37 protein-coding genes, 1 tRNA gene, 1 pseudogene and 1 other annotated feature are annotated in these 43,585 nt (G+C 38.3%); of the genes and pseudogenes, 29 read left to right on the plus strand and 10 right to left on the minus strand.

The features are described from left to right. Positions 1-156: 156 nt before the first annotated feature. Positions 157-1,164, minus strand: a complete 1,008-nt coding sequence (locus QM406_RS08390; RefSeq protein ID WP_414273960.1) for a lactonase family protein — start codon at positions 1,162-1,164, stop codon at positions 157-159. Between the two features lie 209 nt (positions 1,165-1,373). Between QM406_RS08390 and QM406_RS08395 the strand changes: the two genes are divergently transcribed. The 5 genes from QM406_RS08395 to QM406_RS08415 all read left to right on the plus strand — a co-directional run bounded on the left by QM406_RS08395 (position 1,374) and on the right by QM406_RS08415 (position 5,821). Then, complete coding sequence (locus tag QM406_RS08395; protein WP_223139852.1) at positions 1,374-2,537, plus strand: AI-2E family transporter; 1,164 nt, start codon at positions 1,374-1,376, stop codon at positions 2,535-2,537. Next, the gene (locus QM406_RS08400; RefSeq protein ID WP_414273961.1) at positions 2,527-3,756 is read left to right on the plus strand and encodes a tetratricopeptide repeat protein; all 1,230 of its coding nucleotides are present in this window, start codon (positions 2,527-2,529) and stop codon (positions 3,754-3,756) included. Before QM406_RS08395 ends, QM406_RS08400 begins: the two co-directional genes overlap by 11 nt. Positions 3,757-3,938: 182 nt before the next feature. After that, positions 3,939-4,775, plus strand: a complete 837-nt coding sequence (locus QM406_RS08405; RefSeq protein WP_049509469.1) for a DegV family protein — start codon at positions 3,939-3,941, stop codon at positions 4,773-4,775. 106 nt (positions 4,776-4,881) lie between these two features. Then, positions 4,882-5,157, plus strand: coding sequence for an HU family DNA-binding protein (locus QM406_RS08410; RefSeq protein WP_001284633.1), 276 nt, complete (start codon positions 4,882-4,884; stop codon positions 5,155-5,157). 343 nt (positions 5,158-5,500) lie between these two features. Further along, a complete protein-coding gene (locus QM406_RS08415; protein WP_075231232.1) occupies positions 5,501-5,821 on the plus strand; it encodes a heavy metal-binding domain-containing protein in 321 nt (106 codons plus the stop codon). 152 nt (positions 5,822-5,973) lie between these two features. On the opposite strand, the gene tnpA is transcribed toward QM406_RS08415, so the two are convergent. The 3 genes from tnpA to QM406_RS08430 form a co-directional block, all read right to left on the minus strand. After that, the gene (gene tnpA / locus QM406_RS08420) at positions 5,974-6,438 is read right to left on the minus strand and encodes an IS200/IS605 family transposase (RefSeq protein ID WP_311522332.1); all 465 of its coding nucleotides are present in this window, start codon (positions 6,436-6,438) and stop codon (positions 5,974-5,976) included. Between the two features lie 185 nt (positions 6,439-6,623). Continuing rightward, on the minus strand, positions 6,624-6,866 hold the full coding sequence (locus QM406_RS08425; protein ID WP_000710764.1) for a type B 50S ribosomal protein L31: 243 nt from the start codon (positions 6,864-6,866) through the stop codon (positions 6,624-6,626). Between the two features lie 96 nt (positions 6,867-6,962). Continuing rightward, entirely contained in the window at positions 6,963-7,898 is a 936-nt protein-coding gene (locus QM406_RS08430; RefSeq protein WP_049529437.1) for a DHH family phosphoesterase, read from the minus strand. A gap of 103 nt (positions 7,899-8,001) precedes the next feature. Here QM406_RS08430 and QM406_RS08435 point away from each other — a divergent pair, with 103 nt between their 5' ends. From QM406_RS08435 to QM406_RS08475, 9 genes are all read left to right on the plus strand, one after another. Beyond that, positions 8,002-8,445, plus strand: coding sequence for a flavodoxin (locus QM406_RS08435; RefSeq protein ID WP_414273962.1), 444 nt, complete (start codon positions 8,002-8,004; stop codon positions 8,443-8,445). A gap of 221 nt (positions 8,446-8,666) precedes the next feature. Then, entirely contained in the window at positions 8,667-8,933 is a 267-nt protein-coding gene (locus QM406_RS08440) for a chorismate mutase (protein WP_414273963.1), read from the plus strand. Beyond that, positions 8,930-9,304, plus strand: a complete 375-nt coding sequence (crcB, locus tag QM406_RS08445) for a fluoride efflux transporter CrcB (RefSeq protein ID WP_414273964.1) — start codon at positions 8,930-8,932, stop codon at positions 9,302-9,304. The genes QM406_RS08440 and crcB (QM406_RS08445) overlap by 4 nt, the downstream gene beginning before the upstream one ends. Beyond that, positions 9,298-9,627 carry a fluoride efflux transporter CrcB gene (crcB, locus tag QM406_RS08450; RefSeq protein WP_049528200.1) on the plus strand — a complete coding sequence of 110 codons (330 nt, stop codon included), beginning with the start codon at positions 9,298-9,300 and terminating at the stop codon, positions 9,625-9,627. Before crcB (QM406_RS08445) ends, crcB (QM406_RS08450) begins: the two co-directional genes overlap by 7 nt. A gap of 118 nt (positions 9,628-9,745) precedes the next feature. Then, the gene (gene rplS / locus QM406_RS08455) at positions 9,746-10,093 is read left to right on the plus strand and encodes a 50S ribosomal protein L19 (RefSeq protein WP_001068669.1); all 348 of its coding nucleotides are present in this window, start codon (positions 9,746-9,748) and stop codon (positions 10,091-10,093) included. Positions 10,094-10,135: 42 nt separating this feature from the next. Next, positions 10,136-10,207: transfer RNA gene (locus tag QM406_RS08460), tRNA-Arg, on the plus strand. A 680-nt stretch (positions 10,208-10,887) separates the two neighbouring features. Next, entirely contained in the window at positions 10,888-11,754 is an 867-nt protein-coding gene (locus tag QM406_RS08465) for a helix-turn-helix domain-containing protein (RefSeq protein WP_414273965.1), read from the plus strand. A gap of 234 nt (positions 11,755-11,988) precedes the next feature. Next, complete coding sequence (locus QM406_RS08470) at positions 11,989-12,546, plus strand: CYTH domain-containing protein (RefSeq protein WP_414273966.1); 558 nt, start codon at positions 11,989-11,991, stop codon at positions 12,544-12,546. Positions 12,547-12,599: 53 nt separating this feature from the next. Beyond that, positions 12,600-13,028 (plus strand): hypothetical protein, encoded by a 429-nt coding sequence (locus QM406_RS08475; protein WP_414273967.1) that lies wholly within the window; start codon positions 12,600-12,602, stop codon positions 13,026-13,028. Positions 13,029-13,262: 234 nt separating this feature from the next. Here the strand turns inward: QM406_RS08475 and yidA are convergent, their stop codons facing one another. Together yidA and QM406_RS08485 are read right to left on the minus strand one after the other, a co-directional pair. Beyond that, on the minus strand, positions 13,263-14,069 hold the full coding sequence (gene yidA, locus QM406_RS08480; RefSeq protein WP_153210107.1) for a sugar-phosphatase: 807 nt from the start codon (positions 14,067-14,069) through the stop codon (positions 13,263-13,265). A 12-nt stretch (positions 14,070-14,081) separates the two neighbouring features. Then, positions 14,082-15,386, minus strand: a complete 1,305-nt coding sequence (locus tag QM406_RS08485; RefSeq protein ID WP_414273968.1) for an HD domain-containing protein — start codon at positions 15,384-15,386, stop codon at positions 14,082-14,084. 71 nt (positions 15,387-15,457) lie between these two features. On the opposite strand from QM406_RS08485, the gene QM406_RS08490 reads away from it, so the two are divergent. Beyond that, positions 15,458-15,835, plus strand: coding sequence for a DUF1934 domain-containing protein (locus QM406_RS08490; RefSeq protein ID WP_248034866.1), 378 nt, complete (start codon positions 15,458-15,460; stop codon positions 15,833-15,835). A 114-nt stretch (positions 15,836-15,949) separates the two neighbouring features. Here the strand turns inward: QM406_RS08490 and QM406_RS08495 are convergent, their stop codons facing one another. Beyond that, positions 15,950-17,032 carry a DEAD/DEAH box helicase gene (locus QM406_RS08495; RefSeq protein WP_315638993.1) on the minus strand — a complete coding sequence of 361 codons (1,083 nt, stop codon included), beginning with the start codon at positions 17,030-17,032 and terminating at the stop codon, positions 15,950-15,952. Beyond that, positions 17,029-18,006, minus strand: a complete 978-nt coding sequence (locus QM406_RS08500) for a Gfo/Idh/MocA family protein (RefSeq protein ID WP_414273969.1) — start codon at positions 18,004-18,006, stop codon at positions 17,029-17,031. The genes QM406_RS08495 and QM406_RS08500 overlap by 4 nt, the downstream gene beginning before the upstream one ends. Positions 18,007-18,151: 145 nt before the next feature. Here QM406_RS08500 and QM406_RS08505 point away from each other — a divergent pair, with 145 nt between their 5' ends. The 6 genes from QM406_RS08505 (at position 18,152) to QM406_RS08530 (ending at position 32,450) form a co-directional block, all read left to right on the plus strand. Beyond that, positions 18,152-18,838 carry a YoaK family protein gene (locus QM406_RS08505; RefSeq protein ID WP_311523350.1) on the plus strand — a complete coding sequence of 229 codons (687 nt, stop codon included), beginning with the start codon at positions 18,152-18,154 and terminating at the stop codon, positions 18,836-18,838. Between the two features lie 64 nt (positions 18,839-18,902). After that, positions 18,903-18,989, plus strand: a sequence feature (ribosomal protein L21 leader region). Between the two features lie 34 nt (positions 18,990-19,023). Continuing rightward, the gene (gene rplU, locus QM406_RS08510) at positions 19,024-19,338 is read left to right on the plus strand and encodes a 50S ribosomal protein L21 (protein WP_000109141.1); all 315 of its coding nucleotides are present in this window, start codon (positions 19,024-19,026) and stop codon (positions 19,336-19,338) included. A gap of 15 nt (positions 19,339-19,353) precedes the next feature. Then, on the plus strand, positions 19,354-19,698 hold the full coding sequence (locus QM406_RS08515; protein ID WP_075229048.1) for a ribosomal-processing cysteine protease Prp: 345 nt from the start codon (positions 19,354-19,356) through the stop codon (positions 19,696-19,698). Positions 19,699-19,714: 16 nt separating this feature from the next. Next, positions 19,715-20,008, plus strand: coding sequence for a 50S ribosomal protein L27 (gene rpmA, locus QM406_RS08520; protein WP_075229047.1), 294 nt, complete (start codon positions 19,715-19,717; stop codon positions 20,006-20,008). 305 nt (positions 20,009-20,313) lie between these two features. Continuing rightward, positions 20,314-26,541 carry a ZmpA/ZmpB/ZmpC family metallo-endopeptidase gene (locus QM406_RS08525; RefSeq protein WP_414273970.1) on the plus strand — a complete coding sequence of 2,076 codons (6,228 nt, stop codon included), beginning with the start codon at positions 20,314-20,316 and terminating at the stop codon, positions 26,539-26,541. A gap of 41 nt (positions 26,542-26,582) precedes the next feature. Continuing rightward, positions 26,583-32,450, plus strand: a complete 5,868-nt coding sequence (locus QM406_RS08530) for an SIALI-17 repeat-containing surface protein (protein ID WP_414273971.1) — start codon at positions 26,583-26,585, stop codon at positions 32,448-32,450. A gap of 50 nt (positions 32,451-32,500) precedes the next feature. Here QM406_RS08530 and QM406_RS08535 read toward each other — a convergent pair. After that, positions 32,501-33,241, minus strand: a pseudogene (locus tag QM406_RS08535) (transposase); the annotation flags it as partial. A gap of 181 nt (positions 33,242-33,422) precedes the next feature. Here QM406_RS08535 and QM406_RS08540 point away from each other — a divergent pair. From QM406_RS08540 to sdbB, 6 genes are all read left to right on the plus strand, one after another. After that, complete coding sequence (locus QM406_RS08540; protein ID WP_311523634.1) at positions 33,423-34,682, plus strand: UDP-N-acetylglucosamine 1-carboxyvinyltransferase; 1,260 nt, start codon at positions 33,423-33,425, stop codon at positions 34,680-34,682. Between the two features lie 16 nt (positions 34,683-34,698). Further along, positions 34,699-35,250, plus strand: coding sequence for a GNAT family N-acetyltransferase (locus tag QM406_RS08545; RefSeq protein WP_311523636.1), 552 nt, complete (start codon positions 34,699-34,701; stop codon positions 35,248-35,250). After that, on the plus strand, positions 35,243-36,520 hold the full coding sequence (gene spxR, locus QM406_RS08550; RefSeq protein WP_414273972.1) for a CBS-HotDog domain-containing transcription factor SpxR: 1,278 nt from the start codon (positions 35,243-35,245) through the stop codon (positions 36,518-36,520). Before QM406_RS08545 ends, spxR begins: the two co-directional genes overlap by 8 nt. A 14-nt stretch (positions 36,521-36,534) precedes the next feature. Next, entirely contained in the window at positions 36,535-37,395 is an 861-nt protein-coding gene (locus QM406_RS08555) for a methionyl aminopeptidase (RefSeq protein ID WP_045763436.1), read from the plus strand. Between the two features lie 127 nt (positions 37,396-37,522). Continuing rightward, positions 37,523-38,230 (plus strand): thiol-disulfide oxidoreductase-associated membrane protein CcdA2, encoded by a 708-nt coding sequence (gene ccdA2 / locus QM406_RS08560; RefSeq protein ID WP_414273973.1) that lies wholly within the window; start codon positions 37,523-37,525, stop codon positions 38,228-38,230. A 12-nt stretch (positions 38,231-38,242) separates the two neighbouring features. Further along, positions 38,243-38,803 (plus strand): thiol-disulfide oxidoreductase-associated lipoprotein SdbB, encoded by a 561-nt coding sequence (gene sdbB, locus QM406_RS08565; RefSeq protein WP_311523642.1) that lies wholly within the window; start codon positions 38,243-38,245, stop codon positions 38,801-38,803. 57 nt (positions 38,804-38,860) lie between these two features. Here sdbB and QM406_RS08570 read toward each other — a convergent pair whose 3' ends face one another. Next, complete coding sequence (locus QM406_RS08570; RefSeq protein WP_000176425.1) at positions 38,861-39,847, minus strand: L-lactate dehydrogenase; 987 nt, start codon at positions 39,845-39,847, stop codon at positions 38,861-38,863. A 193-nt stretch (positions 39,848-40,040) separates the two neighbouring features. Between QM406_RS08570 and gyrA the strand changes: the two genes are divergently transcribed. Both gyrA and QM406_RS08580 read left to right on the plus strand, forming a co-directional pair. Next, entirely contained in the window at positions 40,041-42,509 is a 2,469-nt protein-coding gene (gene gyrA / locus QM406_RS08575) for a DNA gyrase subunit A (protein WP_414273974.1), read from the plus strand. Then, positions 42,509-43,258 (plus strand): class A sortase, encoded by a 750-nt coding sequence (locus tag QM406_RS08580; protein WP_414273975.1) that lies wholly within the window; start codon positions 42,509-42,511, stop codon positions 43,256-43,258. Before gyrA ends, QM406_RS08580 begins: the two co-directional genes overlap by 1 nt. Positions 43,259-43,585 lie beyond the last annotated feature (327 nt).

Genomic DNA, 43,585 nt, shown 5'->3' on the forward strand with positions numbered 1-43,585 from the left:
CCATATGATTCTTTCTAATGAGAGTTTGGTCGCTTTTCATTATAGATCTTATGGAACTTTTTTTCTACAACAAAATAGGCTCCATAATATCTATAGGGGATTTACCCACTACAAATATTATAGAGCCGATTTGAGAATCAAGTTCATTTTTTATGTTTAAAATGTGACGCAAACCGCTTCGGGAACGTGGAAATCATTGGAAAGTTCTGCAAGACGACCAGTATCTGAATTACGTTTAAAGACAGTTGCATTATCAGAATCCTGGTGAACAGCGATGAGGAATTCTTGATCTGGTGAGAGAATAAAGTCACGAGGAGTTTTCCCGTTTGTAGGAACGAATTCCAACAATTCTAAACTACCATCAGCGAGAATAGTGTAAACTACAATAGAATCGTGACCACGGTTTGATGCATACAAATATTTTCCATCTTGTGAGAGACGAATAGCAGCAGTTACATTAAAGTCATTAAATCCTTCAGGAAGAGTAGAAATAACTTGCATTTTTTCAAATGCACCAACACCATCATAAATCAATACTTCAATTGTACTATTGAGTTCACAGATGAGATAGGCAATCTTGTAGTGATTGTGAAAAACAAGGTGACGTGCACCAGCACCAGGACTACAATTGTAGGTAGTTAGCTTATTTAGTTTTCCTTCTGGATTGACATCATAAGTTGTAACCTCATCAGTACCTAAGTCGCAAGTGACTAAATACTGATCTGGTGTTAAATCTGTAAAGTGTACATGTGGAGAAGCTTGATTTTCATGGGGACCATGACCGCTATGCTGAACTGCATCAGCCAATTCTAGACTACCATCTTCTTTACGTTTATAGACCAAAACTTGTCCGTTGTGATAGTTAGCCCCATATACTAGGCTACGTTTCTCATCAACTGCAACATAACAGTGAGGAGCGCCTTCTGTCACAACATGGTTTAGCAAAGTACCATCAGTTTGATAGGCAGCAATTCCACCTTGACCATCTTTGCTACCGACAGTGTAGAGGTGATTTTCTTGATCAAAGGCAAGATAGGTAGGACTTGGCTCAGCAGCAAATAGTTTAAGATTGGATAGTTGCCCAGTTTTTGTATCAAAATCAGCTTGATAAATCCCTTGGGATAAACGACGTGTGTAAGTTCCGAAATAAATTGTTTCAATCATAGCTATACCTCTAAATAAAGATGTTTCTATTATATCATAAATTAGGAGACCTGAAGAAAATAGTGAAAAAAGTATGAAACATCTAAGTATAAAATTAGTAAAATGCAAGGTCGCTTTGTTAAAGTTCTCAATCGTCACCTCAACACTTTAAAAACAGTTTATTCCCTATAAAAATGGTATAATGAAAGGACAAAGGAAAGGAAGTAGATATGGAACAAAAAGAGAAACATTTTAATTTATCTTGGTTTTTTAAATGGTTTTTAGATAATAAGGCTGTTACAGTTTTTTTGGTAGCCTTGTTACTAGGTCTGAATATTTTTATTTTAAGTAAGATTAGTTTTTTATTTATCCCTGTCGTTGATTTTTTATCAGTGGTTATGTTGCCTGTTATTTTATCAGGATTACTTTTTTATCTCTTAAATCCACTGGTGGATTTGATGGAGAAGTATAAGATAAATCGTGTCTTAGCCATTAGTATTATCTTTGTCATTATTGCCATACTCTTGATTATTGGTCTGGCCGTTGCGATTCCAAATCTTCAACGTCAAGTAGTTATTTTTGCGAAAAATGTACCAAATTATCTCGAAGATGCTGACAGAGTTATTGATGATCTTGTAACTAAGCGGTTACCAGATGACTTTAGACCTCAACTAGAACAGGTTCTGGCTCAATTCTCAACACAAGCAACTGCTTGGGCAAGTAATATTTCATCAAAAGCTGTGAACTGGGTGAGTGCTCTTATTAGTGGAACGTCACAAGTTATTGTTGCTTTGATTATCATGCCCTTTATGCTCTTTTATCTCCTTAGAGATGGAAAAGGTTTGAGAGATCATATCACTCAATTCTTACCAAATAAATTGAGAGAACCAGTAGGTAAGGTTCTAACGGATGTGAACCAACAACTTTCTAACTATGTTAGAGGACAAATTACTGTTGCTGTTATCGTAGCAATTATGTTTATCATCTTCTTTAAGATTATTGGTTTGAGATATGCAGTGACTCTTGGAATTACTGCTGGGGTTTTAAATCTTATCCCTTATCTTGGAAGTTTCCTTGCCATGCTACCAGCTCTGGTCTTAGGTTTAATTGCTGGACCAGTTATGCTCTTGAAAGTTATTATCGTTTTTATCGTAGAGCAGACAATTGAAGGTCGTTTTGTATCTCCATTGATTTTAGGTAGTCAATTAAACATCCATCCAATCACTATTCTATTTGTTTTGTTGACGTCTGGTTCTATGTTTGGTGTTTGGGGAGTCCTACTAGGAATTCCTGTTTATGCTTCAGCAAAAGTTGTTATTTCAGCGATTTTTGAATGGTATAAAAAAGTTAGTGGTCTGTATGAGTTAGAAGAGGAGGTTGAAGGTGAGCAATAGTCAAGAAATGCTTGAAGCTTTGGATCAGCAAGATTTAACAAGAGCTGATCACTATTTTCAAAAAGCCTTGGTAGAAGACTCGGATGATCTTCTTCTGGAACTGGCTTATTATCTAGAAGGTATTGGTTTTTATCCACAAGCTCGTCAAATCTATGAAAAACTAGCTCCAATATTTCCAGAAGTTAATCTCAATCTAGCTAGTATCGCAAGCGAAGACGGACAAATTGAAGAAGCGTTTGCCTATCTAGAAGAAATTCAACCTAATAGCGATTCTTATGTATCTGCGCTTGTTTTAAAGGCTGATTTCTATCAAATGGAAGGATTGACGGATGTAGCTCGAGAGAAGCTCTTAGAAGCTCTTAATTACTCTGATGATCCTTTATTGATTTTTGGGCTAGCAGAATTAGATAGTGAACTTGGAAATGATTTAGAAGCGATTAAGGGCTATGCTCAACTGGATAATCGTGAAATATATGAGCAGACAGGGATTTCGACCTATCAACGAATTGGCACTGCCTATGCTCGACTTGGAAAGTTTGAATCAGCCATAGAGTTTTTAGAAAAAGCTTTAGAGTTAGAGTATGAAGATCAGACTGCATTTGAATTAGCAAGTCTTTACTTTGATCAAGAGGAATTTCAAAAGGCAGTTTTATATTTTAAACAGCTGGATACTATATCTCCAGATTTTGAAGGGTATGAATATGGTTATAGTCAGGCTCTACATAAGGAACATCAGACTGAGCAAGCCTTACTGATTGCTCAACAAGGTTTGGAAAAAAATCCTTTCGAAACACGTTTACTACTCCTTGCTTCACAATTATCTTACGAATTGCATCAACCTGAGCAGGCGGAAGCTTATCTTCTTCAAGCTCAAGAAGATGCGGAAGACCAAGAAGAAATCCTCTTGCGACTAGCAACCATGTATCAGGAGCAAGAAAGGTATGAGGATATTCTAGCCTTAGAAGTATATGAGCCAGAAAATCTCTTGACTAAGTGGATGATTGCACGGAGTTACCAAGAAACTGAAGATTTGGATGCTGCCTATGAATCTTATCAGGCATTGGTTCCAGAACTCAAGGAAAATCCTGAGTTTTTAGAGCAATACATTCATCTATTACGAGAACTTGGAAGGTTTGAAGAAGCAAAAGAACAGATTCAACACTATCTCAAGTTGGTTCCTGATGACATACAAATGCAAGATTTGTATGAACGTTTATGATAAATGAACAGTAGTCGTCTTAGTAGGCGACTATTTTGATAAAATGAAAGATTTAAAAATCTATAAATTCCATCATAAAAATGAATAAATACAGTATGAATTTTTAGCTTTTTTTTGATATAATTGTTATAGTTAAATTGAAAAAACTCACTCAAAAAGTGAAACATAGAAAGATTTGAATTATGACACAAGTAAAAATCGTAACAGATTCTTCTGTTACCATTGAACCAGAAGTGGTCAAAGAATTAAATATTACCGTCGTTCCGCTCTCTGTAATGATTGATAGTGTTCTTTATTCGGATGCTGATCTTGAAGAAGGGGAATTTCTTCGCTTGATGAAAGAGAGTAAAAATCTGCCTAAAACAAGTCAACCTCCTGTTGGACTCTTTGCTGAGATTTTTGATGAGTTGAGTAAAGATGGTAGTCAAATTTTAGCCATTCATATGTCTCATGCCTTATCAGGAACTGTCGAAGCAGCTCGTCAAGGTGCAAGTTTGTCAACTGCTAATGTGACTGTATTGGATAGTTCCTTTACAGATCAAGCCCTAAAATTTCAAGTAGTTGAAGCAGCTAAGTTAGCTCAAGAAGGACAAGACATTGAGACAATTGTGGCTCATGTTGAAGAAGTAAAGAAGAACACAGAGCTCTATATTGGTGTTTCTACCTTGGAAAACCTTGTTAAAGGTGGTCGTATTGGTCGAGTGACAGGTCTTTTAAGCTCTCTATTAAATATCCGCGTAGTCATGCAGATGAAAGATGATGAATTGCAACCAATCGTTAAAGGACGTGGAGCTAAAACCTTTAAGAAGTGGTTGGATGAACTGGTTTCAAAACTGTCAGAGCGTTCTGTTGCAGAAATTGGTATTTCCTATTCTGGAACTCGGGACTGGGCAGAAGAGATGAAAGAAATCTTACAACCATTCGTTGAAAAACCAATCTCTGTACTTGAAACAGGTTCTATTATTCAGACCCATACAGGTGAAAATGCTTGGGCTATTTTGGTCAGATACGAGTCCTAAAAAAATAAAGAAAATAGCAAGAAATAGCGTTTTTGACTTGACCTACAAGAGAATTTAGGATATGATTGTAATTGTTAATTAGAAAATATTTGGAGGAATTATTAACATGGCAAACAAACAAGATTTGATCGCTAAAGTAGCAGAAGCTACAGAATTGACAAAGAAAGACTCAGCAGCAGCAGTTGATGCTGTATTTGCAGCAGTAGCTGATTACCTTGCAGCTGGTGAAAAAGTTCAATTGATCGGTTTTGGTAATTTCGAAGTTCGTGAGCGTGCAGCACGTAAAGGTCGCAACCCACAAACTGGTAAAGAAATCACTATCGCAGCTTCAAAAGTTCCAGCATTCAAAGCTGGTAAAGCTCTTAAAGACGCTGTTAAATAATGAATTTAGAAAAAGCCTATTGTATCAAGCTTTCTAGCTTGGTCGATAGGCTTTTTTTGTGTATAGGGGGCAAAAAGGGGGCAGGAGAGAACAGTCTTTTTTTTGCCAGTCATGAATTCCAAGTTATACCCATTGGTAAGATTTATGAAGCTGAGAAAGCTATCTCAAGTTAGGCTTGCAAAGAAAAGATTTAGGCCACCATTCATACAATTGGCACTAAATGGATAGCAAACAAGGATGGTGAGTAGAGTTTCCTTTCAACCACTGAGCCCTTTATAGAATTTCTTGACAGAGTTAGTGAAAGGGTTTACAATTATATAAAAGAAGTTAGGAGGAAAGGAGCATGATTATTTCAACTACGGGAATTGAAGGCAAGAAAATCCTAGCCTACAAAGGAATCGTCTTTGGTGAAGTGGTTGCTGGCGTTAATATGTTCAAAGATATGGCTGCTGGCTTCCGTAATGTTTTTGGAGGACGAGCTAGTAGTTATGAAGGCGAGTTGACTCAAGCAAGAGAAGAAGCTCTAGCGGAAATGATGGAGCGTGCAAGTGAACGTGGAGCAAATGCTATTATAGGTATAAAAATGGACTATGAAACTTTAGGTGCTGAAAATGGTATGCTAATGGTCACTTGTAGTGGAACAGCAGTTGTGATTGACTCATAATTTGAAGAAAATCATAACCACCCGTCTAACGGGTGGTTTGCACCAGGGCTATAAGCCCAAATTACCAGCCAGCGCCTAAAGACGCTGGCTTTCACGTTGTTCAAGCCTCATTGCTCTTGACTCGTCACTTGCCTCTTAAAGAGGCGTGAGTATTACTTGCCACTATCCCTAAAGGGATCCTCATATTCTTTTACACTTAATTTATCTAGTGCTATATCATGCTTTTCCTGATCTTGTATGTATTTCCTTATCGTGGCTTCATTAAGCCCTACTGTACTCACATAATAACCTTCTGCCCAGAAATGCCGATTCCCAAACTTATATTTCAAATTGGCGTGTTTGTCAAACATCATGAGTGCACTTTTACCTTTTAAATAACCCATAAAACTCGAAACACTTATCCTTGGTGGAATACTTACTAACATATGTACATGGTCTGGCATTAAGTGACCCTCGATAATTTCAACTCCCTTATAACTACACAAGCGATGAAATATTTCACCTAAACTACTCCGATATTGATTATAGATGACTTTTCGTCTATACTTAGGGGTGAACACAATGTGATACTTACAGTGCCACTTTGTGTGTGATAAACTATGAGACTTTTGTACCATGGTTTTCTCCTTTCGCTTTACAATTGGCTTGAACACCTTTATTGTATCGCGTTTGGAGTTTTTTTGGTATAACCTTCGACGCGCACCCGCATAGCGGGTGGTTTATTTGTCTCGCACCTCACGGAGCGAGACGGACTAATAGTCACATAAACAAAAAAGAACAGTCGGAACTGTTCTTTTTATGATTATTTGAGACCGTATTTTTTGTTGAAACGATCCACGCGTCCATCTGCTTGAGTGAACTTTTGACGTCCAGTGTAGAATGGGTGTGAGTCTGATGAAATTTCCACACGGATCAATGGGTAAGTTTCACCTTCGAACTCAACAGTTTCGTTAGAGCGTTTTGTTGAACCGCTAAGGAATTGGTAACCAGTAGTTGTGTCCATGAAGACAACTGGGCGATATTCTGGATGGATATCTTTTTTCATTTTGCAATATTTCCTTTCTGCCATGGTCTCTTTGCGAGCCATAGATTGTTACCATACTAGTCTATCAGATTCTGATAAGTTTGGCAAGCTTTTTATCTATTTTTTCAGTAAGTTTTTTAATTTTTGATAGATGACTTCATTTTCCTCTAGACTATAGGAGTTAGCACCACTTGCAAGTGGGTGACCTCCACCATCATGTTCTTTAGCAACACCATTGATTGGAACGAATTTACTGCGAAGTCGAACGCGATAGTGGCCATCTGCTTGTTCCACAAATATTCCCCAAAGATTAACTGTATCGATACGGCCTGGAGCTCCAACAATGGCTGCTGTTTCTGCATCTGTTACCTGATATGTTTTTAGAATTTCTTGAGTCAGTATGACACGTGCGACACCATTTTCATCAACTTCTAGGTGATCATAGACATAACCTTGAAGTTTAGCGATTTTAAAGCTCATAGTGTCCATTTTACGTGTTAATTCAGCATAGTCAAAGTTATGTTCTCTTAGTTTACTAGCAATTCGAAGGGTACGAGCAGAAGTAGACGGATAAAGGAAACGGCCGGTATCGCCAATAATTCCAGCACAGAGCATTTTAGCAGCGTAGTCGGATAATTCTAGGTTAGTTGCTTCAGCAAAGAGAGCAATCATCTCACTGGCACTGCTAGAGTTGGTATCTACCCAAACAAGATCTCCATAGACTTCGTCATTTGGATGGTGATCAATTTTAATAATGGTTTCAGCATTAGTATAACGTTTATCATCGATACGAGCGGTATTTGCTGTATCACAGATGATAGCAAGCGCACCTTGATAATCCTTGTCTTCTACCTGATCCATCTTTGTAAGCCATGTTAGGGTTGGCTCATCGTAACCAACTACCTTGATTTTTTTTTCTGGGAAATGGTGTTCCAGAAGTGCTTTGAGTCCAACCTGACTTCCTAAGGCATCAGGATCCGGTTTCATGTGACGGTGAATGATGATGGTATCGTATGCTTTAATTTTTTCTAAAATTTGATGGCAAATTTCCATAAGTGACCTCAATTCTTTCTTATTTCATTGTAGCACAAGAGTTTTTATTTTTAAAATGAAAAAGATGTGATATAATGGAGAAAGATAAATTGAGGAGGACGATATGGCATTAGCAAAAATTGTATTTGCCAGTATGACCGGTAATACCGAAGAAATTGCAGATATTGTAGCAGATAAATTGCGTGAATTGGGCTTAGAGGTGGATGTTGATGAGTGTACAACTGTTGACGCATCTGACTTTCTTGAAGCAGATATCGCAATCGTTGCAACCTACACTTACGGTGATGGAGAGTTACCAGATGAGATGATGGACTTCTACGAAGACCTAGCAGATCTTAATTTGAGTGGCAAAATCTACGGTGTGGTAGGATCAGGCGATACTTTCTACGATGAGTTCTGTAAGGCTGTTGATGACTTTGATCGTGTATTTGTGGCAACAGGAGCTGAAAAGGGATCAGAGTGCGTCAAAGTGGATCTCTCTGCAGAAGAAGAAGATATCGAACGCTTGGAACAATTTGCAGAAGAATTGGTTGCTAAAGTAGGATAAGCATGAAGTTGCACTGATGAAAGTTGTCAGTGCAGTTTTTGTTAGTTGTCCCTAGGAATGAACTAGCCCATTTATACTCTTCGAAAATCAAATTCAAACCGCGTCAACGTCGCTTTGCTGTACCCAAGTACAGCCTGCGGCTAGTTTCCTAGTTTGCTCTTTGATTTTCATTGAGTATTAGAAGCTTTTTATAAATTGATTCAAATTAAGAAGGAGGAACTATGGATTTAGATATTATTAGACAAGAAATCGATCAAATTGATGACCAAATCGTAAAACTCTTAGAAGAAAGAATGCATCTAGTTGAGGATGTAGTGGCTTATAAAAAAGCTTCAGGAAAAGCTATTCTAGATACCAAAAGAGAAGAAGCTATCTTTGAGAAGGTCAGAAATCGTGTCAGCAATAAAAAATACGAAGAGACAATCGTTGAGACTTTTTCTGATATTCTCAAACGTTCGCGCGATTATCAGGATAAAAACATCAAATGAAAAAAGAACAATTTTACCCATTAGGAATCTTGCTAGCTGCCATGCTAGGAGGACTTGTCCGATATCAGATTTCGAGATGGTTGCCAGCCAGTCCAGGCTTTCCATGGGGAACTCTCTTTGCTAACTATCTAGGAATTTTCTGCTTAGTCTATCTTGTCAAAGGTTATTTGGTTTATAAGGGAAGCAGTAAAGGTGTCATTTTAGCGCTTGGAACTGGCTTCTGTGGAGGATTAACGACTTTTTCAAGCCTCATGTTAGATGGCGTGAAATTGCTGGATACAGGTTCTTACCTAAGTCTAGTAATCTATCTAGTTCTGAGCATTGGTGGTGGACTTTTATTGGCTTATTGTTTAGGGAGGAAGAAATGGTAGTATTATATCTAGCGCTTGCTTGTGGACTAGGTGCCCTTGTGCGTTATTTCTTTTCACGTTATAATCAGGGTTCAGTACTGCCTCTAGGAACTCTCATAGCTAATCTACTGGGCTGTTTTTTGATTGGCTTATTTTACAATCATGTGGAGTCTAAAGAAGTCTATCTTATCCTTGCCACAGGATTTTGTGGAGGTCTAACCACTTTTTCAACCTTGAATGATGAACTCCAAAAACTCTTAGCTGATAAGAAGGTCTTTTACAGATATTTTCTCTTGACCTACTTAGGTGGTTTGCTTGCTATTTTTTTAGGAATTTTACTGTAAATTTCTTTACTTTTTCTAGGAAATTTGGTAAACTGTATCTTGTGTGTAATGGACGCACAAAAATACAGTTTATCCGCTGAGGAAGCTTCCTCAAGATTGACAAAGATAGGAGAATAAAATGAATCCATTAATCCAAAGCTTGACAGAAGGTCAACTTCGTACTGATATCCCATCATTCCGTCCTGGTGACACTGTTCGTGTACACGCGAAAGTTGTCGAAGGTAACCGTGAACGTATCCAGATTTTTGAAGGTGTTGTTATTGCACGTAAAGGTGCTGGCATCTCAGAAAACTACACAGTTCGTAAAATCTCTAACGGTGTAGGTGTTGAACGTATCTTCCCAATTCACACTCCACGTGTTGAAAAGATCGAAGTTGTTCGTTACGGTAAAGTACGTCGTGCGAAATTGTACTACTTGCGTGCCCTTCAAGGTAAAGCAGCTCGTATCAAAGAAATCCGTCGTTAATTCGACAAAAAAACTCTGCTCATTCGGCAGAGTTTTTCTCTAGCTCCCTTAGTTCAATGGATATAACAACTCCCTCCTAAGGAGTAGTTGCAGGTTCGATTCCTGCAGGGGGCATATCAAGAAGCATAAAGAAATATAAAGAATATTCAAAATGTTTATTTGAAGGCAATTTTCTCAAGTTCATTTTTAAAAATAATTTAGCATTTTTAATTTTTTTGACCAAATTTTGACCAAAAGTTATATTTTGATCAATGATTATAGATAAAGTGGATCTGCAAAGTAACTTTGACATCTATTAGTTAAAAAATAAGGACTTCCTTTGTTAGAATGTCCTTATTTTTATTATGGAATTGGACAAATGAGGTAAAGGTTCAGATTTATGAATTCAGAAAGCAAGTACAAAGCTTTAAACAGCTTTCGAAAAGATTTGGTGTGGATTTTTCGGGCTAAGGTATGTGACAAGATGAATTGATTGTTATGAAATAGAGAGCGTAAAAAATGGAAAAAATCCTTATTATTCCCCTGAATTTGCTATGTTGTACAAGACTATTTCTGGTCTGTTAAATCTATCAATAACAATATCTAAACATGATAGTCTAATATCTAATCCATTTAAAGTGAATAAGTTTATCAATCGTTTGAATAAGAAAATCTCAAAAGAAGAAGAGATAGGTTTTCAAAAATAACTTATCTAGTCATTGTTTATATATAATTTGTATCTTTTAGTCTATCAATTTGTATTTAAAATTTAATCATGTTACAATTGAAATTGAATAGAAAAGGAAAATGCAAACGTGGGCACACTTTTAGCAACAAGATTAAAAAATAGGCGAAAAGAATTAAAAATGTCTCAGCGAGAATTAGCTGAGGGGATATGTAAACAGGGACAGATTAGTCGATTAGAGAATGGAGAATTTACTCCAGGAGCAGACTTTTTATATGCTCTGTCTAAGAAGTTAAAAGTTAGTATAGATTATTTTTTTAATGAGCAGATTGGAGAGGAGATTGATGAGCTATCAGAGTTTAAGAAGTTAGCCCAGACTTTTATCACAAATCGAAATTATGAGTCTTTGAAATATATATATGAACTAGAGAGTGTAAAGGTACATCGCTTGTCTCTAGTAGATAAGTTTTATATGGAGTGGATAAAATCTCTTATAGATTTTTATTTCTATGGGCAAAAAGAGGAGGCTGTGGCAAGATTGGAGAAGGTTCTGTCTCAGTTAAGTGTATCTGACTTGACCTATCTTAAGGTTTCAAATACTCTATTCAATTTTTATTATGATATTGAAGATTTAGAAAGTTTTAATGAAATTCGAGAAAAGTTAGAGTATCAAGTAAATCAACTCAAATTAAACACAATTGAAGAATTAAACCTTTCTATTAAATTTAATTATAATGTTTGTCGCTACCTATGGTTGCAGAATAATACTGAGGAAGCTATTACTAAAATCACAAATACGATAAAGCAATGTAAGACGTATAGAACAACATATCTTTTGGCTGATTTGTATTTATTGATGGGAAATGTCAGTAAGAATTTTTCTTCTAAAGTTGCAGTAAAAGATTACTTTGAAACGGCTTATTTCCTGTATAAGCTTGAGGGCAATATGTCAATGGCTCTTAAAATCGAGCATTATATTGCAGATATAACAGAATAGTAAAGACGATGTTCAATTAAGCATCGTTTTTTTAATCCAGAAAGATACAAATATGTATTTAACAAAAATAAATAAAAAAATATTATCAAAATTCTTGACATTATTATATTGAAGTGCTAAAATGAGTGCAAGAAAATATTAGGCTTTTTGTCCATAAAACATCTACAGAAACTAACTATAGACTGAGTGAATGTAAAGAGACTTCAGCCTTTGAAGAATTGAGAGGTAAAATTAATGAATGAATTAGAAGTTAGATTTGAACTCAACGATGAGAAAGATTATAATAATGCTATTTCATATTTAGAAAAATCTTATAAATTTAAGAATGAAAATAAGCAAGTTGATAAATATTTTAAAACAAAAGGAAGAGAATTTGAAAATGATGAGGTAGGTAGCTTTATCTACAGAATTCGCCAAGAAGATGATAATAAAGCATGTGTTTTTACAAGAAAAGAAACGATAAAACAAGGAATGTGGAGTGAAAGTGAAATAGAGTTAGAATCTGAAAAATTAGAATTTGTAAGGAATATCTTGCAAGAGGGTTTTTCAAATATTTTCACAATAAGTAAACATAGAAAGACTTATCATGATGAATTAGAAAATAAAACGATTAATCTAGATAAGATTGATGGTCTTGGATTTTATCTTGAGATAGAGATTTTAGGAGATTTTTCAAAAAAAGATTATAATAATTTTTATGATAAAATGTGCGGAGAGTTCTCGTTTTTAAATTCAAAAATAGAAACAAAGGGCTATGTCCAATTAATGCGAGAAAAAAATGGACGTAATTAAAATTATCAAATAGTCTTGTTGGGATTGTTTACTCAATTGCTGGATTTGGAAGTTTGATAGCAGTAACCTTTCTTTCTACTTTTTTGAATAAGAAGGATGCTTTTATATTGATGAATATATCAATGGCAACCATCCCACTTGTCATTATGGCGAGTGGAATAGTAGAAAATTGGATATTTTTTGGAATTTGTTATTCAATTTTGAGCGGATTAATTACAATAGCTTCTGTTTCGATTACAACAATACAGCAGCAAGAAAGTACTGTGTATAATATTGGAAAGATACTTTCTAGTTCTTTTGTAATAGCTACCATTTTTGCACCTTTTGGAGGAATACTGGCTGCTTATTTTAATTGGCTTTTAAATCCGAGATTAAGTCTAGTTATTTTGGGATTACTAAGTAGTTTATTGGTTATTCTTATAAAGAGTTATGAAAAAAAGCTAACTAAGAAAAGAACTGCAATATTTATAAAGGAAGATTAGTGGATTAATTATCATTAGAAAAAATAATATTAATTCGTAGTAAAATAAAAAATTGAAAAGGGTTTTACATAATGTACTACCTAATTCATATTTAATAATTATTGAGGGGATAGAACTAGAAACCAAAAATACTGAATTTTAAACTGCCCCCAAAAGTAAGATTTTTCTGTCTAACTTTTGGGGGCAGTACATTATCTCTAACTTCTGGAGTACTTTTTCTATATTCAAATTATTTTACAGTACCCATGTACGGATGGCATGGGCAACGCCAGATTCATCATTAGGTTTAGTGATGTATTTGGCGATTTTTTTGATTTCTGGATTTCCATTTTCCATGACAACGGGGTTACCAACGACTTCCAGCATGGCACGGTCGTTTTCTTCGTCACCGATAGCCATGGTTTCATCTTTGGTCAATCCGAGTTTTTCAGCTAGATGAGTGATGGCTGAACCTTTGTCCACATTCTTTTTAAGGAGTTCGAGGTAGAAAGGAGCGGATTTGTTGATAGAGTAACGCTCATAAAATTCTGCTGGGATTTTTTCAATGGCAGCATCAAGAATCTTAGGCTCATCGATGAACATACACTTGACGATTTCCTTGTCAGCCATTTCTTCAGGTGTGCGGTAGAAGATGGGCATGCTGACGAGGGTTGATTCGTGCACAGTGTATTTTCCGATATTGCGATTGGCTGTGTAGATGCCGTCCTTGGTAATAGCGTGCATGTGGACACCGAGCTTACGACTGAGAAATTCCATATCCAGATAATCCTCATAAGTCAAGGATTCGCTGATAATCTCATGTCCTGTAGCAGTTTCTTGGACAAGGGCACCGTTGAAGGTCACAACATAGTCACCCTCGTCTCTCAACTGCAAGTCATCCAGAAGTTTGGCAACACCTGCGATAGGGCGGCCAGTTGCAATCACGACTTTGACACCGGCTTGTTTGGCATCCTGGATGGCAGAAAAGACTTCAGGAGTAATCTCCTTTTGGCTATTGACTAGGGTTCCGTCTATATCAACGGCAATTAGTTTAATACTCATAAATTTCCTCTTCTAGTTTTTATTTGGGGTAAAATGATCGTTCTCAATCAAGTGTAAAAATTGCTGGGTAATGCTTGCAAAGATGCTGTTTTGATCCAACATTTCTTTTGGGAAATAGAAACGATTATCTCCGTGGCGGCTGCCAGCAAGGGATTGGACAATAGGAGACAGGCTAGAGAGTTCGGCTAGTTCTCCGTTTTTTTGTATAATCTCAATCTGCGTCCGTGGGTTTTCTGATTCAGGGCGATAGATATCATAAGGAAGGTCAAAGTTCTTATGAATAGCTGTGTAGTAGTCGGGATCAAAGCCGATGTCTTCTACTAATTTTCTCATAGATGCAAGCTGTTCTTGATCTTCTTGTGAAAAGGTAATGGATTTAAAGACTTTGCGATTGACAAAACGTTGTGACAGGTCTGCTAGTATCTTGTCAGGACTAGTCATCCAGAGCTGGAAGTAGGTATTCATCACACCATCATCCAGAGCCAGATAGTCAGCTAAGATAACATTTTTTTCGAAAAATGGCAGTAGATGCGGGGATGTAAGAGTAAAGAAGTCTTTGTTATCTGGATAAAGTTCTTTAGCACGTTTCAAAAGATTCTGCAGAAGGACTTCCATAGCACGTGTTGCAGGATGGAAATAAACCTGCATGTACATTTGATAGCGACTTAGAACATAGTCTTCGATGGCATGCATCCCGTTTCGTTGAAAGGCAATTCCGTTTTCGATAGGGCGAATAACTCGTAGGATACGTGTCAGGTCGAATTCTCCATAGGAAGCACCTGTAAAGTAGGAGTCTCGCAAGAGATAATCCATCCGATCTGCATCAATTTGACTTGAAATCAGTTGGACCACCTGCTTATTTGGATAAGTGTGGTCTATAACGCTCGCTACCTTTTCTGGGAAATCTGGAGCTACCTGTAAAAGAACCTGGTGAATCTCTGTTTCGGGGCTTTGGATAATTTCCTGCGTAATCGCCTCATGATCGGTATCAAAGAGATGTTCAAAAGTATGGGAGTAGGCACCATGTCCTAAGTCATGAAGGAGGGCTGCAGTCATGGTTAGGAGGGACTCCGAATGATCCCATTCTTTAGGATACTTTTCCTCAAAAATCTCGGTGATGCGGCGCGCAATCTCGTAAACACCTAGACAGTGAGAGAAACGACTATGTTCTCCACCATGAAAGGTGTAACTGGATGTTCCGAGCTGCTTGATACGACGAAGCCGTTGAAATTCTTTTGTATTGATTAAGTCATAGATAATCTGATTATCAACATGGATATAATTGTGAACAGGGTCACGAAATACTTTTTCATTCATAAAACCATTATAGCAAAAAGCCACAGTTTTTGGTAAAATAGTAGGATAAGAGTGAAGAAAGAGGACTTGAAGTGAAGATTCGAATGAGAAATACCATCCAATTTGATGAACAATTGGAAGTGATCGACCAACTTTATGATGTTGAGTTACGTGAGAAAGGTGATTTTTCCTATCTCTTTTTTTACAATGAAGAGAAGGAAAAAGTGGTACTCAAGTTTAATGATACAGAGTTGGTGATGTCTCGATTTTCCAACCCTAAGACCATCATGCGTTTTCTGAAGGAAGCTGATAGTTTAGCCTATATTCCTACACCAATGGGGATACAGGAGTTTATCATCCAAACAAGCCATTATCAAGTTGAACAACAAAAGATTGAACTAGCCTATCAACTACAAAACAAAGAAGGAAATCCATTTGCGGACTATCGCTTAGAAATTACTTGGGGATAAGAAAGTCGGTGGAGGAGAAATCGATAGACAAAGTCTCGATTTCCTAGTTCCAAATCAGCTAGCAGGTCAAATTTTTTTGCTAAAAAAATGAGGTTGGAATTTTTATCCCAGCCTCTATTTGATATATAGTTCCTGATTTTTTAGGACGATTTCACGTACACTTGCAAATTTCTTAAGTTTTTTAAGATCTTCTGGATGTGTAACAAGGGTAATAACATATCCCTCTTTACCCATACGACCTGTACGTCCAGCACGGTGAGTATAGGTTTCAATATCTCTAGGGACGTCAAAGTTGAGCACACATTCCAGGCTATCAATGTCGATACCACGAGCTAGAAGGTCTGTCGCAAGAAGTAGTGTTAGCTGATTATCTTTGAATTTTTCTAAGATAACTTTTCTAAATTTGACGTTGACATCGCTAGCTAGTGAAACAGCTAAAACATCACGATACTGCAATTTTTCCTCAGCGCTTCCGAGGTCTGACAAACTATTAAAGAAGACTAGGCCACGGAAATCCTCGACATGTGCCAGTTTTCTAAGCATATCAACTCTGTGTCGTTGGTCTACTTGCATGTAGAAGTGTTGAATGTTGTCCAACTTTTGATCAGAGAGGTCGATGGTGCGCGTGTTGGGCGCAATCTTATCTTGGTCAAATTTGGTAGTCGCACTCATATAAATTAGTTGATGATCTCGAGGAGCGTAGTGAGTAATCTTTTCTACAAAGTGGATTTGAGAATCATCTAGCAACTGGTCAAATTCATCAAGTATGATAGTCTCCACATTCATCATCTTGATTTTCTTCAATTTGATCAGTTCAAAGATACGCCCAGGAGTTCCAATCAGAATTTCTGGTCCTTTTTTCAGTCGTTCGATTTGACGTTTCTGACTCGAACCAGAAAGGAAGAGCTGAGCAGTCAAGCCGATAGCTTCACCCCAAGTTTTAGTTACCTCAAAAATCTGACCAGCCAGTTCAGTATTTGGTGCTAAAATCAATAGTTGCTGCGCTTTTTTCTTTTGGAGACGGAGAAGACTTGGTAGGAGATAAGCTAAAGTCTTACCTGTACCAGTTGGACTGACTCCAAGGAGGGTTTGACCGTCTAAAATCGGATCAAAAAGCTGAGTTTGGATGGGTGTGAATTCTTGGAAACCAAGTTGGTCAAGGAGTTCTAGCCATTCAGTTGGTAGTTTGGTTTTCATTTTTCTGCCTCAAATCTAATGCCAGCAGTCTGGCGCATGGTGTAAAGTAGCTTATGGACGTGTGTTGCATCATCCAGCCAAGCTTGGTAAAGTTCTAGGTTTGGCTGTTTGATCATGTTCGCGAAAGCAGCGACCTCCTCAGTCATGGTATGAGGTGCCTGCTGAATAGCTAGATGTGTTTCATTACCTTGATGATCTGTAAAAATAGCAGAGCGGATATGCTCAATGGTGTTGAGTGTCAAGGTTCCATCTGTTGTATATATTTCACAATGCAGATTAGAAGTAATGTTTTTACCAGCTTTGATATGAACTTGATATTCAGGATAAGATAAGATACCATCTCCGTTCAGATCAATAGTGTTGTCAAGTTGCTGTGCTTGATAGGTCGCATCAAGTGCCTTTCCAAACAAGCGAACCGCAGCATAGATCGGATAAATTCCCAAGTCCATGAGAGCCCCACCAGCAAAACGGTCTGAAAAGACATTCGGAGTGTTTCCAGAAAGAAGGTCTGGCATCTTAGAAGAATACTTGGCATAGTTAAAGTCTGCCCCTAAAACTTGCTTGTCTGCAAGAAAGTCTTTAATTGTCGCAAAAGCATCTTCGTGATAGTTTCTTGCTGCTTCAAAGATAAAACATTGATTTTCTTGAGCTGTTTCAACTAAATCCTGCCATTCTTGTGGTTGAGTCACCGCTGGTTTTTCAAGGATAACATGCTTGCCAGCAGATAAAGCAGCCTTAGCTTGAGTAAAGTGTAGAGAATTTGGACTTGCGATATAGACAACATCAAATTCAGACTGGAAGAAATCCTCTAAATTATCAAATAGACCAACATTTTGATAAGGACTAGTAAATTGCTGAGCAGTCGTGAGCTTTCTTGAATAAACAGCCACTAACTGGAATTCCTGACTAGTATGAGTAGCTTCTATAAAGTGGTGACTGATTGCACCAGTACCGATAATACCAAGTTTTAGCATGAAATCTCCTTTTCTACAAGTAATGACTGCTTTCATTATATCACAGATAGACTAAACTAGCCAAAGGGAGACAAATCTTTTATTTGACACTTCGAAAAATTAAGAGAAAATGGTACAATAGATTCAGAAAAAATAGGAGTGTAGTATGAGATTATTACCAATGAGAAAAATTTCTCGTCATTCAAAACGATTGGCGCTTTTTTTGACTTTTTGTGCGGGTTATGTAGATGCCTATACCTTTATCATACGTGGGAATACTCTAGTTGCAGGCCAAACGGGAAATGTCGTTTTCCTTTCCGTTGGTCTCATTCAGGACAATGTTTCAGATGCCAGTGCCAAGGTAATGACCTTGATTTCCTTCATGGTGGGTGTCTTCCTTTTGACAGTCTATAAAGAAAAGTTGAGGATTGTAAGGAAACCAATTCTATCCCTTATTCCACTAGCAATTTTATCTTTGATTATAGGATTTGTTCCCTTGACGGTTGATAATATATACATAGTACCACCGTTAGCATTTTGTATGGGACTTGTAACAACAGCTTTCGGAGAAGTTTCGGGAATTGCATACAATAATGCTTTTATGACGGGAAATATTAAACGAACTATGTTGGCTTTCGGGGACTATGTTCGAACCAAACATACTCCCTTTTTGCGAGAAGGTCTAATCTTTGTTAGTTTGCTATCGAGTTTTGTTCTAGGAGTTGTTGTCTCAGCTTATCTGAGTATTTTTTATGAAGAAAAAACAATTTTAGGAATTCCAATCATGATGAGTATTTTTTATCTAAGTATGCTTTTTGCTAATTGGAGGAAAAAAGTCGGAGAAAAAGCTTAATTTTGATGATAAATGCTTGTCAAAAAATAGGAATCATGCTATACTTGTAGAGTTGACTATGCACAGTCCTGTGCAACCGCACGAACATCGTTGCTTGATTTTCAAGTGTAAGTGGTTCGTCCCACGATGCTAGGCGAGTCTTCACAAAAATACGGGGAAACCCAAAAAATCATAGGAGGTGCATAATGAGCACATACGCAATTATCAAAACTGGCGGAAAACAAGTTAAAGTTGAAGTTGGTCAAGCAGTTTACGTTGAAAAATTGAACGTTGAAGCTGGTCAAGAAGTTACTTTTAACGAAGTTGTTCTTGTTGGTGGTGAAAACACTGTTGTCGGAACTCCACTTGTTGCTGGAGCTACTGTAGTTGGAACTGTTGAAAAACAAGGAAAACAAAAGAAAGTTGTTACTTACAAGTACAAACCTAAAAAAGGTAGCCACCGTAAACAAGGTCACCGTCAACCATATACTAAAGTTGTCATCAACGCAATCAACGCTTAATTTTAAGGAGAACACATGATACAAGCAGTCTTTGAGAGAGCCGAAGATGGCGAGCTGAGGAGTGCGGAGATTACTGGACACGCCAAAATTGGCGAAAACGGCTTTGACGTCGTGTGTGCATCGGTTTCTACGCTTGCCACTAACTTTGTCAATTCTATTGAGAAATTTGCAGGCTATGAACCAATCTTACAATTAAACGAAGATGAAGATGGTTATCTAATGGTGGAAATTCCTAAAGATATCCCTTCACATCAGAGAGAAATGACTCAGTTATTCTTTGAATCATTTTTCTTAGGAATGGCAAACTTATCGGAGGACTCTTCTGAGTTCGTCCAAACCAGAGTTATCACAGAAAACTAACACGGAGGAAAACATTATGTTAAAAATGACTCTTACTAACATGCAACTTTTCGCCCACAAAAAAGGTGGAGGTTCTACATCAAACGGACGTGATTCACAAGCGAAACGTCTTGGAGCTAAAGCAGCTGACGGACAAACTGTAACAGGTGGATCTATCCTTTACCGTCAACGTGGTACACACATCTATCCAGGTGTAAACGTTGGACGTGGTGGAGACGATACTTTGTTCGCTAAAGTTGAGGGCGTAGTACGCTTTGAACGTAAAGGTCGCGATAAAAAACAAGTTTCTGTTTACCCAATCGCAAAATAAAAAGGTCCAGTGAACCTTTTTATCCCGAGCCTTGAAATGTAAAGGTGAGGAAGCTAGAAGTAGCATTAAATAAGGCTTTCCGAGTTTTCGGAGAGCCTATTTTTTTATCCAAAAAGAATATAAGAAATTCAAACCCTGTTCATTCGTATTTTATATATAAAACAAAGTATGAAAGCGCATCTCAATTTTAAGACTTTTTGGTAAATTAAGAGTATAATTGAAGTGTGTTACCTTTTTATAAGATAACAAGCTAATATAATAAAGTTTACCTTACATATTTTTAAATTTTATTTCAAGGAGGAATCATGGAAAAGTATTTTGGTGAAAAACAGCAGCGTTTTTCATTTAGAAAATTATCAGTAGGACTTGTATCTGCAACGATTTCAAGTTTATTTTTTATGTCTGTATTAGCTAGTTCATCTGTAGAGGCTCAAGAGACTAAAGGTGTTCACTATAAATATGTGACAGAGTCAGAGTTATCATCAGAAGAAAAGAAACAGCTTGTCTATGACATTCCGACATACATGGAGAATGATGATGAAACTTATTATCTTGTTTATAAATTAAATTCCCAAAATCAACTGGGAGACTTACCAAATACTGGAAGTAAGAATGATATGCAAACCCTAGTTGCTGGTGCTAGCTTAGCGGCTCTGGGGATTTTAATTTTTGCCGTTTCTAAGAAAAAAGTTAAGAATAAAACAGTATTACATTTAGTATTGGTTGCAGGAATCGGAAACGGTGTCCTAGTATCAGCTCATGCTTTAGAAAATAATCTCTTACTGAATTACAATACTGACTATGAATTGACCACAGGAGAAAAATTACCTCTTCCTAAAGGGATTTCAGGTTACACTTATATTGGATATATCAAGGAGGGAAACATAACTTCTGAATCTAAAGTAAGCAATCAAGAGAAATCAGCAGCCACTCCTACAAAACAACAAAAGGTGGATTATAGTGTTACACCGAATTTTGTCGAGAATCCATCAACAGTACAAGCTATGCAGGAACAAACATCTGTTTCTTCAACTAAGCCGACAGAAGTTCAAGTAGTTGAAAAACCTATCTCTGCAGAATTAACCAATCCAAGAAAAGAAGAGAAACAATCTTCAAATTCTGCTGTTGTACGCGCAAAAGGCAAACCTGAAGTCCAACCTGCGTTACCAGAAGCTGTAGTAACTGATAAAGGCGAACCTGAAGTTCAACCTGAATTACCAGAAGCAGTAGTAAGTGACAAAGGGGAGCCCGCAGTTCAACCCGCCTTACCAGAAGCAGTTGTAACTGACAAAGGTGAACCTGCAGTCCAACCAGAATTGCCAGAAACTATGGCAAGCGCCAAAGGTGAACCCGCAGTTCAGCCTGCATTACCCGAAGCAGTAGTAAGTGATAAAGGCGAACCTGCAGTCCAACCCGCCTTACCAGAAGCAGTTGTAACCGATAAAGGTGAACCAGCAATCCAACCAGAGTTGCCAGAGGCTGTAGTAACTGACAAAGGGGAGCCTGCAATTCATCCAGCGTTACCAGAAGCAGTTGTAAGTGATAAAGGGGAGGCTGCAGTCCAACCCGCCTTGCCAGAGGCTGTAGTCAGTGACAAAGGCGAACCTGAAGTCCAACCTGCCTTGCCAGAGGCTGTAGTCAGTGATAAAGGTGAGCCTGCGATCCAGCCAGAATTACCCCAAGCAGTTGTAACCGACAAGGGTGAGCCTGCAGTCCAACCCGCCTTGCCCGAAGCAGTTGTAACTGACAAAGGTGAACCAGCAGTCCAAGCAGAGTTGCCAGAAGCTGTAGTCAGTGACAAAGGTGAGCCTGCAGTCCAACCCGCCTTGCCCGAAGCAGTTGTTACTGATAAAGGAGAACCTGAAGTTCAACCTGCGTTACCCGAAGCAGTCGTGACTGATAAGGGTGAGCCTGAAGTTCAGTCTGAATTACCAGAAGCGGTTGTAACTGACAAAGGTGAGCCTGAAGTTCAACCCGCCTTGCCCGAAGCAGTTGTTACTGATAAAGGAGAACCTGAAGTTCAACCTGAATTGCCAGAAGCAGTTGTTACTGATAAAGGAGAACCTGAAGTTCAACCTGAATTGCCAGAAGCAGTTATAACAGACAAAGGTAAACCTGAAGTTCAACCTGAACTACCAGAAGCAGTTGTGACTGACAAAGGTGAGCCGGAAGTTCAACCTGCGTTACCAGAAGCAGTCGTGACTGATAAGGGTGAGCCTGCAATTCAACCTGAACTACCAGAAGCAGTTGTAAGCGATAAAGGCGAACCTGCAATTCAGCCAGAGTTACCAGAAGCTTTAGTAAGTGACAAAGGCGAACCAGAAGTTCAACCTGAATTGCCAGAGGCTGTAATAACCAACAAGGGTGAACCAGCGATCCAGCCAGAGTTACCAGAAGCAGTTGTAAGCGATAAAGGAGAACCAGAAGTTCAACCTGAATTGCCAGAAGCAGTTGTTACTGATAAAGGAGAACCTGAAGTTCACCCAGAGTTACCAGAAGCTGTTGTAACTGATAAAGGTGAGCCTGCAGTCCAACCCGCCTTACCAGAAGCAGTTGTAACTGACAAAGGTGAGCCTGAACAGGTAGATCCACTTCCTGAATATAAGGGGAATATTGAGCAATTAAAACCTGAAACTCCGATTGAGAAGCCGAAAGAAACAGATCCAGAAAAAACACTCGAATTAAGAAATGTTTCTGATGTAGAGCTCTATAGCCAGACGAATGGAATTTATAAACAGCATGTTTCGTTGGATGGTGTTCCAAACAATACAGATACTTACTTTGTCAAGGTAAAATCTTCGGCATTTAAAGATGTCTATCTACCAGTCGCCTCAATAACTGAAGAGGAAAGAAATGGTCAGTCAGTTTATAAAATTACAGCTAAGGCTGAGAAACTCCAGCAAGAGCAGAACAATAAATATGTCGACCATTTCACCTTCTACCTCGATAAGAAGTCTAAAGAGGAAAATACAAACTTTACTTCCTTTAGTAATCTGGTCAAAGCTATAAACCAAAATCTCTCTGGAACCTATCATTTAGCAGCTAGCCTGAATGCTAACGAAGTGGAGCTTGGTCCTGATGATAAATCCTATATCAAGGGAACCTTTACTGGTCAGTTGATTGGAGAAAAAGATGGTAAGAAGTATGCTATCTATAATTTGAAAAAACCTCTGTTTGAAAACTTGAGTGGTGCTACAGTAGAAAAACTGAGTCTAAAAAATGTTACTATTTCAGGGAAAAATGATATTGCTTCACTGGCAAATGAAGCTCAGAATAACACAAAAATTAAGCAAGTTCATGTGGATGGTGTACTCGCCGGTGAACGTGGTATCGGTGGTTTGTTGGCTAAGGCAGACCAATCAAGCATCACAGAGAGTAGTTTCAAGGGAAGAATTGTCAATACCTATGAAACAACTGCTGCCTATAATATCGGTGGCCTGGTCGGTCATTTAACAGGAAAAAATGCGTCTATTGCTAAATCCAAAGCGACAGTAACCATTTCATCCAACACCAATAGTTCAGATCAGACTGTTGGTGGGCTAGCAGGTCTAATAGACCAAGATGCGCATATACAGGATAGCTATGCTGAAGGTGATATCAATAATGTCAAGCACTTTGGTAGAGTCGCGGGTGTAGCAGGATATTTGTGGGATCGAAAAACAAATGAGGAACAGCATGCAGGAAGATTGACCAATGTACTAAGTGATGTCAATGTAACCAACGGGAATGCCATTACCGGTTACCACTACAATGGAATGAAGGTGAAGGACACATTCAGCAGCAAAGCGAACAGAGTATACAATGTCACCTTGGTTAGGGATGAAGTCATCAGCAAAGAATCCTTTGAAGAAAGAGGAACAATGCTAGATGCTTCTGAAGTGACTAATAAAAAAGCAGAAATCAATCCTCTCACTCCTCCAACAGTGGAGCCCCTTTCAACAAGTGGTAGTAAAGAAAGTGATTTTTCTGAGGTGAAGCATTATCAAGCTAACCGTGCTTTGGTTTATAAGAACATTGAAAAATTGTTACCTTTCTATAACAAGGCGACCATCGTGAAATACGGAAACCTGGTTAAGGAGAACAGTCTCTTATATCAAAAAGAACTCTTGTCCGCAGTTATGATGAAGGATGACCAAGTAATCACAGATATTGTTTCTAACAAACAGACTGCAAATAAACTCTTGCTTCACTATCAGGACCATTCATCTGAGAAGCTCGATCTCAAGTACCAGACTGATTTTGCCAAGCTAGCAGAATATAGTTTAGGGGATACAGGACTCCTCTACACTCCAAATCAATTCTTGTATGACCAAGACTCTATCATTAAGCAAGTCTTACCTGACTTACAAAAGGTTGACTATAAGTCGGATGCCATCAGAAAGATACTCGGAATTTCTCCAGATGTCAAGCAAACTGAGCTCTATCTGGAAGACCAGTTCGTCAAAACAAAACAAAATTTGGCAAACAGTTTGAAAAAACTCTTGTCAGCAGATGCTGGACTTGCTGGTGACAACCCAGTTACCAGAGGCTATCTTGTAGATAAAATCAAGAACAATAAGGAAGCTTTGCTACTCGGTTTAACTTATTTAGAACGTTGGTATAACTTTAGCTACGGTCAAGTGAATGTCAAAGACCTGGTGATGTATCGTCCAGACTTCTTTGGTAAAGGAAATACTTCACCACTAGATACTCTGATTGAGTTAGGGAAATCAGGATTTAATAATCTGCTTGCTAAAAACAATGTCGATACTTATGCTATCAGTCTTGCCAGCCATCATGGAACGACAGATTTGTTTAGCACGTTGGAAAATTACCGAAAAGTCTTTTTACCAAACACTAGCAATAATGACTGGTTTAAAAAACAGACCAAAGCTTTCATTGTCGAAGAAAAATCCACTATTGCAGAGGTCAAAGCCAAGCAAGAGCAAGCAGGGACTAAGTATTCTATCGGTGTTTATGACAGAATTACTAGTAGTACTTGGAAATACCGCAATATGGTCTTGCCTCTCCTTACCTTGCCAGAAAGATCTGTATTTGTCATCTCAACCTTGTCTAGTCTAGGATTTGGCGCTTACGATCGCTACCGCAACAGCGATTATAAGGCTGGAGATGAACTCAATAAGTTTGTTGAAGATAATGCGCGTGAAACAGCCAAACGTCAGCGAGATCACTATGATTATTGGTATCGTATTTTAGATAAAGAAGGACGTGAAAAGCTCTATCGTACAATTTTACTTTATGATGCCTATAAGTTTGGAGATGATACAACATCTGGAAAAGCTACAGTTGAGGCTAAGTTTGATAGTACCAATCCGGCGATGAAGAATTTCTTTGGTCCAGTGGGGAATAAAGTAGTTCACAATCATCATGGTGCTTATGCAACTGGAGATGGCGTTTACTATATGTCCTATCGTATGTTAGACAAGGATGGAGCCATTACTTATACCCATGAGATGACCCATGATTCAGATCAGGATATTTACCTTGGTGGCTATGGTCGAAGAAGCGGCTTAGGACCGGAGTTCTTCGCAAAAGGCTTATTGCAAGCTCCTGACCAACCAAGTGATGCAACCATTACCATCAACTCTATCTTGAAACATAAAACATCAGATAGTACAGAAGGCCAGCGATTGCAAGTACTTGATCCAACTACAAGATTTAATGACGCAGCAGATCTTCAGAACTACGTCCACAATATGTTTGATGTCGTTTACATGTTGGAATATCTCGAAGGGCAATCTATCGTGAAACAGTTAGATGCTTATCAGAAAATGACGGCCCTGAGAAAAATCGAGAATAAATACGTGAAAGATCCTGCAGATGGAAATGAGGTTTACGCTACTAACGTTGTACAAAATCTGACAGAAGAAGATGCCAAAAAATTGACTACCTTTGATAGTTTAATTAAAAATAATATCTTGTCAGCTCGTGAATATAAGTCTGGGGAATATGAAAGAAACGGTTACTATACGATTAAACTCTTCGCCCCAATCTATTCGGCTCTGAGCAGTAAGGGAACTCCGGGTGATTTGATGGGACGTAGGATTGCTTATGAACTTCTGGCTGCCAAAGGTTTTAAGGATGGAATGGTACCTTATATCTCAAACCAATACGAGGAAGTTGCTAAACAACAAGGGAAAACTATCAATCTTTATGGTAAAGAACGAGGATTGGTGACAGATGATCTTGTTTTGGAAAAGGTATTTGAAGGTAAGTATAAAACTTGGGCAGAATTTAAGACAGCTATGTACCAAGAACGGGTGGGTCAGTTTGTAAACTTGAAAAAGGTGACCTTCAACGATCCAACCAAATCTTGGGCAAGTTTTGCAAGAAAGACGATTCATAGTGTAGAAGAACTGCAGCGATTAATGGACGAAGCTGTCCGTAAGGATGCAGATGAGAATCGTTATTCTTGGGACAACTATAATCCAGAATATGATAGTGCAGTTCATAAGTTAAAGAGAGCAGTGTTTAAGGCCTATCTAAATCAAACTGATGATTTTAGAAGTTCAATTTTCGAAAATAAAAAATAGTGTTTACTATTAGGAAATAAAATTAAAGAAGGTGATTACGCTTGTCATTATTTAAAAAAGAACGGTTTTCAATCCGAAAAATCTGTGGGATTGTTGGTTCATTTTTACTCGGAAGTATCTTGGTTGCACCGTCAGTCATTCATGCTTCTACCTATCATTACATTGAAAAAAGCGCTCTTACAAAGGAAGAACAAAGAAAGATTCAAGCAGGAATTCCTACTGATAATGAGGTAATTTATGCTCTTATTTATCAGCAGGAAGCTCTTCCTGCAACAGGTTCATCTACTTCTGTGCTTACAGCTTTAGGACTATTAGCTGTTGGTAGTTTAGTCCTTTTGGTTCATAAAAAGAAAAAAGTTAGTAGTTTGTTCTTAGTTACTACTATCGGAATGATTAGTCTTTCTAGTATGCAAGCTCTCGATATAAGCAATCCTTTGAAAGCTCCAAGTAATGAAGGAATAGTTCAAATTGCTGGATATCGTTATATTGGATACTTACCGCTTGATGATGATGCAATTTCAGAAATTCAACATAAGAATGAGGGGACAAAAAATGTTCCAGTATCTGAAATTCAAAGTATTCCTAATGAAGCGCCTAAAGCAGAAAAACCAGAACATACAGCACCAGTTGGTGGTAATCTGGTTGAGCCCGAAGTTCATGAAAAACCAGAATATACTGCACCGGTAGGAACAGTTCCTGATATGGCACCTAAAGCTGAGAAACCAGAATACACTAAAACAGTGGGTACAGTTCCAGACGAAGCACCTAAAGCTGAGAAACCAGAATACACTAAACCAGTGGGTACAGTTCCAGACGAAGCGCCTAAGGCTGAGAAACCAGAGTACACTCAACCTGTGGGTACAGTGCCTGACGAAGCACCTAAAGCAGACAAGCCAGAATACACTGAACCCGTAGGCACAGTCCCAGATGAGGCTCCTAAGGCAGAGAAGCTAGAATATACAGCACCAGTTGGTGGTAATCTGGTAGAACCTGAGGTTCAACCAGAGTTACCCGAAGCTGTTGTGACTGACAAAGGCGAACCGGAAGTTCAACCAGCGTTACCCGAAGCTGTTGTGACTGAAAAAGGCGAACCGGAAGTTCAACCGGCATTACCAGAAGCAGTTGTGACTGAAAAAGGTGAGCCGGAAGTCCAACCAGCGTTACCCGAAGCTGTTGTAACTGATAAAGGTGAACCAGAAGTTCAACCAGCGTTACCCGAAGCTGTTGTAACTGACAAAGGCGAACCAGAAGTTCAACCAGCGTTGCCGGAAGCTATTGTAACTGACAAAGGTGAACCAGAAGTTCAACCAGCGTTACCCGAAGCTGTTGTGACTGACAAAGGTGAACCAGAAGTTCAACCAGCGTTGCCGGAAGCTATTGCGACTGATAAAGGCGAGCCTGAAGTTCATGAAAAACCAGCATACACTGAACCGGTAGGCACAGTTCCAGAAGAAGCACCCAAGTCCGAGAAGTCAGAATACACGGAATCTGTAGGTACAACAGGAGTAGATGAAACAGGAAACTTAATTGATCCGCCGGTTATTGAAATCTCAGAGTATACCGATCCGCTAGCTACAGTTCCTGACGTTGCTCCAGAGAGAGAAGAGCTTCCTGCTTTACATACTGATATTCGTACAGAGACTATTCCTAAAACTATCACAGAAGAATCTGATTCTAGCAAATTTATAGGTGATGATTCTATTAAACAAGTTGGTGAGGATGGAGAACGTCAAATTGTTACTAGCTATGAAGAGTTACATGGCAAAAAAATCAGTGACCCAGTTGAAACAGTAACTGTGTTGAAAGAAATGAAGCCTGAAATTCTTGTAAAAGGTACCAAAGAAAAGCCCAAAGAAAAAACGGCTCCTGTTTTGACTCTGACCACTGTATCTAAGGATGTTTTAGCTAAGTCTGCTACAATTAACTACAATCTAGAAAATCAAGACAATGCTACAATTACACGCATTGTAGCGACTATCAAAGAAGGTGGAAAAATTGTAAAAACGCTTGATTTAAAAACCGATAACTTATCTCAAGTATTAGAGAACTTAGACTATTACAAAGATTATACGATTTCAACCACTATGACTTATGATGTAGGTAAGGGTGCAGAAGTATCGACTTTGGAAGATAAACCTTTACGCTTAGATTTAAAGAAAGTTGAGTTGAAAGATATTGCAAATACCAGTCTCGTACAAGTAAACGAAAGCGGTGTCGAAAGCGATAGTAATCATTTAACCTCTCTTCCAAGTAATGTTAACAACTATTACTTAAAAGTAACCTCCAGAGAAAACAAAGTGACTCGTTTAGCAATTGATAAGATTGAAGAGGTCATTGAGGAAGGTAAGCAGCTTTACAAGATAACGGCAAAAGCACCTGACTTAGTTCAACGTGATAAAGACGGTAAGTTAAGAGACACTTACACTTATTATCTTGAAAAACCGAGGGCTACCGAGGATAAGGTTTATTACAACTTCCATGATTTAGCAAAAGACATGCAAGCAAATCCTACCGGTGAGTTTAAACTTGGTGCAGATTTGAATGCAGTTAACGTTAAGCCAGCAGGTAAAGCTTATGTTATGGCTAAGTTTAGAGGTACTTTATCAAGTGTAGAGAATCATCAGTACACGATTCATAACTTAGAAAGACCTTTGTTTAATGAGGCTGAAGGTGCTACACTCAAAAACTTTAACTTAGGTAATGTAAATATAAACATGCCTTGGGCTGATAAAGTTGCACCTATTGGTAATATGTTTAAGAAGTCTACACTTGAGAATATCAAAGTAGTAGGTTCAGTAACAGGAAATAACGATGTAACCGGTGCTGTTAATAAGTTAGACGAAGCTAATATGCGCAATGTAGCTTTTATTGGCAAGATTAACAGTCTTGGAGATAAAGGCTGGTGGTCTGGTGGACTTGTCAGCGAAAGTTGGATAAGTAACGTTGATAAAGCTTACGTTGATGCTAAGATTAGTGCCAATAAATCTAAATCTGGTGGTTTAATTGGTAAACTAGATCATGGTATTGACTCGATGACAGTAGGTAAAAAAGGATTTCTCCGAAATGCTGTAATAAAAGGTACTATGAATTTGATTCAGCATGGCGAAAGTGGAGGTGTAATTCATAACAACTTTAACTGGGGTGTTATTGAAGACGTCGTAACAATGCTTAAAGTAAATAATGGTGAAATTGTCTATGGTTCACCAGCCTTGAATGATAATGACCAATATTTTGGATTAGATAATATCAAACGTGTAAATTATGTAAATGGTGTTGCAAGTGGTTTATCTTCCTACAAGCATTCAAATCGTATTACTGGTATCTCTCAAGCCGAAGCAGACGCCAAAATCGCTAATATGGGGATTACTGCGAATACCTTCGCTATTCAAGATCCAGTTGTAAACAAGTTAAATCGTATCGTTGATAGAGATTCTGAATATAAAGCGATTCAGGACTACCAAGAAACAAGAAACCTAGCTTATCGAAACTTGGAAAAACTGCAACCATTTTATAACAAAGAGTGGATTGTAAACCAAGGGAATAAGTTAACAGATGATTCCAATCTTGTTAAGAAAACTGTTCTGTCTGTAACAGGTATGAAAGCAGGGCAATTTGTCACTGATTTATCAAGTGTGGATAAAATCATGATTCACTATGCCGATGGAACCAAAGAAGAATTTGGGGTATCTGCGGTTTCGGACTCTAAGGTAAAACAAGTCAAAGAATATAATGTAGATGGTTTAGGTGTAGTTTACACTCCTAATATGGTTGATAAGAACAGAGATTCCTTGATTACGAAAGTTAAAGAGAAGTTGAGTTCTGTTGCTTTAGACTCTGCTGAGGTTAAAGCTATTACAAATAACCCTTCATCTCTATACCTAGAAGAAAGCTTCGCTGAGGTTAGAGAGACGTTAGATAAGTTAGTGAAGTCCTTGTTAGAAAATGAAGACCATCAACTGAACAGTGATGAAGTGGCTGAGAAGGCGCTTCTCAAGAAAGTTGAAGATAATAAAGCTAAGATTATATTAGCCTTGACTTATCTAAATCGTTATTATGGTATCGACTATGATGGCTTGAACTTTAAGCATTTGATGATGTTTAAACCAGACTTTTATGGTAAAACACCAAGTATTTTAGATTTCTTGATTCGTATAGGTTCAGCAGAAAAGAATTTAAAAGGAGATAGAAGTTTAGAAGCTTATCGTGAAGTTATTGGTGGTACTATTGGAAAAGGTGAATTAAATGGCTTGTTAGGCTATAACATGCGTTTATTCACTAAGTACACCGACTTAAATGACTGGTTTATTCATGCTGCAAAGAACGTTTATGTTTCTGAGCCTGAGACGACTACAGAGGATTTCAAAGACAAGCGCCATCGTATCTATGACGGTTTGAACAATGACGTGCATAGTCGCATGATTTTACCGTTACTCAACTTGAAGAAAGCACATATTTTTGTCATTTCTACTTACAACACGTTGGCATTCAGTTCTTTTGAAAAATATGGGAAGAATACGGAAGAAGAACGAAATGCTTTCAAAGAGGAGATAAACAAAGTAGCGAAAGCTCAACAAAGATATTTAGACTTTTGGTCTCGTTTAGCTTTACCAAAAGTTCGTAATCAGCTCTTGAAGAGTCAAAACTCCGTACCAACGCCTGTTTGGGATAATCAAAATTATAGCGGTATTAAGAATGCTAGTCGCCGTGGTTATGGTTCAGATGGCAAGGTTGCAACTCCTATTCGAGAGCTATTTGGCCCAACTGATCGTTGGCATCAAGTTAACGGAGCGATGGGAGCGATGGCAAAAATTTATGAACGTCCATGGAAAGATGATCAGGTTTACTTCATGGTAACTGACATGATTAGTCAGTTTGGTATTTCAGCCTTTACACATGAAACAACTCACATAAACGACCGTATGGCTTACTATGGTGGAGATTGGCATCGTGAAGGTACTGACTTAGAAGCCTTTGCTCAAGGTATGTTACAAACCCCTGATAAATCTACTCCGAATAGTGAGTATAAAGCTCTGGGTATCAACATGGCTTATGAGCGTAAAAATGATGGTGAGCAGTACTACAATTATGATCCAGCTAAGTTAGACAGTCGAGACAAGATTGATAGTTATATGAAAAACTACAATGAGTCTATGATGATGTTAGATTACTTAGAAGCTACTGCCGTTATTAAGCAGAAGTTATCTGATAACTCTAAGTGGTTCAAGAAGATGGATAAAGAGTGGCGTACAAATGCGGATAGAAATCGTTTAATTGGAGAACCACACCAGTGGGACAAATTACGTGATTTGACGGAAGAAGAGAAGAAATTACCAATTGATAGCATTGACAAGTTGGTAGATAATAACTTTGTAACTCTTCATGGTATGCCAAATAACGGTCGCTTCCGTACGGAAGGTTTTGATAGTGCTTATCAAACGGTCAATATGATGGCAGGTATCTTTGGCGGGAATACGAGTCGAAGCACCGTAGGTTCTATTTCCTTTAAACACAATACTTTCCGTATGTGGGGTTACTATGGTTATGAGAATGGCTTTATCCCTTATGTTTCTAACAAGTTAAAAGGTGATGCCAACAGAGAAAATAAAGGGCTTTTAGGTGATGATTTCATTATCAAGAAAGTTTCTAATAATCAATTCCAAAACCTCGAAGAGTGGAAGAAACATTGGTATCATGAAGTGTATGCGAAAGCACAGAAAGGCTTTGTTGAGATTGAAGTAGACGGTTCTAAGATTTCAACTTACGCTCAACTTCAAAACTTATTTAACACTGCTGTTGAGAAAGACTTGAAAGAAGGTGGTTTCAAGCATACCGAAGGCCTCAAGTGGAAAGTTTATAAGAAATTATTACAAAACACAGATGGTTTCTTAAATCCATTGTTTAAAATATAAAAGGGACAAGTTTTTTGGCTCTTTGTCAACTGTAGTGGGTTGAAGAAAAGCTAATCTCGAGAAAGGACAAATTTCGTCCTTTCTTTTTTGATGTTCAGAGCGATAAAAATGCGTTTTTTGAAGTTTTCAAAGTTCTGAAAACCAAAGGCATTGCGTTTAATAAGTTTGATTAGATTATTAGTGGCTTCCAGTTTGGCGTTAGAATAGGGTAGTTGAAGAGCGTTGACAATTTTCTCTTTGTCCTTTAGAAAGGTTTTAAAGACAGTCTGAAAAAGAGGATGAACCAGCTTTAGATTGTCCTCAATGAGTCCAAAGAATTTCTTCGGCTCCTTATTCTGAAAGTGGAAAAGCAAGAGTTGATAGAGATGATAGTGGTGTTTCAAGTCTTCGGAATAGCTCAAAAGCTTGTTTAGGATTTCCTTATTGGTTAAATACATACGAAAAGTAGGGCGATAAAAACGTTTATCACTCAGTTTACGACTATCCTGATTGATTCATAATTTGGACACGCACACGACTCATAGCACGGCTTAGATGTTGTACAATGTGAAAGCAATCCAGAACGATTTTAGCGTTTGGGAGTGAAACAGTCTCGTAGACTGTTTCAGTCTGAGCCTAGAAATTCGAAAGCGAAGTTGTCTAGTCAAGTCATAATAAGGGATAAACATATCCATAGTAATGATTTTGACGCGACTTCGGACAGAACTCTCATATTTAAGAAAATGATTTCGGATGATAGATTGTGTTCTACCTTCCAGAACTGTGATGATGTTGAGATTGTCAAAATCTTGAGGGTAATTTCTCAAAGTAACTTCCACTTTCCTGACCAAAGTGGAAATTAGTCTAAAACGGATTTTTATGGTGGAATTAAGTGTGAGACGTTTGTTAATTATTTTATAGGATTGGCTATTAGTAAGAAATATGGTATAATATAGGGTGAGACCTTCTTAATAAATAGTGAAAGAGTATAAAATGAAAAAAATTGTCATTAACGGTGGGAGACCATTGAAAGGTGAAATTACGATTAGTGGTGCTAAAAATAGTGTCGTTGCCTTGATTCCTGCCATTATTTTATCAGATGATGTTGTGATTTTGGATTGTGTTCCAGACATCTCTGATGTAGCTAGTCTTATTGAGATTATGGAGATCATGGGAGCTAGTGTCAAGCGTTATGACGATGTTCTTGAGATTGATCCTCGTGGTGTTCAAAATAAACCAATGCCTTATGGTAAAATTAATAGCTTGCGTGCGTCTTATTATTTCTATGGTAGTCTTTTAGGACGTTTTGGTGAAGCAACTGTAGGTTTGCCTGGAGGGTGTGACCTAGGACCACGTCCGATTGATTTGCATTTAAAAGCATTTGAAGCTATGGGAGCTAAGACAACCTACGAGGGAGATAATATGAATCTCTCAACCCAAGGATCAAGTCTACATGGTGCGCATATCTATATGGATACTGTTAGTGTTGGTGCGACAATCAATACGATGCTAGCAGCAGTAAAATCTAAAGGTCGAACAGTTATTGAAAATGCTGCTCGCGAACCTGAAATCATTGATGTGGCTACATTATTAAACAATATGGGAGCTCACATTCGTGGCGCAGGTACGGATATGATTACTATTGATGGTGTAGATAGCCTTCATGGGACACGTCACCAAGTCATCCCAGACCGTATTGAAGCAGGTACTTATATTTCAATGGCTGCTGCAGTAGGTCATGGGATTCGAATTAACAATGTACTTTATGAGCATTTAGAAGGATTTATTGCTAAACTTGAAGAAATGGGTGTTCACATGACTGTTTCTGAAGACAGTATTTTCGTCGAAGAGCAAACAAATCTAAAGGCTGTTAATATCAAGACAGCTCCTTATCCAGGTTTCGCAACAGATCTTCAACAGCCTATTACTCCTTTGTTATTAAAAGCAGAAGGTCGTGGCACATTGATTGATACAATCTATGAAAAACGTGTCAACCATGTTTTTGAATTAGCCAAAATGAATGCAGATATTTCAACAACAAACGACCACATCCTTTATAAGGGTGGAAATCCTTTGCAGGGTGCAAAAGTTAAGGCGACAGACCTACGTGCTGGAGCTGCCTTGGTTATTGCTGGCTTGATGGCTGAAGGAAAAACAGAGATTACCAATGTTGAATTCATCCTTCGAGGCTACTCGAATATTATTGAAAAATTGCGTAATCTTGGAGCAGATATTGAGCTAATCGAAGATTAGCACTTTGAGGATTGCAATGAATATCTGGACTAAATTAGCAAAATTTTCTTTCTATGAGACGGAACGTTTATATTTCCGTCCCTTCTTTTTTACAGATGTAGATGATTTTCATCAACTTGCATCAGATCCTGAAAATCTTCAATTTATCTTTCCTGCACAAGCAAGTATTGAAGAAAGTCAGTATGCTCTTGCCAATTATTTTATGAAATCACCTTTGGGAATTTGGGCTATTTGTGATAAAAAAGAGCAAAGAATGATTGGAGCTATCAAGTTTGAAAAACTTGATGAAATTAAGAAAGAAGCTGAAATTGGCTATTTTTTAAAGAAAGACTATTGGTCTCAGGGTTATATGACTGAAGCAGTTACCAAATTACGAGATTTATCCATGAACGAGTTTGCCTTGAAGCAACTTTCGATTGTGACACATCTAGAAAATGTTGCTAGTAAGAAAGTAGCAGAAAAATCAGATTTTGTTCTTTATCGTCGTTTTAAAGGTAGCGATCGTTATACCCGAAAGATGCGGGATTATCTAGAATTCCGTTATACAAAAGGAAATCTAAATGAGTAAACACCAAGAAATATTAGCCTACTTGGAAGAATTACCAGTTGGGAAGCGTGTCAGTGTTCGTAGTATTTCAAATCGACTGGGAGTAAGTGATGGTACAGCATATCGGGCTATCAAAGAAGCTGAAAATAGGGGACTTGTTGAAACACGTCCTCGAAGTGGAACAGTACGTGTAAAGTCAAAAAAAGTAGCTATTGAGAAATTAACGTTCGCAGAAATTGCAGAAGTTACAGGCTCGGAAGTTTTAGCTGGTCAAGCTGGATTGGATAGAGAATTTAGTAAATTCTCCATTGGAGCGATGACTGAAAAGAATATTCTTTCTTATCTTCATGATGGCGGCTTACTTATCGTAGGAGATCGAACACGTATTCAGTTATTAGCACTAGAAAATGAAAATGCTGTCTTGGTAACAGGTGGATTTGAAGTTCATGAAGATGTTTTGAACCATGCTAATAAAAAAAATATTCCAGTATTACGCAGTAAGCATGATACATTTACAATTGCGACTATGATCAACAGAGCTTTGTCCAACGTTCAGATCAAGACAGATATTTTGACGGTTGAAAAAATCTATCGTACTAGTCATGAATATGGATTTCTACAGGAAACGGATACTGTCAAAGATTATCTAGACTTGGTTCGTAAGAATAGAACGAGCCGTTTCCCTGTCATCAATCAGCATCAGATCGTTGTTGGTGTAGTTACTATGCGTGATGCGGGGGATAAATCACCTGGTACAACGATAGATAAGGTCATGACAAGGACAGTCTACATGACTGGCTTAGCGACGAATATCGCTAACGTTAGCCAGAGAATGATTGCTGAAGACTTTGAAATGGTACCTGTTGTGAGAAGTAATCAAACTTTACTTGGTGTTATTACTAGACGGGATGTCATGGAAAAGATGAGCCGCTCTCAAGTTTCAGCATTGCCAACATTTTCAGAACAGGTTGGTCAGAAGTTATCTTACCACCATGATGAAGTTGTCATTACGGTTGAACCATTTATGTTGGAAAAAAATGGAGTCCTTGCAAATGGAGTTCTTTCAGAAATTTTGACCCATATGACGCAGGATCTAGTCGTGAATAGCGGACGTAATCTCATCATTGAACAGATGTTGATTTACTTTTTACAGGCTGTTCAGATTGATGATATCTTGCGGATTCAGGCTAGAATTATTCACCATACGAGAAGGTCAGCCATTATCGACTATGATATTTATATCAATCATCAAATCGTATCAAAAGCAAATGTTACTGTAAAAATTAATTAAAACTAGGAGAAAACATGATTACATTAAAATCAGCTAGAGAAATCGAAGCAATGGATAAGGCTGGCGATTTTCTTGCCAGTATTCACATCGGTTTGCGTGACATCATCAAACCAGGTGTAGATATGTGGGAAGTAGAAGAATATGTGCGTCGTCGTTGTAAAGAAGAAAATTTCCTCCCTCTTCAAATTGGTGTTGATGGGGCAATGATGGATTATCCATACGCAACTTGTTGTTCGCTTAATGACGAAGTAGCCCATGCTTTTCCACGCCACTATATTTTGAAGGAAGGCGATTTGCTGAAAGTTGATATGGTCCTTGGTGGGCCAATCGCTAAGTCTGACCTCAATGTTTCTAAACTCAATTTTAACAACGTTGAGCAAATGAAAAAATATACTCAAAACTTTACGGGCGGCTTGGCAGATTCTTGTTGGGCTTACGCTGTTGGAAAACCGTCAGAAGAAGTTAAAAACTTAATGGACGTTACCAAAGAAGCTATGTATAAGGGAATTGAGCAGGCTGTTGTAGGAAATCGTATTGGAGATATTGGAGCTGCTATTCAGGAATATGCTGAAAGCCGTGGTTACGGAGTTGTTCGTGATCTTGTAGGACACGGTGTTGGTCCAACTATGCATGAAGAACCAATGGTACCTAACTATGGTATCGCAGGTCGTGGTCTCCGCCTTCGTGAAGGCATGGTCTTAACCATTGAGCCTATGATCAATACAGGTGATTGGGAAATCGATACAGATATGAAAACAGGCTGGGCACATAAAACAATCGATGGTGGACTATCATGTCAGTACGAGCATCAGTTTGTTATTACTAAAGATGGGCCTGTAATCTTGACAAGTCAAGGTGAAGAGGGAACTTATTAATCAAAAAAGGAGCTGAGCTCCTTTTTTTGATTCTTTCAAGTTGAAAATAAATTTGCGTAGCAGATATCTTACAAACGTTTTCTTTTATAGTAAAATAAAAGATGACTATATGAAAGAAGGTTCTTAATTGGAAAGTATTTTATTTTTTATTTCTGTCTTTATAGCTGGGGTCTTGTCATTCTTTTCTCCCTGTATCTTTCCCTTGTTACCAGTCTACGCAGGTGTTCTGCTAGATGATCAAGAGGAATCAAATACATTTCGTTTTTTAGGTAAAGACGTTGCTTGGTCAGGATTGATTCGTACCCTCTGTTTCATTGCGGGTATCTCTCTCATTTTCTTTATTCTTGGATTTGGAGCAGGATTCCTTGGGAATTTACTTTATGCTGACTGGTTTCGTTATGTCATGGGAATCATGATTATCATACTGGGTTTGCATCAGATGGAAATTCTTCATCTACAAAAATTAGAGGTACAAAAAACAGTAACATTTAAGCAAAAACAGTCTAGTAAATATTTGTCGGCATTTTTACTGGGGATCAGCTTCAGCTTTGGCTGGACTCCATGTATAGGCCCAGTTTTAAGTTCTGTTTTAGCACTGGCTGCCTCAGGAGGAAATGGAGCTCTTCAGGGGGCTTTATTGACCCTCATTTACACTCTTGGAATGGCACTTCCATTTTTATTTCTGGCCTTGGCATCAGGTCTTGTCATGCCTTATTTTAGTAGAATCAAATCCCACATACTTTTATTGAAGAAGATTGGTGGTTTATTGATCATTCTCATGGGAATTTTATTAATGTTGGGACAGTTAAATGTCTTATCTGGAATATTAGGATAAAAGGAGTTATCTATGAAAAAAATTATCTATTTTGGACTTAGTTTCTTGTCTCTCTTTCTTCTGATTGCTTGTGGCAAGGAAGAGAAAAAATCAAGTCCACAAAATCAATCAAATCAGACACAACAAGCTCCTGTGAAGCAAGTAGCTATTGGAGCAGAAGCACCTGATTTCACCCTTCAATCGATGGATGGAAAAGAAGTCAAATTATCTGATTTTAAAGGTAAGAAAGTTTATCTTAAATTTTGGGCATCTTGGTGTGGACCATGTAAGAAAAGTATGCCAGAATTGATGGAGCTTGCTGCTAAGGAAGATCGTGGTTTCGAAATTTTATCTGTCATTGCGCCAGGGCTTCAAGGTGAAAAAACGATAGACCAATTTCCAAAGTGGTTTGAAGAACAAGGTTATAAAGACATCCCTGTTTTATATGATACAAAAGGAGCTGTTTTTCAAGATTATCAAATTCGAAGCATCCCTACAGAGTATCTAATTGATTCACAGGGTAAAATTGCTAAGATTCAATTAGGTGCGATTAGTAACGCAGATGCAGAAGCAGCTTTTGCTCAAATGAAATAAAGTAATGAAATATAAAAATGTCTAGACAAATCGTCTAGACATTTTTTCTAACTTAAATTAGTTTTTTGAAGCTGCTTGGAATTCAGGGTTTTTCCAAGCTTCATCAATAATAGCTTGTAATTCTTTAGCTGAAGCTTGCATTTTTTGAGTTTCAGCATCGTTCAATGGGATGTTAACTGGACGAACGATACCGTGTGCACCAACGATAGCTGGTTGACCGATAAAGACGTTTTCAACTCCGTATTGACCTTCTTGGAATACTGAAAGTGGAAGAACAGCATTTTCATCATCAAGGATAGCTTTTGTAATACGAGCAAGGGCTACTGCGATACCATAGTATGTTGCACCTTTTTTGTTGATGATTGAGTAAGCAGCATCACGAACTGAGATGAAGAGTTCTACAAGGTCAGCTTCATCCAAGTCACGGTTAGCTTGCAACCATTGTTCCAATTTTACACCGGCAACGTTAGCGTGTGACCAAACAGCAAACTCAGAGTCACCGTGTTCACCCATGATGTAGGCGTGAACTGAACGAGCATCAACGCCGATTTTTTCAGCAAGTGCTTGACGGAAACGAGCTGAGTCAAGTGAAGTACCTGAACCGATAACACGTTCTTTAGGGAAACCTGAGAATTTCCAAGTTGAGTAAGTCAAAACGTCAACTGGGTTAGCTGCAACAAGGAAGATACCGTCGAAACCAGAAGCAACAACTTGTTCAACGATTGATTTGTTGATAGCAAGGTTTTTACCAACAAGGTCAAGACGAGTTTCACCTGGTTTTTGTGGAGCACCAGCAGTGATAACTACAAGGTCAGCGTCCGCACAGTCTTCATACTTAGCTGCATAAATTTTCTTAGGTGAAGTAAAAGCAAGCGCGTGGCTAAGGTCTTCAGCATCACCAACAGCTTTTTCAAACAATTGAGGAATTTCAATGATACCAAGTTCTTGTGCAATTCCTTGGTTAACAAGAGCAAAAGCGTATGATGATCCTACGGCACCGTCACCGACAAGGATAACTTTTTTGTGTTGTTTAGTTAATGTCATTTGTCTAAACATCTCCTTCATTTTTTAAGGGCTTCCCCCGTTTAGTTTCATTCTATCACTTTTAAATAGCTTTGTCACGGATATAACATCCACTTGGCCATGTAAACGTTTTAGTCGGATTGGAAGACTGAAATCTAGGTCAAACTATGGTATAATATATCTAGTTACTAATAGTGAAATGAGGCATTTGTTAATGCAAGATAAAAATTTAGTGAATGTCAATCTGACAAAGGAGATGAAGACCAGCTTTATCGACTACGCCATGAGTGTTATCGTATCGCGGGCCCTTCCTGATGTTCGAGATGGGTTGAAACCAGTTCATCGTCGTATTCTATACGGTATGAACGAATTGGGTGTGACACCAGATAAACCTCATAAGAAATCTGCCCGTATTACAGGGGATGTCATGGGTAAATACCACCCGCACGGTGACTCATCTATCTACGAAGCTATGGTTCGTATGGCGCAATGGTGGAGTTACCGTTACATGCTTGTAGATGGGCATGGGAACTTTGGTTCCATGGATGGTGATGGTGCTGCCGCCCAGCGTTATACTGAAGCGCGTATGAGCAAGATTGCACTTGAGATGCTTCGTGACATCAATAAAAATACCGTTGATTTTGTTGATAACTATGATGCCAATGAACGTGAACCTGTTGTTTTACCAGCTCGTTTTCCAAATCTTTTGGTCAATGGAGCTACAGGTATCGCTGTTGGTATGGCGACTAATATTCCACCACATAACTTGGGTGAAACCATTGATGCTGTTAAGTTAGTGATGGATAATCCAGAAGTCACCACCAAGGAATTAATGGAAGTTCTTCCTGGTCCAGATTTTCCAACTGGTGCTCTGGTCATGGGGAAATCAGGTATTCATAAGGCTTATGAAACAGGAAAAGGCTCCATTGTTCTTCGTTCACGTACAGAAATCGAAGAAACGAAAACAGGTCGCGAACGTATCGTTGTAACAGAATTTCCATACATGGTCAACAAGACTAAAGTCCATGAGCATATTGTGCGTTTAGTTCAAGAAAAACGTATCGAAGGAATTACAGCTGTTCGTGATGAATCAAACCGTGAGGGAGTTCGCTTTGTTATCGAAGTGAAGCGTGATGCGTCAGCCAATGTTATCTTGAACAACTTGTTCAAGATGACTCAAATGCAAACTAGCTTTGGATTTAACATGCTGGCTATCCAGAATGGTGTACCTAAGATTCTCTCTCTTCGTCAAATCTTGGATGCCTATATTGAGCACCAAAAAGAAGTGGTGACTCGTCGTACTCAATTTGACAAAGAGAAAGCTGAAGCGCGTGCACACATCTTAGAAGGTTTGTTAATTGCTCTGGACCACATTGACGAAGTCATTCGTATCATTCGTGCTAGTGAAACGGATGCAGAAGCCCAAACTGAATTGATGTGCAAGTTCAAGTTATCTGAACGTCAAAGTCAAGCAATTCTCGATATGCGTCTTCGTCGTTTGACCGGTTTGGAACGTGACAAGATTCAGTCGGAATATGATGAGCTTATTGCTTTGATTGCTGACTTGGCAGACATTCTTGCAAAACCAGAACGTGTAGCGCAAATCATCAAGGACGAATTGGATGAGGTCAAACGTAAGTTTGGCGATCCACGTCGTACTGAGTTGATGGTTGGTGAAGTCTTGACGCTTGAAGATGAAGACTTGATTGAAGAGTCTGATGTTCTCATCACTCTATCAAATAAAGGTTATATCAAACGTTTGGACCAAGACGAATTTACAGCTCAAAAACGTGGTGGACGTGGCGTTCAAGGAACTGGAGTTAAGGACGATGACTTTGTGCGTGAATTGGTTTCAACCAGCACTCACGATCATTTGCTTTTCTTCACCAATAAAGGACGGGTTTATCGTCTTAAGGGGTATGAAATTCCAGAGTATGGTCGCACTGCTAAGGGCTTGCCAGTCGTCAATCTTTTGAAACTAGACGAAGGTGAAAGCATTCAAACCATTATCAATGTTGAATCAGAACGTAGTGATGATGCTTACCTCTTCTTTACAACTCGTGCTGGTATTGTTAAGAGAACCAGCGTTAAAGAATTCGCAAACATTCGTCAAAATGGTCTTAAAGCCTTGAATCTGAAAGATGAGGATGAGTTGATTAATGTCTTACTAACTGAAAAAGACACAGATATCATCATCGGAACTAAATTAGGTTATGCAGTTCGTTTCAATCAGTCTTCAGTTCGTAGTATGAGTCGTATCGCCACTGGTGTTAAAGGGGTAAACCTTCGTGAAGGTGATGCAGTAGTAGGAGCGAGAGTGATCACTGACCAAGATGAAGTCCTTATCATAACTGAAAAAGGATACGGTAAGCGCACAGTTGCGACTGAATACCCAACAAAAGGTCGTGCCGGTAAGGGAATGAAAACAGCCAATGTTACTGAAAAAAATGGTCCTCTGGCTGGCCTCTTAACAGTAAACGGTGACGAAGACTTGATGATTATCACTGACACAGGTGTCATGATTCGAACAAATGTAGCCAATATTTCACAAACGGGGCGTTCAACTATGGGAGTAAAAGTGATGCGTCTAGATCAAGATGCTAAGATTGTGACTTTTACAAGTGTTGCAGCAGCAGAAAAAGAAGAAGTTGGGGCAGAACAGGAAACAGAAAGTGAAGCATAATGTCTCAAAAAAAGAATCAAAGTAAAAAAAATAAACGTAAGAATCTACTGATTAACATACTGGCAGGATTTCTAATCTTGCTATCTATCGCTTTAATCTTCAATGCTAATATTCGTGATATGTTCATGATTTGGAACACTAATAAGTATCAGGTCAGTCAAGTAACTAAGGAAGAGATTGAAGAGAACAAAGAAACCGAAGGAAATTTTGATTTTGACTCTGTAAAATCACTTTCCTCGGAGGCAGTCCTATCAGCTCAATGGAATTCCCAGCAACTTCCGGTAATCGGAGGGATTGCCATTCCAGAGCTTGAAATGAATCTACCAATATTTAAGGGACTCGATAATGTTAACCTTTTTTATGGTGCTGGGACAATGAAAGCAAATCAGGTAATGGGGGAAGGAAATTATTCTCTAGCAAGTCACCGTATCTTTGCAGGTGAAAATGCAGATAAGAAATTATTCTCTCCTCTTGCTCGTGCTGAGAAAGGGATGAAAATTTATCTCACTGATAAAGAAAAAGTCTATACATACGAGATTGAAGAAGTTAAAATTGTAACTCCTGATCGCGTAGATGTAATTGACGAACGTGATGGGATTAAAGAGATTACCTTGGTAACCTGTGAAGATGCTAATGCAGTTGAGAGAATTATCGTTAAAGGGAATTTGACAGAGGTAAAATCTTATGCAGAAACTCCATCAGATATCTTAGAAGCCTTTAATAAACCCTATAAACAATTTTATGAATAGTAGAAGAGGTTGGGACAAAAGAGCCCGACCTCATTTTTTATTAGTAATCAAACTTTGACGCGGTAGCTGATTGAACTTTTTGTTCGTCTTTTAGACTCCAAAAAGCTCCTAATCATCCTCGTGGGGCTGGGACTACGAAATCGAGACTTTGTCTATCGATTTCTGTCCCACCGCCTTTTCTTGTCAATTTGCTAAATTCGCAAACTAAGTTCCACCGCTATTAGAAGTGGAAGTTAATCTGATAAAAATCCTAAAAACCAGTGGAAATCCGTGTCAGGGTAAGTTCCACTGGTTTTAATAATGCTTGATTTCATCGCTTCTGTAGCC

It is taken from the genome of Streptococcus infantis, assembly GCF_047465035.1.
In the GTDB taxonomy this organism is placed as follows: Bacteria; Bacillota; Bacilli; order Lactobacillales; family Streptococcaceae; genus Streptococcus; species Streptococcus infantis_T.

Coding starts and splice junctions, on each gene's coding strand:
- QM406_RS08390 (WP_414273960.1), bottom strand. CDS start 1,164: ATGATTGAAACAATTTATTTCGGAACTTACACACGTCGTTTATCCCAA.
- QM406_RS08395 (WP_223139852.1), top strand. CDS start 1,374: ATGGAACAAAAAGAGAAACATTTTAATTTATCTTGGTTTTTTAAATGG.
- QM406_RS08405 (WP_049509469.1), top strand. CDS start 3,939: ATGACACAAGTAAAAATCGTAACAGATTCTTCTGTTACCATTGAACCA.
- QM406_RS08410 (WP_001284633.1), top strand. CDS start 4,882: ATGGCAAACAAACAAGATTTGATCGCTAAAGTAGCAGAAGCTACAGAA.
- QM406_RS08415 (WP_075231232.1), top strand. CDS start 5,501: ATGATTATTTCAACTACGGGAATTGAAGGCAAGAAAATCCTAGCCTAC.
- tnpA (WP_311522332.1), bottom strand. CDS start 6,438: ATGGTACAAAAGTCTCATAGTTTATCACACACAAAGTGGCACTGTAAG.
- QM406_RS08425 (WP_000710764.1), bottom strand. CDS start 6,866: ATGAAAAAAGATATCCATCCAGAATATCGCCCAGTTGTCTTCATGGAC.
- QM406_RS08430 (WP_049529437.1), bottom strand. CDS start 7,898: ATGGAAATTTGCCATCAAATTTTAGAAAAAATTAAAGCATACGATACC.
- QM406_RS08435 (WP_414273962.1), top strand. CDS start 8,002: ATGGCATTAGCAAAAATTGTATTTGCCAGTATGACCGGTAATACCGAA.
- QM406_RS08440 (WP_414273963.1), top strand. CDS start 8,667: ATGGATTTAGATATTATTAGACAAGAAATCGATCAAATTGATGACCAA.
- crcB (WP_414273964.1), top strand. CDS start 8,930: ATGAAAAAAGAACAATTTTACCCATTAGGAATCTTGCTAGCTGCCATG.
- crcB (WP_049528200.1), top strand. CDS start 9,298: ATGGTAGTATTATATCTAGCGCTTGCTTGTGGACTAGGTGCCCTTGTG.
- rplS (WP_001068669.1), top strand. CDS start 9,746: ATGAATCCATTAATCCAAAGCTTGACAGAAGGTCAACTTCGTACTGAT.
- QM406_RS08470 (WP_414273966.1), top strand. CDS start 11,989: ATGAATGAATTAGAAGTTAGATTTGAACTCAACGATGAGAAAGATTAT.
- yidA (WP_153210107.1), bottom strand. CDS start 14,069: ATGAGTATTAAACTAATTGCCGTTGATATAGACGGAACCCTAGTCAAT.
- QM406_RS08485 (WP_414273968.1), bottom strand. CDS start 15,386: ATGAATGAAAAAGTATTTCGTGACCCTGTTCACAATTATATCCATGTT.
- QM406_RS08495 (WP_315638993.1), bottom strand. CDS start 17,032: ATGAAAACCAAACTACCAACTGAATGGCTAGAACTCCTTGACCAACTT.
- QM406_RS08500 (WP_414273969.1), bottom strand. CDS start 18,006: ATGCTAAAACTTGGTATTATCGGTACTGGTGCAATCAGTCACCACTTT.
- QM406_RS08505 (WP_311523350.1), top strand. CDS start 18,152: ATGAGATTATTACCAATGAGAAAAATTTCTCGTCATTCAAAACGATTG.
- rplU (WP_000109141.1), top strand. CDS start 19,024: ATGAGCACATACGCAATTATCAAAACTGGCGGAAAACAAGTTAAAGTT.
- QM406_RS08515 (WP_075229048.1), top strand. CDS start 19,354: ATGATACAAGCAGTCTTTGAGAGAGCCGAAGATGGCGAGCTGAGGAGT.
- rpmA (WP_075229047.1), top strand. CDS start 19,715: ATGTTAAAAATGACTCTTACTAACATGCAACTTTTCGCCCACAAAAAA.
- QM406_RS08525 (WP_414273970.1), top strand. CDS start 20,314: ATGGAAAAGTATTTTGGTGAAAAACAGCAGCGTTTTTCATTTAGAAAA.
- QM406_RS08540 (WP_311523634.1), top strand. CDS start 33,423: ATGAAAAAAATTGTCATTAACGGTGGGAGACCATTGAAAGGTGAAATT.
- QM406_RS08545 (WP_311523636.1), top strand. CDS start 34,699: ATGAATATCTGGACTAAATTAGCAAAATTTTCTTTCTATGAGACGGAA.
- spxR (WP_414273972.1), top strand. CDS start 35,243: ATGAGTAAACACCAAGAAATATTAGCCTACTTGGAAGAATTACCAGTT.
- QM406_RS08555 (WP_045763436.1), top strand. CDS start 36,535: ATGATTACATTAAAATCAGCTAGAGAAATCGAAGCAATGGATAAGGCT.
- sdbB (WP_311523642.1), top strand. CDS start 38,243: ATGAAAAAAATTATCTATTTTGGACTTAGTTTCTTGTCTCTCTTTCTT.
- QM406_RS08570 (WP_000176425.1), bottom strand. CDS start 39,847: ATGACATTAACTAAACAACACAAAAAAGTTATCCTTGTCGGTGACGGT.
- gyrA (WP_414273974.1), top strand. CDS start 40,041: ATGCAAGATAAAAATTTAGTGAATGTCAATCTGACAAAGGAGATGAAG.
- QM406_RS08580 (WP_414273975.1), top strand. CDS start 42,509: ATGTCTCAAAAAAAGAATCAAAGTAAAAAAAATAAACGTAAGAATCTA.